Source organism: Streptomyces sp. NPDC049879 (assembly GCF_044461265.1).
Lineage (GTDB): Bacteria > Actinomycetota > Actinomycetes > Streptomycetales > Streptomycetaceae > Streptomyces.
Window position 1 is genome coordinate 1 of sequence record NZ_JBITKT010000010.1, and the last position, 51570, is coordinate 51570.

The window sequence follows — 51570 nt, forward strand, 5'->3', positions numbered from 1 at the left end:
AAATCAGCGACGGACGCCTCAAGCTGCTCCACACACCGCCCACAGGCATACAGCGGCGCCTCACCCGGCGGCGACGCCACCGCAACATCCCCAACGCGGGTGACGAGCGTGACCCGGTGCCCACACCAGAACCAGCAGGCACCCACCAACCACTCCTGCACACTCACCCCTCGTCCTTCCCGGCCCTGGCGAGCACACGCAGCAGGTAGAGGAACGCGACGACCAGCCCGAGCAGCACACCACCACCCACCACAGCCACGACCCCGAGGACACTCCCGACACACCGCAGCGCCGCCATCACGCCACCGCCCCCTCGTCCACCGGGTCGAGGTCGAGGCTGAACCACATGCTCTTGCCGATGACTTCGCGGTCACACCCGAAGCCCTGACACATCATCTGGAGCATCCACAGTCCCCTCCCCGACTCGGCGTCCCACGCAGGCTCACGAACGACGGGCACGCAGGGGGACCGGTCCTCCACGCGGATCGTCACCCGCCCGCCGCTCATGACCACCGAGAGACGGCAGTACGGGTCACCGGCGTGCCGCACGATGTTGGAGAGCAGCTCCGACAGCCCCATCCGGGCCGTCTCGACCGTGGCATCCGACGCACCCCACGCCCGCAGCACCAGCACGAGCGTCCGCCGCCACGTCTCGATTCCCCGGGCCCGAGCCAGTAATTCCCAGGCGAACACCTCTGCGTCGGTCGCCGATCCTGTGATGACGGGCATGAGACACCTCCAGCCGCGAAGCGCGGACATGGGCAGCACGGTTCCGTGCACGCAGCGGGGTCGTCCGACGCCGTTGCGTGCGGAAGCCCAGCATGTCCAACGCGTGACTCGTCGTCAAGCCAGAGTTTGGCTAATAGCCAAGCTTTAGCTCACGTGTTCGTCAAACTTGGGAGCCGACCCGTGAGCCTCCGGAGTAATCTCACCTTCACGGTGAATCAGCGAAGGGGTACGCATGGCTGTCGTCTCCAGCGGTGGACCGCTGGCCGCGCGGCGCAAGCTCGGCAACGCGCTGCGCGTCCTGCGGGATCAGCACGGTTTGACGGCCGAGGAGGTGGGAGGGCACCTCGATTGCCACCTGACCAAGATCAGTCGGCTCGAACTGGGCAAAAGGGCCTGTACTCAGCGGGACTTCGACGCGTTGATGGATCTGTACGACGTGGGCGACGAGCAACGTCGAGAGCTTCAGGCACTCATGATCCGAGGAAGACAGCGTGTCGCACCATGGTGGGATGCCTACAGCGACGTCATCACCGCAAGTTACGCGGAGTTCCTGACGTATGAGGCTGAGGCCGCCGCATGCTTGGAGTACCAGCCGCTCGCCATTCCCGCGCTCTTTCAGACCGAATCGTATGCGCGGGCCATCAGCGGACCGGGATTCACCCCCTTGGGACCGGATCAAGTTGACAGCTTGGTCGAGGTCAAGATGCGCAGGCAGGAGCGGCTCCGCGAAGAGCACCCCCTGGCCATCGAAGCGGTGGTGACTGAAGCGGCGCTTCGCTCACAGGCAGGTAGTGTCGAGGTGATGCGCGAGCAACTGCGTGCGCTCCGCGCTGTCTCGTCCTTGCCTCATGCCTCTCTACGGGTGATCCCGTTCGAAGCGCTGGGGAACGGCGGCGCTACCGGTGCTTTCACCCTGTTCGGAGCAGGGGGTGGCAAGGATGCGGACGTGGCCTTCATGGAGTCCGTGGAGCGCACCACGTTTCGCGATGACCCGACCACCCTCCGCCGCTTGAACCGGCTGCACAAAAACCTTGCCGAGGCAGCCCTTTCGAAGGAAGGTAGCCTCGAACTGGTGGAACGTATCGAGAAAGAGACCAGGTAGATGAACACTCGGGCCGACCTGTACGCGGCCGACCTTTCCAGTGCGGAGTGGCGTAAGAGCTCACGTACGGTGAACAACGGCAACTGCGTCGAGGTGGCCGAACTCTTCGGCATGGCTGGCGTCGCCGTTCGTGACTCCAAGAACCTGGACATCCCCGCCACCCGCGTCTCGCGTGGGGCATGGGACACGTTCTTGGGTGCCGTCGCCACCGACACCTTCGCAGCACGGTGACCGCTCGGGAGGTCGTGGCGGGGCGCGCCTCGCCTGGACTCGCCGCGTGCGAGTGCCCAGCCTGAGTCATGTGACTTCCTGGGCAACCTCCCGTGCCGGCCATGTACTTCGTACGAGTGGCACTGCTGGGAACGGACCCTCGAACGAGCCGGATCGGTACGCTGATTCCCGTCCGTGACCCGCCGTCGGGAGGAAGGCCGTGTCCGTCACCGGCGACACGAATGCGATCTTCGCCATGCGTGAGGTGGGGGAGGAATTGCAGCGTCTGCGCGGTCGTGCCGGGCTGCGGCAGGATGACGCGGCGGCGAAGCTGAAGGTGTCGCGGTTCACCGTCAGCAAGATCGAGCGCGGCCGGGCCTTCCCCACCGACCGGCAACTCAAGGTGCTGCTCGGCCTGTACGGCGCGGACACCGACGAGGCAGCCGCGCTCCAGGCGAAGATCGCGCAGGGCCGGTCGTACGGCCGCGCCTGGTGGGAGGACCAGCGTTACCGCGACCTGTTCCACGGCGACTCGTACCGCTACTTCTACGTCGAGGACGCGGCCGAGCGGCTGTCCACTCACGCGGGCACCTATCTGCCCGGCCTCCTCCAGACACAGCAGTACATCGAAGCCATCGCCGCGTTCGGCCAGAAGCACGAGAGCACCGAACGCCGCCTTGTCTTCACCGAATCGCGCCTCAAGCGGCAGGGCGTCCTCGCGCGGAAGAACCCCGTGGTCCTGGATGCCATCTGCCTGGAGTCGGCCGTCCGCGCCGTCGTGGGCGGCCCGACCGTGATGCGACAGCAGCTCCAGCACGTCGCCGCGATGGCCCGCCGCCCCAACGTCACGCTGCGCGTCATTCCCCACACCGCCGGAGCGCCGAGCATCACCAGCGCCTCGTTCACCATCATCGACTTCCCGGGCAGCGAGAACCGCAGCGTTGTGTCCCAGGAGAGACTTGCTGGAGACGTGCTGCACGACGAACCGGCGGAAGTCCGGCAGGCGCGGCGGCGGTTCAACGACCTCGCGGAGCACGCCTTGAGCCCGGAGGAGACCATCAAGCTCGTGCAAGCCATTGAGAAAGAGATCTGATGATGAGCCCCGAGAAGGAAGAACTTCACGACGCCCCTCTCGGCGGGGAGTGGTTCAAGTCGTCGTTCAGCAACGGGAACATGGACAACTGCGTCGAGCTGATGGCCATCGTCGGCGGTGTGGCCGTACAGGACTCCAAGTCCCCCGGCCTGACACCCCAGCGCTACACCCACGCCGAATTCACCGCCTTCATCACGGCCGTCAAGGCGGGAGCCCTCGACCACCCCGCCACCTGACCCCACCCCACCAGCCCCGCCGCGGCTACGGCTGGCCGGAGCATGATCTACCGGAAGGACGTCCGGCGATGGACGAGCGGCACGCCCGTGGTTCGGTCGGCTATCTCATGGAAATGGGCGCGCTCAAGCGCGGCAAGCGCAGTGGGTGGTGGATCGCGGGGGTGAAGGACCCGGAGACGATCGCCGAACACAGTTTCCGCACGGCGGTCATCGGGTCCATGCTGGCGATGCTCGAAGGGGCCGATCCCGCGAAGGTCGCCCTGCTGTGCACGTTCCACGACACGCAGGAGACCCGGGTCGGTGACATCCCGTGGATCGGACGGCGTTACCTCACCGCTGCCAGGAACGAGGACGTCACGGCGGACCAGGTGGCCGACGCCCACCCGGCCGTCGCCGCCGGAATCCAGGCGATCGTGGACGAGTACGAGAACGGCGACTCCCTCGAAGTCCTCGTCGCCCACGACGCGGACAAGCTGGAGTGCATGATCCAGGGACTCGAATACCTGGAACAGGGCTACAAGAACGCCCAGGAATGGGTCACCAGCACCAGGGCCATGCTCACGACCCCCTCAGCCATCGCCCTGGCCGACGCCGCCCAGGGAATGTCCTCCGCCGAGTGGCAGCGCACCTACCTGCGCTGACCCACCACAATCCGGCGACTCCACCACAAGCGGGTGATCCTCCCGCGTGAGCTGTCGGTTCGTTTCGCCGAAGGAGTGACCGGAGTGCCCGGCAACGTCGCGACCTCCACCAGATCGGTCGGTGCCGCGCCGTGGCCCTCGACATCGACCGCCAGCAACCTCGGTCGGCCACCCGATGTCCGCACGGCTGCGCCGTCTCAGGGGTTTCCTGCCAGCTGGCGGCGGGTGTGGGTCTGCCATGTCTGGACGCGGGGGTCGCGGGACCAGGGGGTGAGGGCCGTGTGGATGTCCTCGATGTATTCGCGGGCTCGTGCGGAGGAGACGCCGGAGAGGATGTCCACCGCGCGGCGTGCGACGGTGAGGCCCTGGTCGAGGTCGCGTGCCTGGAGGTGTGCCGTGGCGGTGACGGACAGGCGCAGGCCGACGGCGCGGGTGTGGCCCGCGGGCATGGCGCACTGGGCGTCCCATCCGGCGGCGACGCGTGGTTTTCCGAGGTCGCGGTAGATCTCCACCGCGTCGCTCGCCATGCGGGCGGGGCCGAAGTAGGCGATATACGTGGGGGATTGCCGTTCGCGTGCGGTGTCGAGGAGGTGTTCGCAGGCGGACAGGGCGCGCGTGGCCGCGCGTTCGTCGCCGGTCCTGGCGTGGGCGCGGGCCTCGATGAGGCGGGCGAACGCGAGCACGCGGGGTGTGGCGTCGCGGCCGGCGCGCTGGACCGCGCCCTGCGCCATGTCGATGGCCTCGTCCGGGTAGCCGCGGCGCATCGTCTGGAGCGCCATGGTCGCCAGGACGTACGCGCCCAGCTCGGCGTTGCCCCCGGCGCGTGCCAGGCTGAGCGCTTGGACGAAGTGCCTCTGTGCGAGGGCGTGTTCCCCGGAGTCGAACGCGGCCCAGCCGACGAGCCGGGAGAGTTCGGCCGTGGCGGAGTACAGGCCGTCGGTGATCTGCTGGGTGGCGCGTCCGGCGAGCAGGGGGGCCGCGCGGGTGGTCAGGCAGTCCACGACCTGGCTCGTGCGCCAGGTGCCGCCGCCGTGGCGGGCGTCCCACTGCCGTGCCTGCTCGGCGTGCTCCCACAACTCGTCCAGGTCGCGCTGCCCGACACGTCGGCCACCGCCCTGGGCGGGGGTGTGGGCGGCGGCGGGCTGGATCAGCCAGCGTGTGACGGGCAGGGTGTAGGCGCTGACGGCGAACGCCCGGCCGAAAGTGCGGCGGTGCATGTCTCTCCAGAATTCCGACGCCCGCTGTGCGGCGTCGGCGGGATCACGGGGTAACTCCAGCCCGCTGTCGCCACCCGGGCCCTGGGCGGCCAGGCCGATCTCGGCGACGTCGACCGCGCGGCCGAGCCGTTCCCCCAGCGCCTGGGCGAGCATGGCGGGGGCGGGCTGCCGCGGGACCATGCCGTCGAGCCAGTTCACCACGCTCGTGTGCGTGTAGGAGGTCGGGCGGCCGGCCGCGGCCGCGAGCTGGTTGACGCGGTGCGCCAGCGCCTTGTGGCTGGCGCCGGAGGCGGTGACGAGGGCGGCGAGTGAGGTGTTGGGTGAACGGGTCACTGCGTCGTCCTCTCGTGATGGAACGTCACCGCTTCCTCGCCGAGCGTAGGACAAGTGCCGGGCTTTTCGGTCCCCTTGTGAGTTTTCGGCCCCTCTTGTGAGCCTCCCCCGGCGCGGGACATCGCGCTTCCCTGGTGTCCGTGCCCCCGGGCGTCATCGCCCGCCGGGGCGGTTCCCGTCCCGCGGGGAACCCGCAGGGAAGGAGTCCCCAGATGGATCAGCAGCCGTCGAACGGCCTGTTCACCGGACGGCCTGCCGAGGAGGTGCCGGCCCATGGCCGCCCGCACGGCGAGGCGGACGGTGAGGTGGACGCGTCGCCGCCGGAGGAGGAGGACGATCGCTGAGATGCCGACGGCGCCGGTGGGCCGTGTCAGAGGCCGTCGGTCCAGGTGGCGATTTCGGTGGGGTGGTCGGTGGCCCAGCGTTCCGCGGCTGCTGTCGGGCTCAGGCCCTCGCCTGCCATCAGGCCCGCCACCTCGTTCTGGTCGGCCTCGCTCCACGTGAACGCGCGCAGGAAGTCGGCGGCCCGGCCGCCGTCCTCGGAGAACTCGGTGTTCAAGTACTTGCGCAGTTCTATGCGCGGGTAGTAGCCGGGGAGCTGGACCTCGGAGAGTTCGACCTCGGAGGCCAGCCAGTGGGGCTGCCACAGGTAGGTGAGGACCGGTTCGCCGGTCTGCTTCGCGGCGGCTATCCGTTCGATCAGGGCGTCCTCGCTGCCCGCCGCGACCGGGGTGATGTCCAGGCCGAGGTCGGCGATGATGTCGTCGTCGCGCGTCGTGAACTGCGGGTCGCCGTGCAGCAGTTCGCCGCCGAGGGCGTCCGCGTACTCGTTGAGGTGCCGCCAGTCGAGCGCGTCCGGGTGGTCGGCGGCGAAGTCCGTGTCGCCCGCCACGTACCAGCCGACGTGCCCCGTGATGCCGAGCGGGCCCGCGTCCACCGCCGTCTCGCGCCGGTCCACGTACATGTCCCGCAGGTCCGGCAGCGCGCCCCAGTCCTCCAGGATCGCGTCCACGTCGCCCGTGCCGAGCCCGTCCCACGCCTGCTCCTGCGGCACGTAGACCCGCTCGACGGGTATCTCCAGCTCGTTCTCCAGCACGTACGCGACCACCGCCGCGTTCGCCTGGCCGCCCGGCCACTCGGGGACGGCGATGCGGACCGGATCGGCCGCCGGTTCGCCGCCGCCCGCGCCAGGGACCCGGTCGGCGAGGCCGCAGGCGCTGGTGGCCAGCAGGCTCAGCGCGCCCACCCCGGCGAACAGCGGATGACGTATGCGGCGCATGGTGTGGGTTCCTTCTGGCGTGACGGCGGACGCGACACCACGCAGTGTGGCCCCGGGAGCGTGTCCGGGGCCACAGGTGTCGGCGGGTTCTGTCAGAGCAGGCCGAGTCCGCGGACGGCCTCGCGCTCGTCGGCCAGCTCCTGGACGGACGCGTCGATCCGGGAGCGCGAGAAGTCGTTGATCTCCAGGCCCTGCACGATGCTGTACGCACCGGCGGACGTGGTCACCGGGAACGACGAGATCAGGCCCTCGGGGACGCCGTACGAACCGTCGGACGGGACGGCCATCGAGGTCCAGTCGCCCTCGGCGGTGCCGTTCACCCACGTGTGGACGTGGTCGATGGCGGCGTTCGCGGCCGACGCGGCGGAGGACGCGCCGCGGGCCTCGATGATCGCCGCGCCGCGCTTGGCGACGGTCGGGATGAAGTCCTCGGCCAGCCACTTCTCGTCGTTCACGGCCTCGGCGGCGTTACGGCCCGCGACCTCGGCGTGGAAGATGTCCGGGTACTGGGTCGCCGAGTGGTTGCCCCAGATGGTCAGGCGGCGGATCTCGTCCACGGCCGTGCCGGTCTTCTTCGCCAGCTGCGTCAGCGCCCGGTTGTGGTCCAGGCGGGTCATCGCGGTGAAGCGCTCCGCCGGGACGTCGGGGGCGGCGGCCTGGGCGATGAGAGCGTTGGTGTTCGCCGGGTTGCCCACGACGAGGACCTTCACGTCGTCGGCCGCGTGGTCGTTGATGGCCCGGCCCTGCGGCTTGAAGATGCCGCCGTTCGCCTCCAGCAGGTCGCCGCGCTCCATGCCCTTGGTACGGGGGCGGGCGCCGACGAGGAGGGCGACGTTCGTGCCGTCGAAGGCGACGTTCGGGTCGTCGCTGATGTCGATGCCGCTCAGCAGCGGGAACGCGCAGTCGTCCAGCTCCATGGCGGTGCCCTCGGCGGCGCCGAGGGCCGGGGTGATCTCCAGCAGCCGCAGGCGCACCGGGGTGTCCGGGCCGAGCAGGTGTCCGGAGGCGATCCGGAAGAGGAGGGCGTAGCCGATCTGGCCGGCGGCGCCGGTGACGGTCACGTTGACGGGGGTGCGGGGCATGATGAGTGGCCTTCCGAGGTCGGAACGGTTCAGGCGGCGAGGGTCCGGGGCCGCCGCCAGGTTAACCGAACGGCTTCCCGCGCCATGCGGCGGGCGGCGCCGTACGGGCGTGCGGGGCCGGGGCCGGTTGTCAGGGGGACCTGAGAGAATGGGCCCATGGCCACTGATCGTCTCCGCGTCTTCTCCGGCATCCAGCCCACGGCCGGGTCCTTCCACCTCGGCAACTACCTCGGCGCCGTGCGCCAGTGGGTCGAGCTGCAGGAGACGTACGACGCGGTCTACTCCGTCGTGGACCTGCACGCCGCCACCATCCCGCAGGACCCGGCGGCGCTGCGCGAGTCCAGCCGGCTGGCCGCCGCGCAGCTGCTCGGCGCCGGGGTGGACCCGGAGCGGTGCACGCTGTTCATCCAGAGCCATGTGCCGGAGCACACGCAGCTGGCGTGGGTGATCAACTGCATCACGGGCTTCGGCGAGGCGTCGCGGATGACGCAGTTCAAGGACAAGTCGGCCAAGCAGGGCTCGGACGCCACGACCGTCGGCCTCTTCACGTACCCCATGCTGATGGCCGCCGACATCCTGCTCTACCACGCCGAGCGCGTGCCGGTGGGCGAGGACCAGCGGCAGCACATCGAGCTGACCCGGGACGTCGCGCAGCGCTTCAACGCGCGCTTCGGCGACACGTTCACACTGCCGGGCGCGTACATCCTGAAGGACACGGCGAAGATCCAGGACCTGCAGGAGCCGTCCGTCAAGATGAGCAAGTCGGCGTCCTCGGCCAAGGGCATCGTCTGGCTGATGGACGAGCCGAAGGCGTCGGCGAAGAAGTTCCGCAGCGCGGTGACGGACACGGGGACCGAGGTCCGCTACGACCGGGTGGCCAAGCCGGGGGTGAGCAACCTGCTGGCGATCTACTCGGCGCTGACCGGGCTGACCGTCCAGGAGCTTGAGCAGAAGTTCGAGGGGCGGCTGTACGGGGCGCTGAAGACCGAGGTGGCCGAGGTGTTCACCGAGTGGGTGGCGCCCTTCCGCGACCGGACCCTCGGGTTCCTCGACGACCCGGCCGAGCTGGACAGGCTGCTCGCGCGCGGCGCCGCCAAGGCCCGGGAGATGGCCGCGCCGACGCTGGACGCGGTGTACGAGCGGGTCGGCTTCCTGCCGCCCGCCCGCTGACGGGCCCGGCCGGGGGGCGCCGGGCCGAACGACCCTGGCCGCCCGTCCCGGCCGGGGCGACACTGGGCGGGGGCGTACGCGGGGCATGCCCGCGAGAAGGGAGTGATCCGCCGGTGACCGTCACGCTCGGCGTCTCGATCGCCGTCCCCGAACCGCACGGCAGCCGCCTCCAGCGCCGCCGCCTCGGCTTCGGTGACGCCGCCGCGGCCGGAATCCCCACCCATGTCACGCTGCTGCCGCCGACCGGCGCCGACGAGGCGGAGCTGCCGCGCATCGAGGAGCACCTGGCGGGCGTCGCCGCGGCGGGGCGGCCGTTCGTCATGCGGCTGTCGGGCACCGGCACGTTCCGCCCGCTGACGCCCGTGGTGTTCGTGCGCGTCGCCGAGGGCGGGACGGCGTGCGCCGGGCTCCAGGCCGCCGTGCGCGAGCGCGGCGGGCCGCTGGCGCGCGAACTGCCGTACCCCTACCACCCGCACGTGACGGTCGCCCACGGCATCGCCGAGGACGCCATGGACCGCGCGCAGGCGGAGCTGGCCGCGTACGAGGCGGCGTGGACGGTCACCGGCTTCTCGCTCTACGAACAGGACGCGTCCGGCGTCTGGCGGCTGTGCCGCGAGTTCCGCTTCACGGCGCCGCGCGCCGCGCCGCCCGTACGGGAGCCGCTCGCCGGCGTGGAGTGACGCGACGCCCGCGCGGCGCGCTCCGGACACGGGGCGTGTCAGAACCGTTTCACGGGGCACACCGTCCTAGCGTGGGCGGCGCAATGGAGACACTGACCCGGCTGCCGTGGATCGGACCACTGGCGGCGTGGTTCTTCCGCACGCGCGTGTGGCACGTGTACGAGCATCTGGACGCGCGGAACTGGAGCCGTCTCGCGGCGGCCATCACGTTCACCAGCTTCGTGACGCTCTTCCCGGTCCTCGGGCTCGTCGGCGCGATCGGCGCCGCGCTGCTGACGGACGGGCAGCTGGACACGATCGAGGACTGGGTGACCGACCAGGTGCCCGGCATCGCCGACCAGCTGCACCTGCGCTCGCTGTTCGACAACGCGGGCACCATCGGCGTCATCTCGCTGGTCCTGGTCCTCCCCACCGGCGCGAGCTGGGTGGACTCGCTGCGCGGCTGCCTGCGCGCGGTGTGGGACCTGCCGGACCCGGAGGACAACCTCTTCCTGCGGCGCGGCAAGGACGTCGGGGTCCTCGCGGGCCTCGGGGCCGTCGTCCTCGTCTCGCTGACCGCCTCGGCGCTCGCGCTGAACATCGTGCGGTCGCTCGCGGAGCACGGTCCCGGCGGCGTCCTGATCCAGATCGCGGCGTACGCGGGCGCGATGGGCGTGACGTTCCTGCTGCTGTCGTACGTGCTGGTGTGGCTGCCGGGCGTCCGGCCGCCGCGCCGGGACGTCGTCGTGGCGTGCGTCATCGGCGCGGTCGGCTTCGAGCTGCTGAAGCTGCTGATCAGCGGCTACCTGACGCAGGTGGCGACGCGGAACGTGTACGGCGCGTTCGGCGTGCCGATCGCCCTGCTGGTGTGGATCAACCTCATGGCGAAGCTGCTGCTGGTGTGCTGCGCGTGGACCGCCACCGGCGTCACTCCGGGGGAGCGTCCTTGCGCCGACGCCCTGGAAGACCCGCCAGAGGATGAGTGCGGTGGAACAGATACGCCGCCCCCGCCAGCACCGCGAGACCGCCCGCCGTCACCCCCAGGACCGTGAGGGCGCCGACGCCGGAGCCGCCCGCCGGGGCGGCGCCGTCGAGCGCGGCGTCGGACCCGCCCGCCTGGCCGGAGCCGGGCGCGCCGTCGCCGCCCGCGCCGTCGGTGGTCGCGGTGCCGGTGCCGCCCGAGCCGTCGGCGTCCTGCGCGGCCTCCTCGCTCAGCGGCGGCACCAGCGTGCCGACCGGCTCGACGGACCCGGCCGCCGCGAAGCCCCAGTCGAGCAGCGACGCGCTCTCCCGGTAGACGGCCAGCGAGTCGCCGTCCTCGGGCTTCATCGCCGTGACGAGGAGGACGCGGCCGTCGCGCTCGGCGACGCCGGTGAAGGTGTGGCCCGCCTCGGAGGTGTAGCCGTTCTTGACGCCCGCCAGGCCCTCGTACGGGGCGAGGCCCGGCGCGCCGACGAGGAGGCGGTTGGTGTTCTGGATCTCGTACGTCTCGCGGTCCGCGCCCTCGCCCGCGCCGGGGAAGTCGGCGGACGGGGTGGAGACGTACTCGCGGAAGTCGGCGTTCTGCATGGCGTCGCGCGCGATGAGGGTGAGGTCGTAGGCGGAGGAGGTCTGCCCGTCGGCGTCGTAGCCGTCGGGGCTGACGACGTGGGTGTCGCCCGCCTGCAGCTCCTCGGCGCGGTCGTTCATCTGGGCGACGGTGGTCTCCAGGCCGCCGTTCATGGCGGTCAGCGCGGCCACCGCGTCGTTGCCCGAGGCGAGGAAGACGCCGTGCCACAGGTCCTCGACGGTGTACGTCTGGCCGTCGGCGATGCCCACGGCGCTGCTGCCCGCGCCCAGGGACGCGAAGTGCTCGGGCTCGGCGCGGTAGATCTCCCCGCGGTCGAACGCCGGCAGCACCGTGTCGGCGAACAGCATCTTGAGCGTGCTGGCCGGGGGCATGGGCCGGTGCGCGTCGTGCGCGGCGAGGACGTCGCCGGTCTCCGCGTCGGCGACTATCCAGGACTCGGAGGTCAGGTCGTCGGGCAGGGCGGGCGCGCCGGGGGCGGGCCGTACCTGGGTGCCCGTGGCGGCGAGCAGTTCGCCGCCGACCGCGGACCGGTCGGACCGGTCGGACCGGTCCGTGTCGTCGGCGGCCGCCGGTCCCGCGGCGGCCAGGACGAGCGCGGGCGTGGCGAGGACCGCCGCGAGCGCGGTGCGAACGGGAGTCCGACAAGAGGACGAGCGATTGAACGGCACACGGTGAACTTACCGGGGTCCCACCGCGTCAGGACCAGTGGAGAGGCCCGAATCGGTGAGCGGGGCCGGTCAACCGGGCGAACCCCGCGCGCCGCATACTGGGCCACAGCCGCCCACCAGGGCTGAAGAGGGGGCACATCCGTTGGTTCTCATGCTCATCCCGATGTCGCTGCTCCTGGCCGCGATCCACTGGTATCTGTGGAAACGCCTGGTCCGGGACGTGTCGGCGCCGGGCGGCGTCTACCGGCGGGCGGCGACGGCGGCGCTGGTCGTGCTCGCCGTGACCGTCCCGTTCGCCTTCGCGGGGCGGCAGCTGGGGCTGCCGTTCGCCGTGCAGCCCTATCTGGCGTGGCCGGGATTTGTCTGGATCGTTGCGGTCCTCTACCTGGTGCTGTCGCTGCTCGTGGGGGAGGCGGTCAGGCCGCTGGTGCTGCGGCTGCTGCGCCGCCGGGACGCGGCGCGCGCGGACGCGCCGGGTGCCGTACGGGCCGGGGACGCGGTGCCCGCCGGGACGGCTCCGGCCGTGGCGGAGGACGCCGCCGAGGAGGGCGCCGCCGATGTCGAGGCGCACGCCGTCCCCGACGCGCCGGGGCGGCGGCTCGTCGTCTCGCGCGGCATCGCGATCGGCGCGGGCCTCGTCGCCGCCGGGACGCTCGGCTACGGCGTCGCCAACGCGCGCAACCTGCGCACCAAGCACGTCAGCGTGACCCTGCCCAAGCTGCCGCGCGCCGCCGACCGCTACCGCATCGCCGTCGTCAGCGACATCCACCTCGGCCCGATACTGGGCGGATCGCACTGCCGCCGCGTCGTGGACGCGGTGAACCGCACGCAGCCGGACCTGATCACGGTCGTCGGCGACCTGGTGGACGCCGAGGTGGACGACCTGCGGTCCGCCGTCGCGCCGATGGCCGACCTGCGCGCCCCGGACGGCACGTACTTCGTCACCGGCAACCACGAGTACTACGTGGAGACCGCCGCCTGGATGGACCACGTGCGGGAGCTGGGCCTGATCCCGCTGGCGAACGAGCGCGCCGGGCTGCCGTACTTCGAGCTGGCCGGGGTGAACGACATCAGCGGCGAGGGCAGCGACTTCGGCGGGCCCGACTACGAGGCGGCGCTCGGCGACCGCGACCGCTCGCGGGCGACCGTCCTGATGGCGCACCAGCCGGTGATGATCCACGACACGGTGGACTGGGGCGTGGACCTCCAGCTCTCCGGGCACACGCACGGTGGCCAGATGTGGCCGCTCACCTACATCGCGGGCGCCGCCAACCCGACGCTGGCGGGCCTGGAGCGGTACGGCGACACGCAGCTGTACGTCAGCAGGGGCGCGGGTGCGTGGGGCCCGCCGGTGCGGGTGGCGGCCGATCCGGACATCACGGTCATCGAGCTGCGGACCCCATGACGTCTATGACTGGCTGCTCATCGGATTGTCCGGTTTACGTCTCGGATCGCCGCACGGGTCAACTATTCGCGCCGAGTTGGTGTCCTTGATAACAAGCTGGGCACAAACTGACAGCGTGATGGAAACGGCTGGCATCGCGGCACAGAGGAGTGAGTGGGGAATGTCGGAGGACGTGGGACTGGACGTGGAAGTGGCGGAGGCGCTCGTCATCCGGGGGCGCGTGCGCGACGCGCTGGGCGTCGCGCTCCCGCGCGCGGTGGTGACGCTGAGTGCGCCGGACGGCGGCCGACATCTCGTGAAGACGCGCAGCGCGGACGACGGCGCGTTCACCGTCACCGCCCCTGAGCACGGCGAATACCTCCTGGCGGCCTTCTCGCCGCAGCTCGGCAGCCAGAGCGTGGCCGTGCGGCTCGAAGGGCGTTCGGTGGAGGTCGAGTTCCGCATGGACGTGCCGGGCGCCGTCCAGGAGTGACCCGCGGCGTCCCGGCCGGGCCCGGCACCCCACGGCCAGGCCCGCCCGCGCCGCGTCCGCCCGGCGCGCCGCCCGGGGCGCACCCGTGGGCGTTCTGTGGCGATCGGACCCCAAACGCGCCCACACCGTGACCTCCCGCCGCTCCAACGCCCCGCGCCCTTGTGGTTGGCTTGCCCCGCACATCCTTACGAGAAAGGGCGCGCCGGGTGCGACGGATGAAGGGTCGAGGGGCGATAGGCATCGTTCTTGCCATGGTGCTGGTGGTCGCGGGGGTGGGCGGCTGGGCCTGGTACCAGACGCGGGACGGCGAGGAGGAGCCCATCGTCGTGGGCACGACGATGGCGCCGACGGTGCTCGACCCGGCGGGCGCGTACGACATCGGTTCGTGGGCGCTGACCAGCAACCTCTTCCAGTCCCTGCTGACGTTCATCCCCGGCAAGGAGCAGCCGGTCCCCGACGCCGCCGAGGAGTGCGAGTTCAGCGACGAGGAGCTGACGGTCTTCCGCTGCACGCTCCGGGACGACCTGACCTTCAGCAACGGCAACGCGATGACGCCCGACGACGTCAAGTTCTCGTACGAGCGCATCATCGGCATGGCGGCCCGCGCGGCGCGCGAGGCGGAGGACGACACCATCCCGGAGGACGAGAAGTTCGCCTTCGCCGGTCCCGCCGCCCTGCTGGGCAGCCTCGACGCCGTCCGCACCGACGGCCAGGACATCATCTTCGAACTGAACCAGCCCGACGCCACGTTCCCCTTCATCGTGGCGGGCGCCGCCGGTGCCATCGTGGACCGGCAGAGCTACCAGGAGCTGGACCTGCACTCGGACGAGTCGGTCGTCGGCTCGGGACCGTTCGTGCTCACCCGCTACGTGGCGGACGAGGTCGCCGAGCTGGCGCCCAACCCCGACTACAGCGGCGCCGCCACCGCCGGCCAGGCCCCCATCACCGTCCGGTACTTCGTGCAGCAGGGCGACGGCCCCACGGCCGACCAGCAGCTCGCCGACGCGTGGGAGAACGAGGAGATCGACGTCAACGGCGGCGTCATGCCCCCGGAGGCCATGGCGGACCTCAACCGCAGCGACCCGGACATCGCCTTCGCCGAGCAGGCGGGCGCCAACACCCGTGTCATGGGCTTCAACACGGACGAGGACCGCACGTTCGGCTCCCGCGCCGCCCGCCGCGCCGTCGCCGCCCTGATCGACCGCGAGGGCATCGCCCGGCGCGTGCAGCACGACACGGTGGAGTCGCTCTACTCGCTGATCCCGGCGGGCTTCACGGGCCACTCGACGCCGTTCTACGACCTGTACTACGACATGGACGTGGACGACGTGCGGCAGGAGATGCTCGACGCGGGCCTCGAACTGCCGGTGCAGTTCGACCTGGCGTACTCCCGCGGCGCGGCGAACACCGCCGAGGCCGAGTTCATCGCGGAGACGCTGAACGAGTCGGGCCTCTTCGAGGTCACCACGACCTACTACGACTGGTCCGAGTTCGTGCCCACCCTCTTCGGCGAACGGGCCTTCGACGCCTACCTGCTGAGCTTCGCGGCCGACTTCCCCGACCCCGCGACGTTCACCGACAACCTCGTCGGCCCGGTGGACGCCCTGACCACCCACTTCAGCAGCGACACCATCAACGCGATGATCGAGGACACCAGGGGCGTCGTGAACCGCGGCCGGGTCGCGGGCGACTTCGAGCGCATCCACGAACTGGCCGCCGCCGAGGCGCCGGTGATCCCGATCTGGCAGGAGACCCGCGTCACCATCAGCACGACCGACATCGCGGGAATCCAGCAGCTCGCCTCCAACAGCGGTGTGTGGCGGCTGTGGGAGCTGCACAGGATCTGATCGTTACGGCAGGATGCGCTCATGGCTCGACTACGGCACACCATCGACCTGGCCCCGGTCGCGCGCGGCCAGGTGGAGGACGCGTTCCGTGTGCTCCACGACGTGATCGAATCCCTGCGCGTCGAGGACGCCAGGCTCGTCACGGAGGACGGCAGGCCCGTCCCCGACGTCGTGCTGCGCTCGGGAGAGCACGCGCGGCCGGGGGCGCAGTACTCCGTCCCCGGGCCCGTGCAGGAGGGGACCGGCCCGCCCGCCGACCGGCTGACGGTGCTGGAGTGGGACCGCTCCACCGCCACCGCCGTGCGGTACGAGGCGGAGCGGCACGAGCCGCCCTCGCGGGGCAGCGCCGAGCTGCGGCTGCGCAGCGCGGAGCGGCCGACGAACGTGCGGTTCGTGCTGCGCGGGGAGCTGACGCGCCCGGACGGCGGGCGGCGGCGGATGCGCTGGTTCGCGCTGCGCGCGGAGCTGGACTTCGACCGGTGGTGGGAAGCGGCCGGGGGGCACCTCGGCTCGGGGGCGGGCGCCGGCGCCCGCAGCCGCCCCGCGCTGACCGTCCTCATGCGGCACCCGCTGCTCCAGGCGACCACCGTCGTCGTGCCCAGGCCGGGCAGGGACGGCGGCTGGCGCCTCGACATCGCCACGACCGTACGGGGCCGGCGGCTCGGGCGGCTGGTCGCGGCCGTGCCGCTGCGGGTCACGCGGCGGCTGATGCACCGCGCGGTCGGCGAGGCGCTCCAGCGGATGGCGGACGACTGGCGGACGCACGCCGTCCCGCGCGTCGAGCGGAGCCCGGACGAGATGCGCCGCGCCCTGCTGGAGGACCTGACCGGTCGCGGCAGCAGGACGCGGGCGCCCGAGGAGTGACCCGCGGGGGGCCGCTCGCGGCGGGGGTCAGTTCTGGTTGGCCTCGACGTCCAGCGTGATCTTGATCTTGTCGCTGACCGCGGCGCCCGCCGCGCCGCCGGTGACGCCGAAGTCGCCCCGGCTGATCTCGGTCGTGGCGGAGAAGCCGACGGCGGGCTTGCCGTCCATGCCGGTGCCGAAGCCGTTCAGCTCCACGGCCAGGGTGACGGGGCGGGTGACGCCGCGCAGGGTCAGCTCGCCGTCGATGAAGCCCTCGCCGTCCTCGACGCGCACGCCGGTCGAGGTGAAGGTCATCGCCGGGTGGGCGGCGACGTGCAGGAAGTCCTCGCCGCGCACGTGCTCGTCGCGCTGGGCGTTGCCCGTGGAGACGGACGAGGTGTCGATCGTCGCCGTCACGGAGGACGCCTCGGGGGCCTCGGTGGTGGTGAGGGTGCCCTCGAAGGTGTCGAAGCGGCCGCGCACCTTGGCGATGCCCAGGTGGCGGACGGTGAAGGAGACCTCCGAGTGCACGGGGTCGATGGTCCAGGTGCCCGTGGTGTAGCCGGGCAGGAGGGCGCTGAGGTCGGCGGACGCGGTCATGGATGACTCCTCGGGTGCGGTGTTCGGGGGTGTCGCGCTCGGTGGCGGAGGCCGTGCCGTTCGGTGAGCGCTCCGCCAACCTAGCGCGTTCTTGTTGAATCCTCAACCACAGGTACTCTCGGCTTATGCCCGAGCATCAGCCGACCCCCTGGCTCACCGAGGGTGAGCAGCACGTGTGGCGCACGTACCTCGCCGCGACCGCCGACCTCCAGGCCCACCTCGACCGGCGCCTGCGCGCGGAGGCGGGCGTCCCCGTCGCGTACTACGAGATCCTCGTCGCCCTGTCCGAGAGCCCCGGCGGGTCCCTGCGCATGGGGCGCCTGGCCGACGTGTGCCGCGCGTCGCGCAGCCGCCTGTCGCACGCCGTCGCCATGCTGGAGAGCTACGGCTGGGTGAGCCGCTGCGCCACCGAGGACGACGGGCGCGGCTCGGTCGCCCGGCTGACGGACGCGGGGCTCGCGGCGCTGCGGGAGGCCGCGCCGGGGCACGTCGGGGAGGTGCGCGCCTGCCTGTTCGACGCGCTGAGCGCCGAGCAGATCGCCGCGCTGCACGGGATCGCGCACACGCTGCGGGACGCGGTGGCGGCACGCTCCGGCGGGACGTCCCCTGACCTGGCTGCACGGCCCTGCTGAACGGCCTTGCAAAGCGGTCGAGTCGGTCGCGGGCGGGCCGTACCCTGGCCGGCATGGCCCACGCCAAGACCTCCTACGTCTGCCTGCCCTGCCGGGCCTCCTACAAGCAGCCCCACCCCGACGGCCGCGACCGGCTCTGCCCGCGCTGCGCCGGGCCGTTGATCCACGTGGGCTCCGCCTTCGCGCCGCCGCGGCGGCGCGACACCGCCGCCTGGCGGACTCTGTCGGTGCTCCTGCACGCCGGTGTCCGCTTTCCCATGGGCTGCTGCTGCGGCCCCGGCTACCGTCCGCGCACGCTCGGCGAGGTGCGCGAACGGATGGCGTACGCGCGGCGGACCGGCGAACCGTTCGCGCGTGCGCTGGTGCGCCCGGAAGTGCCGTAGCGCCTCACGGGGCGGGGAGGACGCGGGCGGCCAGGCCGGGGGTCCACTCGACGTACTCGATCTCCGCGCCGTCCGCGTGGCGTGCGTAGAGGAAGCGTCCCGTCGGCCCGGCGGTGACGGGGGTGGTGACGGTGGCGCCCGCCCCCGCCAGCCGCGACTGGAGGGCATCCAGGTCGTCCACGACGACGGTCGCGGAGGCGTGGGCGTACTTCGCGCGTTCGGCGGGCGGGCCCGCGATGACGAGGAAGTCGCCGACGGCGGCGAGGGCGACGGCGTGGAAGGCGAGGCGCAGGTGCGGTTCCTCGCCGGTCAGCTCCTCCAGCAGGGGGAGGGCGCGGTCGAGGTCGTCGGTCCACAGGCGGGCGTAGGTCTTGAGGACGGTCATCGCGGTTCCTTCCGGTTACCGGGGAACCGTAGGTGACTATGCTCCGGCCTGGAAGAACGCACTTTCCGGTGAGAGAGGCACCTCATGGAAACCGAGCAGGACAGCGGGGACGTGACGCGCGCCCACTCGCTCGCGCGCGAGATCTTCGCGGGCGTGGCCAACAAGTGGGCGCTGCTGATCATCAACGTGCTCGGCGCGCGGACCCTGCGCTTCACCGAGCTGCGCGACGAGATCGAGGGCATCAGCCACAAGATGCTCACCCAGACCCTCCGCGGCCTGGAGCGCGACGGCGTCGTCCACCGGACCGTGCACGCGACGGTGCCGCCGCGCGTCGAGTACCGGCTGACCGGCGCGGGCGCCGAGCTGCTCGCCACCGTCAACGGCATGTGCGCCTGGACCCGCCGCCACCTCGACGGGATCGAGGCCGCGCGCCGCCGTTTCGACGCGCGGGACGGCTGACGGGCTGGGCGCTCGGTAGAATCACGGTGTTCTTCAAGCCTCTCCGGCTCTGCCGGGGAGGCTTCTCGCGTTTCCGGAGGAGTGCCGTGCCCGACCGTGTCCTGCGTCCCGCCACCGCCGCCGACCTGCCCGCAGCCGAGCGGCTGTGGCTGATGTTCCACCACGACATGTCCGCGTTCTCGCGCGAACTGCCGGGCCCCGACGGGGCGTTCCGCCGTGACCGGCTCGACGCCGCGTTCACCGAGGCCGACCGCGCCCCGTACCTCCTGCTGAGCGGCGACCGCCCGGCGGGCCTCGCGTTCGTCCGGGGCCTGACGGGGCCGGCGCGCGTGCTGAACAGCTTCTTCGTCGTGCACGGCGCCCGGCGCTCCGGGCTCGGGCTGTGGGCGGCGCGTGAGGTCGTCGCCCGGCATCCCGGGCCGTGGGAGATCCCGTTCCAGGACGCGAACGCGGGCGCCGTCGCGTTCTGGCGCCGCGTCGCCGCCGACATCGCCGGTGACGCGTGGACCGAGGAGCGGCGGCCCGTCCCCGGGCGTCCCGGGGTGCCGCCCGACGTGTGGATCTCTTTCGGCGAGCCCGCCTTCAACAGCGCCGTTTAAAGGACCTTGCCCGGGTTGAGGATGCCCAGCGGGTCGAAGACCTGGCGGATCGACCGCTGCAACTCCAGGCCGACGGGGCCGAGTTCGCGGGCCAGCCAGTCGCGTTTCAGCAGGCCGACGCCGTGTTCGCCGGTGATCGTGCCGCCCAGGGCGAGGCCCAGCTCCATGATCGCGTCGAACGAGGCGCGGGCGCGGTCCCGTTCGTCCGGGTCGGAGGCGTCGAAGCAGACGACCGGGTGCGTGTTCCCGTCCCCGGCGTGGGCGCACACGCCGATGGTCAGCCGGTACTCGTCCGCGATGGCCGCGACGCCGTCCAGCATCTCGGCCAGCCGCGCGCGCGGCACGCACACGTCGTCGATCATCGTGGTGCCCGCGACCGCCTCCAGCGCGGGCAGCGCCGCGCGCCGGGCGGCGAGCAGCAGCTCCGACTCGGCGGCGTCGTCGGCGGGCACGACCTCGGTGGCCCCGGCCGCGCGGCACAGCGCGCCGACCGCCGCCAGGTCGGCCGCCGGGTCCGGGGTGTCGAAGGCGCAGATCAGCAGCGCGCGGGTGCTCTCCGGCAGGTCCATGCGCGTCAGCCTGTTGACGGCGCGCACGGTCGTCGCGTCCATCAGTTCGAGCAGCGACGGGGTGTGGCCCGCCGCCATGATGGTGGCGACCGCCTCGCCCGCCGCCGCCGTGCCGGGGAACTCGGCGGCCAGCGCCAGCCGTGGCGGCGGCGCCGGCTTCAGCGCGAGCACCGCCCCGACGACCACGCCCAGCGTCCCCTCGGCGCCGACGAACAGGCGCGTCAGGTCGTACCCCGCCACGCCCTTGGCCGTCCGCCGCCCGGTGCGCAGCAGCCGCCCGTCCGCCAGCACGACGTCGAGCCCGAGGACGTACTCGGCCGTCACGCCGTACTTGACGCAGCACAGGCCGCCGGAGCCGGTGCCGATGTTGCCGCCGATGGTGCACTGCTCCCAGCTCGACGGGTCGGGCGGGTACGCGAGGCCGTGCGCGGCGACGGCCTTCGACAGGTCCGCGTTGACGACGCCCGGCTCGACCACGGCGTAGCGGTTCACCGCGTCGATCTCCAGCACGCGGTCCATGCGGAGCAGGGAGAGCACCACGCAGCCGTCCACCGCGTTCGCCGCGCCGGACAGGCCCGTACGGGCGCCCTGCGGGACGACGGGGACGCGCAGCGCGTACGCCGTCCGCAGCACGTGCCGCACCTCCTCGACGGTGCGCGGCAGCACGACGGCCGCCGGTTCGCCCGCCGGGCAGAAGCTCGCCATGTCGTGCGCGTAGGAGGCCATGACGTCGGGATCGGTGAGGACGGCGCCGTCCGGCAGGCCCTCGCGCAGCGCCGCGACAAGAGTGCTCATACCGCCCACCATGACACCGCCGCCACCGTCCGTCACCCCCCTCCGGCGCACCGGCCCCGGGTTGCGCCCCTGTTCACCCCGGGCACGCTCCCGGTTCACACGGCGGGTCCCGGCGTCCGCGACGATCCGCCCCATGAAGCACCGAAGACTCGCCGTCCTGGGCACCGTCGCCGTGCTCGGGGCCACCGCCGTCACCCCGGCCGCCGCCCACCCGCACCACCGCGACCACCACGGGGGCGGCCTCGACCTGACCCTGATCGGCCGCTACGAGACGGGCGCGTTCGACGAGGGCGCGGCCGAGATCACCGCCTACGACCCGCGCAGCGAACGGGTGTTCACCGTCAACGCGGAGCGCGGCACCGTCGACGTCCTCGACCTGTCCGACCCGCGCCGCCCCCGCAAGGTCGCCGAGCTGGCCACGCCGGGCGCCAACAGCGTCTCCGTCAGCGGCGGCCTGGTCGCCGTCGCGCAGGAGGCCGCCGACAAGACGGACCCGGGCACCGTGTCCGTCTTCCGGGCGCGCGACGGGCGCCGCGTGGACGCCGTAGAGGTCGGGGCGCTGCCGGACATGGTGACGTTCACGCCGGACGGCCGCCGCCTCGTCGTCGTCAACGAGGGCGAGCCCGACTCGTACTGCGCCGACGGCACCGACCCCGAGGGCTCCGTCTCGGTCGTCTCGCTCGACCGCTCGGGCCGCGTCACCGGTACCCGCACCGCCGACTTCCGCGCCTGGAACGGGCGCGAGGACCGGCTGCGCGCCGAGGGCGTGCGGATCTACGGGCCCGGCGCGTCCGCCGCGCAGGACTTCGAGCCGGAGTACGCCGCCGTGTCGCCGGACGGCCGGACGGCGTACGTCACGCTCCAGGAGAACAACGCGCTGGCCACCGTGGACCTGCTGCGCGGCCGGGTCACGCGCGTCGAGGCGCTGGGCACCAAGGACCACAGCCGCCCCGGCCAGGGCCTCGACCCGTCCGACGAGGACGGCGGCGCGCGGATCGGGCGGTGGCCGGTGGAGGGGCTGTACGAGCCGGACGCCCTCGCGTCGTTCGGCGGCGGGCGGTACCTCGTGACGGCGAACGAGGGCGACGCGCGGGACTGGGACTGCTACGGCGAGGAGGTCCGCGTGGGCGACCTCGCACTCTCCCCGCGTGCCTTCCCCGACGCGGCGCGCCTCCAGCAGGACGACGCGCTGGGCCGCCTGACCGTCACCGGCACGTCGCCGCGCGACGCCCAGGGACGCGTCACCGAGCTGCACGCGATGGGCGGGCGCTCCCTGTCCGTCCGCGACACGTCGGGGCGGCTGCTGTGGGACTCGGGGGACGACCTGGAGCGGCTGATCGCCGAGCGGTACCCGGACGACTTCAACACCGACAACACCGAGAACGACCCCGACTCGCGCAGCGACGCCAAGGGGCCGGAGCCGGAGGGGGTGACGGTCGGGACGGTGCGTGGCACGACGTACGCCTTCGCCGGTCTCGAACGGGTCGGCGGCGTCGTGGCCTACGACCTGTCGGACCCGCGCGACCCGGAGCTGGCCGGCTATGTGAACTCCCGCGATTTCAGCGGCGATCCTGAAGCGGGCACGGCGGGCGACCTCGGCCCCGAGGGGCTGACGTTCGTCCCCGCGCACGACAGCCCCAACGGCCGTGCCCTGCTGATCGTCGGCCACGAGACGAGCGGCACGACCGCGATCTACCAGATCGGCTGACCCCCCGCGCCCCTGCCGTTCCCGCGCGTCAGGCCGGGGACGGCAGGGGGTAGTGGACGCCGGTCAGTTCCTCGGAGAGCGTCCAGAGGCGGCGGGCGGTCGCCTGATCGGCGGCCCTGGGGGCGAGTGGGACGCGCGTCGGCGCGCCGCGCAGTTCGGCCGGGCCGCTCGGGCCGATGAACTCGCCGCCCTGGACGCCCGGTTCGGTCGCGGCAAAGAGCTGGGGCAGCGCGCCGCGTCCGGGGCGCTGGGCGAGCAGCGGATTGCCGACCCGCCCGAGGAGGAACCGCCACAGCCCGACCGGCGTGCCCGACTGGAGGCCCGTGGCGGTGTAGCCGGGGTGCGCGAGGACGCTGCGCACGGGGCTCCCGGCCGCCGTCAGGCGCCGGTGCAGCTCGATGCCGAAGACGGCGTTGGCCAGCTTGGACTGGTTGTAGAAGCCCATGGGGGAGTAGCGGCGTTCGCCCGTGAGGTCGTCGAAGTGGAGTGACGCCTTGCGGTGGTTGACCGAGCTGACCGTCACCACGCGCGGGTCGCGGCCCTCGGCGAGGAGGCCGAGGAGCAGCCCGGTGAGGGCGAAGTGGCCGAGGTGGTTGGTCGCGAACTGCGCCTCGTGACCGCGTTCGGTGAGGGTGCGGGGCGGCGCCATGATCCCGGCGTTGTTGACGAGGACGTCGAGCCGTCCGTGGTCGGCGCGCAGCCGGGCGGCGAAGGCCGCGACCGAGCCGGGTTCCGCCAGGTCGAGCGGGCGCACGTCGAGCCGCGCGTCCGGCCGCGCGGCGGTGATCTCCCCGGCCGCGCGCCGCCCCTTCGCCTCGTCGCGCACGGCGAGGACCACGTGCGCGCCCCGTCCGGCGAGCGCCCGCGCCGTCGCCAGGCCGAGGCCGCTGCTCGCGCCCGTGACGACGGCGATCCGCCCGTTCTGATCCGGTATGCGCCCGGCGTCCCATCGCTGCTGCTTCTCCTGTGCCATGCGACGCATGGTGTCGTTCATGGCATTCAGTGTCAAGCTGGCACTGTGTGCCGCTCACGGCATGGCGTGTACGCTGGGCCGGTGACGTCCACCCCGCAGCCGACCCTCGCCGAGCGCAAGCGCCTGCTCGTGACCGGGGAACTGACCGAGGCGGCGCTCCAACTCCTCGCCCGCCGGGGCTTCGACGCGGTCACCATCGACGAGATCGCGGCCGCCGCCGGGGTGTCCCGGCGCACGTTCTTCCGGCACTTCGCGTCGAAGGAGGACGTCGTCGTCCAGTTCCTCGCCGGGATGGGCGACGCCATCCGCGCCGAGCTGGCCGCGCGCCCCGCCGGGGAGCCGCCGTCCGCCGCGCTGCTGCACGCCGTGCGCGTCGCCGTCGAGACATGCTCGGGCAAGGCCGAACGCGCCCTGCCCGTCGTCCGGTTGATCCTGGAGACGCCCGCCCTGCTCGCGCGCTTCCTCGAACGGCAGGCGCAGTGGCGCGACGACCTGGCGGCCGGGCTCGCCGACCGCCTCGGCCGCGACCCGGGCACCGACCTCTACCCGCAGCTGGCCGCCGGGATGGCGCTCACCGCGTTCCACACCGTGCTCGCGCGGTGGAGCCGCAGCGACGGCGCCGAGGACCCGGCCGCGCTGCTCGACCGGGCCTTCGCCGTCCTGGCCCCGGCGCTCGACGCGCCGCCGGGCGCCGGGTGAGCCGTGCCGCCCCCGCCCCCGCCGGGGGCGGCACGGCGGGTCACGGCGGGGTCAGCACTCGCCGCCCCAGACGGCCGAGTTCATCGTGATCGTCCCGCCGCCGGTGAACCGGTGCGCGTTGGAGTCCGGCGGGAAGTGCAGGCAGCCGGTGGACCACTGGCCGCCGGACCAGGTCACGCGCCAGTAGATGTGGTCCGCGCCAGGGTCGGACGTGCCGTTGTTGACGATCGACATGCCGGTGGTGGACCGCAGGTTGGACAGGTTGCCCTGCGACTTCCAGCGCGGCTCGCCGCTGAAGTTCGAGTTGTCCCACACGCACACGTAGCTGCGCGGACAGTCGCTCTGCGCCGCCGACGCGGACGGCGCCAGCGCCGCCCCCGTGGCCGTCATGACGAGCGCCGCCCCCGCCACGCCGACGCTTCTGCGTATTCCCATCGGTGACTCCCCCTCGAAACGCGGTGGTTGATGCCTCCACCCTGCCGCGCGGCGGGCGCGCACCGGCGATGCTTCAACCCTGTATGAAACGTGCCGGCTCTGCTTCACTGAGTGCTAACGGGCAGGGGGACGCACGGGGGGTCGTGCTGTGTTGCGGGTGCACTTTTCGGGGGAGGACCTGGGGCGTACGCGGCTCGCGCCGGGGCCGGTGCCGATGTGGGAGACCATCCTCAGCCTGCACCGATTCCAGCGCCGCGACGGCGGGTTGCTCGTGCGGCAGTGGCGCGCCCACGCCGCCGGGGCCCTGCCGCCCGACTGGCCGCTGCTCGCCACGCTCGTCCCGCCCGCCGGGTACTTCCCCGACTTCCTCACGCCGCCCCAGCCGTTCGCGGACCTCGGCGAGGCCGTCGCGCACGTCGCGGCCACGGCGCGCGCCACCGTGCGCCGCGACCTCGTGCACCTCGAACGGCGGCGCCTGGCCGCCCCGTTCGCCGACGGGCTGTGGCGCGGCGCGCCCCGCGCGTACGAGCGGCTCGGCGACGTCCTGACCGCCTGGCACGGCGCGGCGCTCGCCCCGTACTGGAGCCGCGTCGAGGAACAGGTGCTCGCCGACCGCGCCCGGCGCGCGGCGCGCATGCTCGACCAGGGCACCGAGGGGCTGCTCGCGGCGCTGCCGCCCGCGCTGCGGTGGCGCGCGCCCGTCCTGGAGGTGGACTACCCGGTCGAGCAGGACCTCGTGCTCGGCGGGCGGGGACTGCTGCTCGTGCCGTCGTTCTTCTGCCTCGCCACCGGCGTGACGCTGCTGCACGACGACCACACGCCCGTGCTCGTCTACCCCGTGGAGCACCTGCCGGCCGCCGAGCCGGTGGGCGCCGAGGAGCACCGCGTCTCGCTCGCCGCGCTCCTCGGCCACACGCGGGCGGCGATCCTCGAAGCGCTCGAACAGAGCTGCACCACGGGCGGGTTGGCGCGCCGGGCCGGGGTGCTGCCGTCGTCGGCGAGCCAGCACCTCGGCGTGCTGCGGGACGCGGGGCTCGTCCGCACGGCGCGTTCGGGGCGTACGGCGTGGCACTCGCTCACCGCGATGGGCGCGGCGCTCGCGCGGCGGGGGTGGGTCAACCCGGCGGCGTTCGGTCCTGGGCGGGACCCGGCGGACCGACCCGCGCCGGCCAGGGGCGCCAGCCGCCGGGCGGGAGCGGGGGGCGTGCGCCGAGGCGGGTGACGCGGTACTCGGAGCTGCTCCCGTCGCCGTCGGGGGAGGAGACGGCGCAGGTGACGCGGCCCCGGCGCAGGGTCTCGCGCAGCCGCCCGGCGGCGACGGCGAGGGTCTGCCACTCCAGCTCGCCGGCCAGCGCCTCGACCGAGTCGTCGCACGCGTCGCAGCCGCAGTCGGGGAAGGCGGCGGCGAAGTACCGGCCGGCGTGCAGGGTCACGCTGGGGAAGCCGGTGAACGTGAAGGTGAGCGGCGCCGCGTCGGGCGCGGCCGGGGTGAGCGTCACCGTACGCACGCGTTCGCCGTCCCGCCGCTCCTCGCTCTCGCGGGCCGTCGCGTCGTACTCCGCCGTGAGGTGGGCGGCCAGCGCCTCGGCGACGGTGAGCAGGGGCGCGAAGCGCTCGGGGTGCTCGGTGACGCTGTAGTACCGCTCGGGCGGGCCCTCGTCCCAGTCCCAGCGGTCGCCGTAGGGGATGACGGCTCCGGCGGCGTCGCGGAGGACGGGGAGCGCGAGGGCGGGGCGTGCGTACGCGGCCATGCGCCGACCGTACGCGCGCCCCGCCCGTCGCCGCGCCCGTTTATCGCGGGGAGGCGGGGCCGTCAGGCGCGCCAGCGGGCGCGGTCCTCGTACCGGAAGATCTCGTGGTTCTTGTGCAGGCCGAGGGAGAAGGGGTAGACGGCCCCCTCCGTGAGGTTGTGGCCGTTGGAGGCGCGGTGGGTCACGCAGTTGCCGTTGCCGCCGACCGAGATGCTGTCGATGATCCGCATGCCGCTGGGGTCCCAGACGTCCACGTACACGGCCCAGCCGTCGGCCTCGATGTCGCAGACCTCCACGATGTCGCCGTACGCCTCGAAGCGCAGGCGGCCGCCGGGGTCGCCGTCGTTGGTGTGGAGCTGGTGGTCCCAGTCGATGGCCTGGGCGGCGGTGGCGTTGAGCGCCGGGAACGCGAGGGCGGCGGCGAGCACGGCCGCGCCGCGCAGGGCGGTCTTCCTACTGGGCTTCCACATGGGAACGCCTTCTTCCGGTGTGCGGGTTCGGTTCGTGAGGGGGTGCGTCCTTCAGATGCCGCGAGGACCGGTCAGGCCCGCCACTGGGCGAAGTCCTCGTACCGGCCCGATGGGAGCGAGTCCTTCGTCAGGTCCAGCGTGAAGGAGTACAGCGCGCCCTCCTGGAGGTCGTGGCCGTTGGAGGCGCGGTGGGTCACGCACTTGCCGTTGCCGCCCACCCTGATCACGTCGTAGACGGCGGGGCCGCTGACCTCCACCTCCACCGCCCAGCCGTCGGCTTCGATGTCGCAGACCTCGACGATGTCGCCGTACGCCTCGAAGCGCAGGCGGCCGCCGGGGTCGCCGTCGTCGGTGTGGAGCTGGTGGTCCCAGTCGATGGCCTGGGCGGCGGTGGCGTTGAGCGCGGGGAGCGCGAGGGCGGCGGCGAGTACGGCCGCGCCGCGCAGGGTGGTCTTCTTGCTGGGCTTGCGCATGGGGCGATTCGCTTTCGATGGACGACGGACGAGTATGAGAACGGGGCGGGTGGTCACGCCTTCCACTCGGCGTAGTCCCAGTACTGGCGCAGGCCGTTGGAGTGCTCCAGGGAGAGCGAGAACTCGTAGTAGCGGCCCTCCACCAGGTCGTGGCCGTTGGAGGCGCGGTGGGTCGCGCAGTTGCCGTTGCCGCCGACCCTGAAGTTGTCCACGTTGTAGCGGCCCACGGTGTCGTAGACATCGACCTCCACGGCCCAGCCGTCGGCTTCGATGTCGCAGATCTCGACGATGTCGCCGTAGGCCTCGAAGCGGAGGCGGCCGCCGGGGTCGCCGTCGTCGGTGTGGAGCTGGTGGTCCCAGTCGATGGCCTGGGCGGCGGTGGCGTTGAGGGCGGGGAGCGCGAGGGCGGCGGCGAGTACGGCCGCGCCGCGCAGAGTGGTCTTCTTGCTGGGCTTGCGCATAGGTGTGTCTTCCTCCGTTGGGGCCCGTCACGGCTCGCCATGACGTAGGGCATGGACGGGACTTGCGCGGAGATTAGCCTCCTGGTTCCCGAACGGGAACACTGCCACGCGCGTAGCTGAGGAAGACTTGATCTTTCCATGACACCGTGAAGTGCCTCTGGAAACGGGGCCTTTCACCGGCTCGTCCGGGCGCGTGCCCGGTGCCGGAGGGGGAGCAACAGGCAGGTCGGCGGGGTGCGTACGCCCGGTGTGCCGCACGCCCGGGCCGCGAGCGCGGCGTCGCGGCAGTCGACCGCCGTGCCGGACCTCCCGGCGCGACACCTTCACGCCCGCGTACGGGGAAAGCGACGGGGGCGGGCACATACGCCCGCCCCCGCTTGTGCCCGGCTCGCTGAGGCCCTCCACGGCGCGCAGTCCTGGTACGTGAGGGACGAGCACCCGTCCTTCACCAGGTCCCGCGTGAAGGCGTAGGCCTGGCGCCCGTCCTGTCCCCGCCGGACAGACCCTGGGCGGCGGCGGCGTTCAGGGCGGGAAGGCGAGTGCGGTGGCGAGTACGGCCGCGCCGCGCAGGGCGGTCTTCCGGTGGGGGGGAACGGATGAGCGGGCAGGAGCGCGTTGTGCGGCTTGCTCAGGCCAGCCAGATGTCGGTGTCGGTGTAGACGAAGTATTTGTACCCGCCCGAAGTCTTGCTCAGGCCAACCGTGAAGTAGTAGGCCTCGCCTTCCTTGAGGTCGTGGCCGTTGGAGGCGCGGTGGGTCTTGCAGTTGCCGTTGCCGCCCACGGTGAAGTTGTCCCAGTAGTCGTCGCCATTCTCGACAATCACTTCCACGGCCCAGCCGTCGGCCTCGATGTCGCAGATCTCGACGATGTCGCCGTATGCCTTGAAGCGGACGCGGCCGCCGGGGTCGCCGTCGTCGGTGTGCATCGTGTGGTTCCAGTCGATGGCCTGGGCGGCGGTGGCGTTGAGGGCGGGGAGCGCGAGGGCGGCGGCGAGTATGGCCGCGCCGCGCAGGGTGGTCTTCTTGCTGGGCTTGCGCATGATCAAGGTGTCTCCGGTGCGTGGGCGCGCGATGCGCCGACGGATCTCAGCGGGGGATGGGTGCGCCCGCGGGCACGGTCTGCTCAGGCCGTCCAGAAGGCGTAGTCCTCGTAGTGGGACGAAGTCGAGCTCTTGTACAGGCTGACGGAGAACCTGTACTCCTTGCCTTCGGTCAGGTTGTGGCCGTTGGAGGCGCGGTGGGTCTTGCAGTTGCCTTCGCCGCCGATGGTGAAACGGTCGAAGTAGTTGCCCGCCTCGACCGTCACCTCCACGGCCCAGCCGTCCGGTTCGATGTCGCAGACCTCGACGATGTCGCCGTACGCCTCGAAGCGGACGCGTCCGCCCGGGGCCTGGTCGTCGGTGAGCATCGAGTGGTCCCAGTCGATGGCCTGGGCGGCGGTGGCGTTGAGGACGGGGAACGCGAGGGCGGCGGCGACGACGGCCGCGCCGCGCAGGGTGGTCTTCTTAGTGGGCTTCCACATCAGCGGGGTGACTCCTGTGCTCTCGTCGGCGAAGGGGGTGATCCGGGTGTGTCACACGTCGTGCGGCCTGGTCAGGCCGTCCACTGCGCCTGGTCGTAGTAGTTGCCGTACGGGTAGGAGTCCTTGTAGAGGCTGATCGTGAAGTAGTAGGCCTGGCCTTCCTTGAGGTCGTGGCCGTTGGAGGCGCGGTGCGTCTTGCAGCTGCCGTTGCCGCCGATGGTGAACTCGTCCGAGTAGCCCGGGGCGTAGACCTCGACGCGCACGGCCCAGCCGTCGGCTTCGATGTCGCACAGTTCGACGATGTCGCCGTAGGCCTCGAAGCGGACGCGGCCGCCGGGGTCGCCGTCGTTGGTGTGGAGCTGGTGGTCCCAGTCGATGGCCTGGGCGGCGGTGGCGTTGAGCGCGGGGAAGGCGAGTGCGGCGGCGAGTATGGCCGCGCCGCGCAGGGCGGTCTTCTTACGGGGCTTCCACATGGGTGATGCAACTCCGCTGGTCTGGTGGGTGATGAGGGGGAGGCGCGTCGCGAGCCGTGCTGCCTGCTCAGGCTCGCCGTCGCGGCTTCGTCCGTGAAGTCGCTGCCGGAGTCCGGGTCGCGTTCCGCGAGGTCGTGGCCCGTCGGAGGCGCGAAGGGCGCGCGTGCGCGGTGATCTGCGGGACGCGGAGGGCGGGCGCTCACGCGCCCCGCCGTGTGGCCTGCTCAGGCCTTCCAGCTCGCCACGTCGCGGTAGGCGTTCGCGATCTCGCCGCTGTAGAGGTACACCTCGAAGGTGTAGTACTCGCCTTCCCTGAGGTTGTGGCCGTTGGAGGCGCGGTGCGTCTTGCAGTCGCCGTTGCCGCCGATGGTGAAGCTGTCGCTGTAACCGCCGGGCCCCTTGACCTTCACGCCCACGGCCCAGCCGTCGGCCTCGATGTCGCAGATCTCGACGATGTCGCCGTAGGCCTCGAAGCGGAGGCGGCCGCCGGGGTCCGTGTCATCGGTGTGGAGCTGGTTGTCCCACTGGATGGCCTGGGCGGAGGTGGCGTTGAGCGCGGGAAGGGCGAGTGCGGCGGCGAGGACGGCCGCGCCGCGCAGGGTGGTCTTCTTGCTGGGCTTGCGCATGATCAGTGTGTCTCCGGTGCGTGGGCGCGCGATGCGCCGGCGGATTTCAGAAGCGGACGCGGCCGCCGGGGTCCCGGTCCCGGCCGACGGCCTGGGCGGCGGGGGCGGTGAGGGCGGCGGCGCGGACGACCGCGCCGCGCGGGGTCGTCTTCTCGCCGGGCTTCCACATGAGGGCGTCCTCTTCCGTCGCGGCCCGCCGTGTCTCGGCAACAGCACGATTGTGTGCGGGACTTGCGCGGAGACTAGTCCTCCGATTTTCATTCGAAAACGTTGCGACGCGCGTAGTTGACGAAGACTTGATGCTTCCCGAACTGCACCGAAGTGACCCGGTAGGCACGGGCGTCCACCGGTATGGGCGGGGCCCATTCAGGGCCGGACGGGTACGGACCGGTCAGGCCGCCGGTGCCGCGTACCGCCCTGCGGGCACCGCGCCCCGGCCGTGGTGCGCGGCGCGGCGGCGGCCGGGGTGGCACGCTCGATTCCCGGCATAACGTATTCGCGAACGCGTATCCCCAGGCGTGACGTTCACGAGCGGTCGATGAGCGCCTGCACCCCGTCGAGCACGCACGCGAGGGCGAACTCCAGCGGATCGGCCGGATCGGGCGCGTAGGCCCCGTCCGCGACGGCACGGGCGACGGCGGGGAACCGGTCGGCGTGCCGGACGAGCAGCTCGCCCGTGAGGCGGTCCCACTCCTGGTCGGCCTCCTCGTCGAAGTCGTGCTGCTGCTGGACGACGGTGCGCACCAGGCCGGACACGAGCACGAACACGTGGTGCCGCTGCGCGGCGGTCAGACCGGTCGGCTCCAGCGCCGCGAGCGCCGCGTCGAGCCAGCCGATCTGGTGCGGGCCCATCAGCTGGCGGCGCATCGCGGTCGCGGTCAGCAGCCACGGGTGCGCCCGGTGGACCGCCGCCGACCGGCGTGCCCACTCGGCGATCCGCTCCCGCCAGCCGCCGCCGGCCGCCGTCAGGTCGGGGACGTCGGCGAGCACGGACTCGACCATCAGCTCGACCAGTTCGGCCTTGCCGTGGACGTAGCGGTACAGCGCCATCGCCGAGACGCCGAAGCCCGCGCCGACCCTGCCCATGGACGCGGCGTCGAGCCCCTCCGCGTCGGCGATCCCCACGGCGGCCTCGGCGATACGGCGCGGGCTGAGGCTCGGTTTGGGGCCGCGGGTCGGCCGGTCCTGCTCGTCCCACAGCAGCGCGATGCCCGCGCGCAGGTCACGGGCCTTCTCCCTGGCCATCCGGTCCTCCGTCGTCCGTCTCGTCCGGCACCGCCGCTTGACGGCGCCCACAACTGTATATACCTTAAACGCAACTGCTTACGGACTAAACAGTTTAGGGGTTACGCTCATGCTCGGCATCATCGCCACCGCCTCCGCCGCCGTCCTCGCCGCACCCGTCGCCGGCCTCCTCGGCCACCGCGAGCTGCGGCACGCCGCGAACACCAGGAGGCTGCGCGTCACCGCACCCGGGGGCATCGACGAATCCGGTTTCGTCCGCGTCGGCGGCATCGACCAGTGGATCTCGATACGCGGCGAGGACCTCCGCAACCCTGTGATCCTGGAGATCCTCGGCGGCCCCGGCGCCTCCAACCTGGTCTTCCTCCCGCGCACCCACATCTGGGAGCGCCACTTCACCGTCGTCCGCTGGGACATGCGCGGCGCCGGGCGCACGTTCGCCGCGGGCGGCCCCGAGGGGCAGGGCGAGATGTCCCTCGACCAGCTGTACCGCGACGCCCTGGAGGTCACCGAACACGTCCGCGCGCGGCTCGGCGCCGCGAAACTCCTGCTGGTCGCCAACTCTTTCGGCACCGTCCTCGGCCTGCGCCTGGCCCGCAGCCACCCGGAGCTGTACTCGGCCTACGTCGGCACCGATCAGAACGTCATCGCGGGCGGACGCGAACGCGGCGCGTACGACGCCCTGGCGGCCCGGCTCGGCGCGGCGGGCAAGACGAAGGAGCTGGCCGCCGTCACCGCCATGGGCGCCGACCGGACCCGCTGGACCACCGAGCAGCTCGCGGAGTACAACAAGCTCGTCCTCACCACCGATCCGCTGTCCTACGACACGATGAAGACCGTGGTGATCCGCTCCCTGTGGTTCTCGCCGCTGCACACGCTGCGCGGGCTGCGCGCGTACCTGAAGGCCATGTCCTTCTCCGAGCCGCTCGCGCTGGAGGCCGCCGCCATCGACGAGTGGGCGGAGGGCACGGACTTCCGGCTCCCCTTCTTCGTCTTCCAGGGCGACAGCGACGTCCTCACCCCGCCGGACGCGGCCAGGCGCCTCTTCGACGACGTGACGGCACCGGTCAAGGACTTCGCCCTCATCCGGGACGCCAGCCACTTCGCGTCGTTCCGCCACCCCGACCGGTTCCTCGACCTGATGCTCACCCGCGTCCGCCCGGCCGTCACCGCCGAACCCGCCAACGGCTGACGGCTGACGGCGGGGCGCCGAAAGGCAGTCGCGGCGGCACCGGGGGGCCCGTTACTGTCCACGGGACCTCCGGGTGTGCGCCCGGTGACGAGGGGGGACGGCATGAGACCAGCGGATCTGCGCCGCGCGGTGGAGGCGGCGCGGGCGGTCGTCTCGGGACTGGGCCTGCCGGTCGAGGATGTGGCCGTCATCCACGACTCGGACCGCGTCGCGCTGCGCCTGGTCCCGTGCGACGTGCTGGCCCGCGTCGCGCCGCTGCGGGATCTGGCGGAAACGCGGTTCGAGGCGGACGTCGCCCGCCGCCTCGCCGACACCGACGCCCCGGTGGCCGGGCTCGACCCCCGGGCGGGTTCACGAGTCCACGTACGGGACGCGTTCGCCGTCTCGCTGTGGACGTACTACGAGCCGGTGGCGTCGGCCGTCGCACCGGCCGACTACGCGGACGCGCTCCGGCGGCACCACGCCGCCCTGCGCCGCGTCGAACTGGACGACGCACCGCACTTCACCGATCGGGTCGCCAGGGCGCTCGAAGAGGTCGACGACCCGGCGCACTCCCCGGAACTACCCGACGCCGACCGGCAGTTCCTCAGCGACACCCTCACCCGCCTGCGCGCCGAGATCACCGACGGGAAGGCGAGCGACCAACTGCTGCACGGCGAACCGCATCCGGGCAACCTCCTCGCCACACGGCACGGGCCGCTCTTCATCGACCTCGCCACGTGCTGCCGCGGACCGGTCGAGTTCGACCTCGCCCACGCGCCCGAGGAGGTGGACGCGCACTACGCGGGCGCCGACCACGCTCTGGTCCGGCGGTGCCGCGCGCTCAACTGGGCCCTCTTCTCCACCTGGCGCTGGCGCCAGGACGACCAGATGCCCGACCGGGACCACTGGCGCACGGAAGGCCTCGCGCGCGTACGCGCCGCACTGGAGCGCTGCTGACCAGACAGACCCCAGGGCGACCGAGTGGCACAGGGCGCCCCTGAGGCAGTGGCCGAGTGATACGTCGCCGCCCCACGCCAGTTGGCCGACGGCGGCACGCCGGAGGCGGGGAAGCTGACGGTCCTGGTCACCGGCTCCCCCGGCGCAGCCAGGAAGGCAGCCCACCCGTCTTCGGCCGCGAGACCTGCGAACAGCGCAGCACCGTGGAGCGCCGCATCAACCGGCTCAAGCGGTGCCAGCGGCCCGGCCACCCGTGATGACAAGACCGCGACCGGTCCGCCCGACGGTCGGACAGACCCTAGGCGGCTGACTGCCCGGCCCTGGGCCTGCTGAGCGCGAACGCCGCCAGCAGCAGGACGGTCAGGCCGCCGTCCCAGGTGATGATCGCGTCGGTGTCCGCGATCCCGCCATGGGCCTGGTAGGCGAGGCCGGTCACGGTCAGCGCCAGTTTGTTCGTGATCACCAGCAGCCACACCGTGAGGTTGCCCCGGGGTCTGACGGCCAGGAGCGCGAACAGGCCGGCGAAGACCACGAACCCGTACAGCCGCCAGGTCTCCACCACCTTGGTCGCACCGCCCGCGTCGAACACGACCTGGATCTGCCCCACCGCGGCGCCGACCGCACCGACCGCGGCGATGATCAGCAGGACGCGGGCAACGCGCAGCCGCGCGGGCGGTGTCGGGGAGTGGACGGCGGACTGCTGTACGGCGGCGACGGACGGGGACACGGTTGCCTCCAGATGGGACTCGGGCCGGGTGGGCGTGGGACGGTCGGCGACCTCGTCGGCGACTTGGGGGACGGCCCCGGGGGCCGGGTTCAGGCATGGTCACCGCCTTTCCGATACTGGCGTAGCGGAAATGAGGCTAGGCGGGAGCGGCCAATTACGCAACCCGAGTAGCGATATTGCCCACGCCGGTCGGCCGGCGGGCGGAAAGGGTGTTGGCGGGGGCCGCGCCGGGTCGGAGATCCGAAGGGATGCCGCTTCCGACCCCGGCGCCGGGACCGGCCCGGAGCGGTCGCGACCGTCGATCGACCGGGGTGGGAGGACCGCCGAATTACGTCAGGATCGAGTCGCCGGCGCCCGTACGGCCGCACCGTGGGCCGTCTGTACAGAAAGTAACCTTCCGGCAATTGACAGTACTCGATCGCCGTCTAGGCTCGTGGCTGCCCTCTGCGGTGAACGTGATATCCGTGCAACTCGCCTACTGAGAACGGACGTTACTCATGCGTGCTCTGGTCCTCGACCGTCCTGGCAGTCCTGACACCCTGCGACTGGCCGACCTTCCCGTGCCGGAGGCAGGTCCGGGACAGGTCCGGGTCCGGGTGGAGGCATGCGGGCTGAATCCGGTCGACTACCAGATCGCAGGCGGTGGCCATCCCCAGTGGGAGTGGCCGCATGTGCTCGGACTGGATGTGGCGGGCACCGTCGACGCGGTCGGCGAGGGCGTCACCCAGGTCCGCGTGGGGCAGCGGGTCGCGTTCCACGGTGACCTGCGCCGCCCTGGCGGGTTCGCCGAGTTCGCCGTGGCCGACGCGGACGTGCTCGCCCCGCTGCCCGACGATCTGGACGCGGTGACGGCCGCCGCGTTGCCGTGCGCGGGGATGGCCGCCTACCAGGCGGTGTTCCGCCGGCTCCACGTCACCGCGGGGCGCACGGTCCTGGTGACCGGCGGCGCGGGCGGGGTGGGGGGCTTCGCCGTGCAGCTCGCGGCCGGTGTCGGCGCCCGGGTGATCGCTACGTCGTCCGCCGGTAACGCGGCCTACGTGCGGGAGTTAGGGGCGCACGACGTCGTCGATTACCAGCAGCAGGACGTGGCTGCCCGGGTGCGCGAACTCACCGGCGGGCGGGGGGTGGACGCGGTGGTCGACACGGTCGGTCCCGACTCGGCCGCCGCGCACTTGGGGCTGCTGGTCCACGGCGGCGGGCTGGTCGCCGTGTCCGGGCGCCCCGAACGGAACACGGTCGCGCCGTTCACCACCGCTCCCTCGCTGCACGAGATCGCCCTCGGTTCCGCCTACAGCCACGGCGACGAGCAGGCCAGGGCGGACCTGGCGGCGATGCTCGGCGCGTTGTTCACGATGGTCACGGAGAAGCGCCTGGCCCCCATGACGTCCCGGACCGTCGCCCTGGAGGAAGTCCCTTCATCACTCGCCGAGTTGGCCACCCGCCACGCCCGGGGCAAGACGGTCTACGCGGCCGGCTGACGCCGCGGCCCGTCGGCCGGTGGACGCGGGCGGCTGCGGAATGTGCGGCGGTAGGTGTCCGGTGGGACGCCGACCGTTCGGTGGAAGTGGCGGCGGAGTGTGGTGGCCGTGCCCATGCCGGTCGCCGTGGCGATGCTGTCCACGCTGCGGTCCGTGCGTTCCAGCAACTCCTGGGCGTGGCGGATGCGTTGGGTCAGCAGCCATTGCAACGGCGTTGTGCCGGTCGCCGCGTGGAAGTGGCGGGTCAGGTGGCGTGCGCTCATGCCCGCCTGCCGTGCCAGGTCGTCCACCGTCAGGGGCTCGCCGAGCCGTTCGACGGCCCATGCCAGCAGCGCGGCGAGCGGCCGGTCGTCCCCGGCGGCGGGCACCGGCGCGGTGACGAACTGCGCCTGCCCGCCCGCCCGGTGGGGCGGTACGACGAGGCGGCGGGCGACCGCGTTCGCGACCGCCGAGCCGTGGTCCAGGCGGACGAGGTGCAGGCACAGGTCGAGCGCGGCGGCCTTGCCCGCCGAGGTGAGCACGCTGCCGTTGTCCACGTAGAGGACGTCCGGGTCCACCGCGACGCGGGGGTGGCGGGCGGCGAGTTCGCCGGTGTGCGCCCAGTGGGTCGTGGCGCGCCCGCCGTCGAGCAGACCGGCCGCCGCGAGGACGAACGCGCCGGTGCACAGGGAGGCCACGCGCGCGCCCGCGTCGTGCGCCGCGCGCACGGCGTCCACCAGGCCGGGCGGCGGGGCGTCGTCGATGTCGGCCCAGCCGGGGACGATCACGGTGTCCGCGTCCCGCAGCCGCTCGAAGCCGTGGTCCGGCTCCAGCAGGAACCGCCCGAGCCGCACCGCCTCCGTGCCGCAGACCGCCACGTCGTACCAGGGCACCGTCACCGCGTCCGGGGCGGAGGCGAAGACCTCGTACGCCAGGGACAGTTCGAAGGGCAGCATGCCCGGGGTGACGGCGATCGCGACGGACCTCATGTCCGGAAGTGTACGGGTCATGTCGTTCCGGACACTCACGGTCGGCCGCGCGCCCTCGCCAGGATGGCTCCCAGGAGAACGGCCGAGCGTGGGAGAGCGTCATGGGATCGGGTCAGGCAGTCGCGGTGTTCGGGGCGTACGGGCACACCGGGCGGTTCGTGGTGGCGGAGCTGGCGGAACGCGGCTTCGTGCCCGTGCTGTCGGGCCGCGACGCGGGCAGGCTGGACGCGCTGGCGTCCGCGACCGGCCACGAGGCGCGGCCCGCGTCGGTGGACGACCCGGCCTCGCTCGACCGGGCGCTCGCCGGGACGGCGGCCGTCGTCAACTGCGCCGGCCCGTTCGCGGCGACCACCGCCCCCGTCGCCGGGGCGGCGCTGCGGGCGGGCGTCCCGTACGTGGACGTCGCGGCGGAGATCGAGGCGAACGCCGACACGTTCGCCCACTTCGCGGACCGCGCCCGCGCCGCCGGGACCGTGGTCCTCCCCGCGATGGCCTTCTTCGGCGGCCTCGGCGACCTGCTGGCCACCGCCGCCATGGGCGACTGGACGAAGGCCGACGAGGCGCACATCGCGTACGGGCTGAGCAGCTGGCACCCCACCGGCGGGACCCGTCTGTCGGGCACGGTCTCCGGGGAACGGCGCGACGGGCGGCGCGTCCGCTTCACGGGCGGGCGTCTCGAGTACCACACCGACGCCCCGACCACCCTGGAGTGGACCTTCCCTGAGCCGCTCGGCACGCGGACGCTCGTCGGGGAGTTCACCATGGCCGACGTCGTCACGCTGCCGAGCCACCTGGAGATCCCCGAGGTGCGCACCTCCATGGCGGCCGGGGCGGCGCGCGACCTGGCCGACGCCCGTACCCCGGCGCCCGAGGCGGTGGACGAACGGGGGCGGTCGGCGCAGACGTTCGTCGTGGACGTGGTCGTACGCTCCGGCGGCGAGGAGCGGCGCGCGCTGGCGAGCGGCCAGGACATCTACGCCGTCACGGCCCCGCTCGTCGGGGAGGCGGTGGACCGCGTCCTCACCGGGCGGACGAGGACCGTGGGCGTCGCCTCGGCGGGGGCGCTCTTCGACGCGCCCGGCTTCCTGCGCGCGCTGGCGCCGCACCTCACCGTGGACCTGCGGCGCTGAGCGGGCCGGACGGAGCGACCGCGCGGACGATCAGCGTGCCGATGTGCCCCGGCTCCGGAGCGTCCAGCACGTGCGCCTCCGCCGCCGTGAAACCGGCCCGCGCCAGGAGGCTCTTCCACCTCCTGGGGGTGTAGCTGTAGCGGTACGTGAACTGCGCCCGGCCCGCGAATCCGCCCTTGTACATGCCCTGGGGGCCGTAGGCGCCGGGGATGGCGGGCGGGTGCGAGAAGACCAGGACGCCGCCCGGCCGGAGCGCTTCCGCCACGAGCGGCAGGAGCTTGGCCGGGTCGGTGAACCAGACCGCGCCGAAGACCGAGTACACCGCGTCGTACCGCTCGCCGTGGCCGCCCAGGAAGCCGAGCACCTCCGCGCAGTGGAAGGCGACCAGGTCGCCCCACCGCTCCCGGGCGGCCTCCACCATGACGGGCGACATGTCCACCCCCGTCGCCTTCACGCCCCGCTCCGCGAGACAGGCGAGGGCCCGGCCGGTGCCGCAGCCGATCTCCAGCACGCTGCTCGGGCTCCCGAGCAGCTCGACGCCGGGCCCGTGCCCCGCGTACTGCGTCCAGTTGAGGACCGGGGGACCGATCTCCCGGGCGACGCTGGAGGCGTACGCGTCCCAGAGATCACGTTCGTCCGCGTGGTGGTGGCGTGCCGGCACAGTGGCTCTTCTCGTTCGGTCGGAGAACGCACCCCGCCCCGGCTCGCGGAGAACCGCGTACCGGGGCGGGGCGTGAGGCTGAGGGAACGGAGCGATTCTCCCCCGCGCGTGCGCAGACCATGGCCCGCGCACGCGGCTGTCACCAGGCGAAGGACTCCGGGGAGGGGCCGGGGCCGGGGAAGATCTTGTCGAGTTCGGACAGCAGTTCGTCGTCCAGTTCCAGGTCCACCGCGCGGATCGCCGAGTCCAGTTGTTCCTGGACGCGCGGGCCGACGATCGGGCCGGTGACGGCCGGGCGGGTCAGCAGCCAGGCGAGGCCCACCTCGCCCGGGTCGAGGCCGCGGCCGGCGAGCAGGTCCTCGTACGCCTCGATCTGCCCGCGCGCGCCGCTGCGGGCCAGCGCCTCCGCCGACCGGTTGCCGGAGTCGCCGCCCTCGCGCTCCCTGCGGACCGCGCCGCCCAGCAGGCCGCTCGCCAGCGGCGACCACGGGATGACGCCGAGGCCGTAGTCCTCGGCGGCCGGGAGGACGTCCGTCTCGGCGCGGCGCTCGACCAGGTTGTAGAGGCACTGCTCGCTGACGAGGCCGAGCGAGTGGCGGCGGGCGGCCGCCTCGTTGGCCTTGGCGATGTGCCAGCCCGCGAAGTTGGACGAGCCCGCGTACAGGATCTTGCCCTGCTGCACGAGGACGTCGATCGCCTGCCAGATCTCCTCCCACGGCGTGGCGCGGTCCACGTGGTGGAACTGGTAGAGGTCGATGTGGTCGGTGCCGAGCCGCTTGAGGCTGGCGTCCACGGCGCGGCGGATGTTGACGGCCGAGAGGCGGTTGGTGTTCGGCCAGGGCTCCTCGGAGTTCTGGGACATCGCCCCGTACACCTTGGTGGCGAGGACGACCTTCTCGCGCCGTCCGCCGCCCCGCGCGAACCAGGAGCCGAGGATCTCCTCGGTCCGCCCCTTGTGCTCCGGGCCGCCGTACACGTTGGCGGTGTCGAAGAAGTTGACGCCCGCCTCCAGCGCGGCGTCCATGATCGCGTGGCTGTCGGCCTCGGTCGTCCGCGGGCCGAAGTTCATCGTGCCGAGAACGAGCCTGCTGACCTGGAGACCTGTGCGTCCGAGCTGTGTGTACCTCATGGTCCGCAAGCCAACGCCCTGGAGCGCACTCCACGCAAGTGACGGCGGTGGGCGGGTCGTGTGAGGAGGGGACGCGCACGAGGCCGACCGGACGATCACTTCGCGGGAGCGTGATCATCCGTTCCCGGTGCGGGAACGACGACGGCCGCCGTCCGGGAGGGACGGCGGCCGTGTCGGTATCCGGCGGGCAGCTTCAGGAACGCGCCTTGACCCCCGCGTAGGCGGCGGCGCCGACGGCGGCCAGCGAGCCGACCAGGGCGATCCACACACCGACGCCCACCGACACGTCCACCAGCTCGAAGAACATGTCGAGGTCCTCGGACGAGAGGTCCTCGCCGCTGAGGTCGGCCCGCGCGGTGCGCTCGGCGTCGAAGATGTTGAGCACGACCACCACGAGGGCGATCAGCGAGGGCACGACCGACGCCAGCGCGAGCGTGGCGTTCTTGCGGACCAGCGCGGCGACCAGCAGGGCGCCGATGACCAGGGCGGCGATCAGCGTCCACAGACCGTCGCCGTTCGTGCCGCCGCTGCTCTCCGACGAGCCGTCCACGCCCTCGGGCGCCGAGACGGTGCTCCAGGCGAGGAGCGAGCCGATGAGGATCAGGGCGGCACCCGCGAGACCCGCGAACAGCAGGTTGCGGTCCGGACCCGGCGCGGCGCCCCCCGTGGGCGCCGCGCCGGGAGCGGCGGGGTATTGACCGTAGGAACTCATGGCGAGGAACCTAGGAAGCGGCGCCCGGCCACCGCAACGCGGCTGCCCGTTATGCGGCTGATCGCACTTATCTTTTCGCCAGTTCCCCGTCGCGGTGACCCATCTCCTCCGCAACGGGAATCAGCTGCCCCGCTTGCACCACCGTCCACACCGCCGCCGTGACGCTCAGTACGGACGTCGCGAGCACCAGCCAGACACCGGGCGCCGAGCCGTAGTCGAGCAGCAGCGCGAAGATCTCGTCCTCGTCCTCACCGCTCCGCCCCAGCACGTCGCGCACGTAGATGTGCGCCGAACGGTCGGGGCCGAAGGCGTTCAGTCCGCTCAGCGCCACCCCGCCGACCGACAGCAGTCCGGCGACGGCGGCCAGCAGCGGCAGCCGCACCAGCGGCGTCGCCAGGAAGAGCACCAGCGCGCCCACCGCGAGCCACAGCGTCCACATGCCGTCCCCGTCGAGACCGGCGATCTCCTGGTCCCCCCACGCCGGATGGGTGACCTCGCCCCAGGTGAGCAGGGAACCGACGACGGCCAGCGCCGCCCCCGTCGCGCCCGCCGCCGGGGCCACCCAGGGCGCCGGGCCGCCGTCGCGCCGCTCTCGTTCTCGACCGTGTCCGCTCATGGTGGGGACAGTAGGGAGTGCGGGGGGTGGCCGCAATGTCGCTGTCTGCGATGTCCCCATGATCCCCAACATCCCCACGCCGCCCGTGCTTTGCGGCCGCTCCACGGGGCGCGGCGTTCACTCCCGTGTCCGCCGCCCCCGCGCGTCCCGTGTCCGGGGGGAACGGCCCGGCGCGGCGCGCGTGCTGGCAGGCTTGGCCCCATGCCCCCGACGACGCGCCCCGCCGCCGCCCTCGCCGCCACCGCCGTGCTCGCGCCCCTGCTGCTGCCGTTCCTGGCCGCCGGGACCGCCGCGGCCGACGACGCGGAGCCCGGGGCGTTCACGATCACCGACCCGCGGATCGTGGAGTCGAGCGGCCTCCAGGCCAGCCACGCGCACCCCGGGATCTACTGGACGCACAACGACAGCGAGGACGCCGCGAACGTCTACGCCGTGGACAGCGCCACCGGCGAGACCGTCGCGACCGTCGCCCTCGCCGGTGTGGAGGCCCGCGACGTGGAGGCCATCTCGCTCGGCCCGGACGGCGACCTGTGGGCGGCGGACATCGGGGACAACTTCGACGGCGGCTGGAGCGAGGTGTGGCTCTACCGCTTCCCCGAGCCCGCCGAACTCGCCGACACCACCGTCACCCCGACCGTCTACACCCTCACCTACGCCGACGGGCCGCGCGACGCCGAGGCGCTGATGGTCCACCCCGTCACCGGGCGGGTGTACATCGCCAGCAAGAAGCAGGACGGCGGCGCCGCGCTGTACGCCGGGCCCGCCGAGCTGGCGACGAGCGGCGTCAACACGTTCGAGCCCGTCGCGGACCTCGACCTGTGGGTGACGGACGGCGCGTTCTCGCCGGACGGGACGCGGCTGCTGCTGCGCGGCTACTTCGGCGCGGTCATGTACCGCTGGCCGGAGACGGGCGTGCCGGAGGCGATCGACCAGCGTGTCGTGCCGCCGCTCCAGCCGCAGGGCGAGTCGGTGACGTTCACGCCGGACGGGCGGACGCTGATGTTCGGCAGCGAGGGGGAGGCGAGCGCCGTGGAGCCGGTCGGGCTCAGCGGCGACCTGCTGCCGGAGACCGTGCGGGAGGAGGCGGCCGACGGCGGGGACGGCGGTACGGGCGCGCGCGAGGACGGCGGGGGCGGCGGGAACGGTGACGGTGACGGCGGGGAGCTGTCGCTGTCCACGCGGGCCGTCGTCGTCGCGGGCGCCGCGGTGCTCGCCGTCGTCGTGCTGCGGCGGCTCGTCACCCGGCGGCGCTGAGCCACGGGGCCAGCAGCGCCACGATCCCGTCGAGCGGCGGCGTCAGGCTGGCGTCGTCCGCCATGACGTAGCGCTCGCCGTGGACGACGGTGTAGCGGAACGCGTCGGGCGCGGGCGCGTCGTACGTCTGCGGCGGCAGGGCGGCGAACGCGTCGCTCTCCACGAGGTCCGTCAGCTCCGCGAGCTGGGCGTCGGTCAGTTCGCCGTTCTCCACCTCGGCGCCGGTGCCGGCCACCGACGTCAGCGAGCCGTCCGCCGCGACCGCCACGAACACGCCGGGGCCGCCCGCCAGGCCGCCGGAGACGCTGACGGTCACCAGCTCGGCGGGGGCGGTCGGCCCGGGGGGCGCGCCGTCGCCGCCGCCGTCGGTGCCCCCGGCGCAGCCGCCGTTCAGCGCCACGGTCAGCAGCGCGCCGGCCAGCAGTGCACCGCGTCGTGACCCCACTGTCATCCGCCCCCCTGCGGGCGCCGTCGCCCTGCCCGGAACGTAACACCGGCCCGCCGCGCGGCGGAACACGTACGGCTCACCCGTCCGCCGGCGTACGGCGCGCCCGCCCGCCGATCAGGGCCGCGCAGCCGTCCAGCACCCGGTCGAGGCCGAAGCGCATCGACTCCTCCGCGCCCATGGCGAACGAGTCCTCGGCCAGCCCGAACACCTCCGTGTAGCGGCCGGTGTTGTAGGCGGTCACCATCAGCGGGCCCTGCTGTGCCCAGAACTCCTCGTCGCTCACGCCCGAGTCGCGGCTCGCCTGCTCGCGCAGCACGTGGTAGCGGGCGATGCCGGTGACGTAGGAGTCGACGGTCATGATGACCTGCACCTTCTCCTGGCCGGTGAGCCCGAGGTTCGCGAGGCCGCGCAGCGCGAACTCGAAGCCGAGCAGCGCGTTCGGCCCGAGCAGCGGGCGGGACTGGTTGACCTGGAGCAGCCACGGGTGGTCGAGGTAGAGGCGGTACGTGCCCTCGGCGACGAGCGTGAGGATCGCGCGCCAGTCCTTGTCCCGGTGCTCGTCGGGGTCGCCGTCCGGGGCGTTGACGTGGTCGAGCATCAGGTCGAGCAGCTCGGCCTTGCCGGGGACGTAGCGGTAGAGCGACATCGTGCCGACGCCCAGCTCGGCCGCGACGTTGCGCATGGACAGGGCGCCGATGCCCTCGCGGTCGGCCAGCGCGACGGCGGCGGTGACGATGCGGTCGAGGGTCAGGGCCGGCCGGGGGCCGCGCGCGGCGGTCTCGCGGCCGTGCCACATCAGTTCGAGGCTGCGGCTGATGTCGCCGCGGCCGCTGTGTACCGGCTCCATGGTGGGCGCAGTCTAACGAACCCCCTCGCTACTGGGTACGCCGTACGCTACAGTGGCCGCCCACTGGGTACGCCGTACTCGGATCAGCGGAGGGAGACCGCGTGGGCGCGGAGGAAGGCGACTGGTCCGTCGTCGCCGAGGGACTGACCAAGCGGTACGGCGACCACCTCGCCGTCGACCACCTCGACCTGGCGGTGCGGCGCGGCACCGTCCTCGGCCTGCTCGGGCCGAACGGCGCGGGCAAGACCACGACCGTCCGCATGCTGGCGACCCTGACCCGCCCCGACGGCGGGCGGGCGTCGGTCGGCGGGCACGACATACGGCGCGAGCCGGAGCGCGTACGCCGGCGCATCGGGCTGGCCGGGCAGCACCCGGCGGTGGACGAGATCCTGACCGCGCGGCAGAACCTGCGGATGTTCGGCCGCCTCTTCCACCTCGGCCGGGCGGCGGCGCACACGCGGGCCGAGGAGCTGCTCGCCGCGTTCTCCCTCGCCGAGGCCGCCGACCGGCAGGTGAAAGGCTTCAGCGGCGGGATGCGGCGGCGCCTCGACCTGGCGTGCAGCATGATCCTGGCGCCGGGCGTCCTCTTCCTGGACGAGCCGACGACCGGGCTCGACCCGCGCGGGCGCGGCGAGGTGTGGGAGGCCGTGCGCGGGCTGGCGGCGACCGGCACGACCGTCATCCTCACCACGCACTACCTGGATGAGGCCGACCGCCTGGCCGACCGTATCGCCGTGATCGACCACGGCAGGAAGATCACCGAGGACACCCCGGCCGGACTGAAGCGCGCGGTGGGCGGCGCGCGGGTCGAGGTCGTCGTCGCCGACCCGGCCGGGCTCCCGGCGGCGCGGCGCGCCGTGGCGCGGGTCGCGGGGGCGGCCGGGCCCGCCATGGACGAGGAAGCGCTCCGCGTGCACGCCGGGGTGGACGACGGCGTGGGAGCGCTCACCGAAGTCGCGCGCGCCCTCCAGGCGGAGGGGACGGCCGTCGCCGACATCGGGCTGCGGCGGCCCACGCTGGACGAGGCGTTCCTGCGGCTGACGGCGGGGGGTGCCGCGTGAACGCGTTCACCTGGGCCGTCGCCGACTGCCTGACCCTCGTCCGCCGCTCGCTCGTCCACACGGTCAGGCAGCCGGCCGCCATCGCCTGGGGACTCGGCTTCCCGATCGTCTCCGTGCTGCTGTTCGTCTACGTCTTCGGCAGCGCCATGGACGTGGGCGGCGGCGCGGACTACGTGGCGTACGCGATGCCCGGCATGTACGCCATGACGATGGCCTTCGGCTTCATGGGCACCGCGATGGCCCTGGCGGTCGAGCGGGACAAGGGGGTGCTGGACCGTTTCCGCTCGATGCCGATGGCGTCGTCGGCCGTCGTCACCGGGCGCGGCGTCGCCGACATGCTGCAGGCGGCGCTCGACCTGGCCGTGATGGCGGGGATCGCGCTGGTCATCGGCTGGCGTCCCGAGGGCGGGGCGGTGGCGGCGGCGCACGCGTTCGCGCTGCTCCTGCTGCTGCGGTTCGCGCTGACGTGGCTGGGGGTGTGGCTGGGGCTCGCGGTGCCGAGCGTGGAGGCGGCGGGGAACCTCTTCGCCGCCGCCTTCCCGCTCGGCATGGTGTCGTCCGTCTTCACGCCCCCGCACCTGATGCCGGACTGGCTGGGGGCCGTCGCGATGTGGAACCCGGTGTCGTCCACGGCGAACGCGATCCGCGACCTGTTCGGCAACCCCGTTCCGCTCGGCGGCAGTTGGGTCGAGCAGCACGCGCTGCTGATGGCGTACGCGGGCCCGCTCGCCGTCACGGCGGTGTTCCTGCCGCTGGCCGTGCGCCGCTACCGCGCCCTGGGGAGGTGAACGGCGGTCAGCCCGCCGCGTACTGCGCCGCGAAGTCGGCGGACGGCTCGATCGGGGTGATGACGTCGATCAGCACCCCGTTCGGGTCGGGGACGATGAAGTGCCGCTGCCCGAAGTCCTCGTCGCGCAGCGGCAGTACGGGGGTCAGGCCCGCGCCGGTGACGAGCCGCTCCCACTCGGCGTCCACGTCCGCCACCTCGAAGTTGAGCAGCAGGCCGCGCGCCGGGACGCGGTAGCCCTCGGGGACGGTCGGGTGGGCGTGGTCGAGCAGGGCCAGTTCGCGGGCCGGGTCGGCGGTGTGCCGGAGGCTGACGTACCAGTCGGCCTCGAAGGTCACCTCGAAGCCGAACAGGCGGGTGTAGAAGTCCCGTGACTCGCCCACCCGTTCGGTGCCGATCACAGGGTAGAAGCCGGTCAGTCGCATGGTCGTCGCGCCTTTCGCATACCATCGGTACGCGAGTGACGGTATTCGCATACCGCTGGTATGTCAAAGCGGTGTGCCGAGAGGGTGTGGGGACGATGCGGACCGACGGCATCCGGGCGCGGCAGCGCGAGCGGACGCGGCGCGTCCTGCTGCGGGAGGGCAGGCGGCTGTTCGCCGACCACGGCTACGCCGCCGTGAGCCTGGCGCAGATCACGGAGGCCGCCGGGGTCACCAAGGGCGCGCTCTACCACCACTTCGCGGGCAAGGCCGAGCTGTTCCACGCCGTGCTGACCGCCGTGCAGGACGAGGTGGGCCGCCGGGTCGCGGCCGTCGCCGACCAGCACGCCGACCCGTGGGACCGGCTGGTCGCCGGGAGCGAGGAGTTCCTGGCCGCGACGACCGACCCCGACACGCAGCGGATCATGCTCGTCGACGGCCCGGCCGTCCTCGGCTGGAACGAGTGGCGCGCCATGGACCAGGCGGCCTCCGCCCGCCACCTGCACGACGCGCTCGCCGCCCTGATGGACGGCGGCGCGATCCCCCGGCAGCCCGTCGCGCCCCTGGTGCACCTGCTGTCGGGCGCGATGAACGAGGCCGCGCTGTGGCTGGCGGCCTCCGCCGGGCCCGACGACCTCGCCGACACCACGGCCGCCCTGCGCCGCCTGCTCGGCGCGCTGCGCGCGGAGTGACGAGGGGGCGCGGGAAGGGGCGCGAAAAACGGGTGACGCGCGCCCGGCGCTCGCCGAGACTCCCCGTGTGGCCACCATGAACGCGCGGGCCGGGCGCACCCTCGACGCCGTCCCGCCCCCCGTCCTCGTCCTGCTCGGCATCGTCAGCGTCCAACTGGGCGCGGCGGTGGCCAAGAACCTGTTCGGCGCCGTCGGCAGCTTCGGCACGGTCACGCTGCGGCTGTTCTTCGCCGCCGCGGTGCTGATGCTGCTGTGGCGCCCCTCCCCGCGCCTCGACCGCCGCGCCTGGACGGTCGTCCTCGGCTACGGCGTCACCCTCGGCGCGATGAACCTCTGCTTCTACCTGGCGCTCGACCGCGTCCCGCTGGGCATCGCCGTGACCGTCGAGTTCCTCGGCCCGCTCGCGGTGGCCCTCGGCGGATCGCGGCGCTGGCCCGACGCGTTCTGGGCGCTCCTCGCGGCATGCGGCGTCGTCCTGCTGGCGGACGGCGGCGGCGACGTGGACACCGCCGGTCTGCTGTTCGCCCTCGCGGCGGGCGCGTGCTGGGGCATGTACATCCTCGTCGGCGCCGCGCTGGGCCGGCACACCGCCGAGGGCAACGGCCTGGCGCTCGGCATGGCCGTGGCCGCGGTCGTCGCCGCGCCCTTCGGCGTCGCCGACAGCGGAACGGCGCTGCTCCAGCCGTGGGTGCTCGTGGCGGGGCTCGGCGTGGCACTGCTGTCGTCCGTCGTCCCGTACTCGCTCGACCTGGAGGCGCTGCGCAGGATCCCGCCCCGGGTCTTCGGCATCCTGATGAGCCTCGAACCGGCCGTGGCAGCCCTGATCGGCCTCGCCGTCCTGGGGGAGGCGCTGCACTGGAACCAGTGGATAGCGGTCCTGTGCGTGGTCGCGGCGTCGGCGGGCGCGGCGCGCGGGGCGGGGAGGTCCGGGCGGGCGACACGGCGTGCGCGCGGCAGGACCGGGCAGCGGGCAGATGCGGAACAATGCGCCCTGCCGGGAGATCCGGCGGGGTCGGAGATCCGGCAGGCCAAGTGAGGGGTGTGAGGCAGTGATGGACGCGACGAGGGACGCTTTCCCGGCGGACGGGGCCGCGGGCACGGAGACCGGCGGCGCGCAGGTGCCGCAGGGGCGTACGGAGAGCCCGGGCCCCGCCGTACCGCCGGGCACCGAGGGCGCGACCACCGTCACGGACGGCGGCAGCGGGCCCGAGGAACCGGCCGCCACGCGCGGGCAGACGTCCATCGCGGACGGCGTGGTCGAGAAGATCGCCGGTATGGCGGCGGCCGAGGTCACGGGCGTCTACGCGCTCGGCGGCAGCGGCCTGGCCCGCGCGCTCGGCGCCGCCCGCGACCGCGTCCCCGGCGGCCGGTCGAACGTCGCGCGCGGCGTCCACGCGGAGGTCGGCCAGCGGCAGACAGCCATCGACCTGGACGTGGTGGTGGAGTACGGCGTGCCGATCCCCGAGGTGGCCGCCGAGATCCGGGAGAACGTCATCACGGCGCTGGAGCGCATGACGGGGCTGGAAGTGGTGGAGGTCAACGTGGCGGTCGGCGACGTCCACCTCCCGGAGGAGAATCCGGCCGACACCCGCATCGTCTGACACACCGGCCGCGGACGGCCCTCCCCGCGGGCCCACCCGTCCGGCACGACGGCGGTGTCCTCGCCGGAGGCCCTGGCCGGGCGGGTGTGCCGCGGCCAGGTGCGGTGGTGACGTGCGGGGACCGCAGGCGTGCGCGTACACCGCGCGGCGCGCAGTCCGCGCGGTGCAGTGGCGGGCGGTGGGTCAGACCAGGCGGCGGGCGGTGGCCCAGCGGGTCAGTTCATGCCGGTTCGACAACTGGAGCTTGCGCAGCACCGCCGAGACGTGGCTCTCCACCGTCTTCACCGAGATGAACAGCTCCTTGCCGACCTCCTTGTACGCGTACCCCCGCGCGATCAGCCGCAGCACCTCGCGCTCCCGCTGCGTCAGCCGGTCCAGGTCCTCGTCCACCGGCGTCGCGTCCGACGAGGCGAACGCGTCCAGCACGAAGCCCGCCAGCCGCGGCGAGAACACCGCGTCCCCGTCCGCCACGCGGAAGATCGCCCCCACCAGGTCGGGCCCGGTGATCGTCTTCGTCACATAGCCGCGCGCCCCGCCCCTGATGACGCCTATGACGTCCTCCGCCGCGTCCGACACCGACAGGGCCAGGAACCGCACCGGCCGCTGCGGCGCCGAGATCAGCTCCGCGCTGCGCCGCAGCACCTCCACCCCGCCGCCGCCCGGCAGGTGCACGTCCAGCAGCACGACGTCGGGACGCGCCGCCTTGATCGCCGCGACCGCCTGGTCCACGTCGCCCGCCTCGCCGACCACCTCGACGCCCGTCTCCTCGGTGCGGCCGATCTCCGCCTGCACCCCGGCCCGGAACATCCGGTGGTCGTCCACCAGGACCACGCGGGCCCTGCGCGCGCTGCCCGTCACGCCGTCCGTCACGCCGTCGGTCATGCCGTCCGCTCCATCGCCCGCTCCATCGTCAGTTCCACCTCGGTCCCCTCGCCCGGCGCCGAACGCACCCGCGCCGCCCCGCCGTTGCGCTGCATCCGTCCGATGACGGACTCGCGCACGCCCATCCGGTCCGCCGGTACCGCGTCCTGGTCGAAACCGGGACCGCGGTCGCGCACCGACAGGAAGACCGTACGCCCCTCCACCTCGGCGAAGACCTGCACGGGTCCGCCGTCGCCACCGTACTTGGCCGCGTTCACCATCGCCTCGCGCCCGGCCTGCAGCTGCGCCGCCAGGCCCTCGTCCACCGGGCAGTCGCCGACGCACACGACCTCGATCGGCACACCGTGCAGGTCCTCGACCTCCGCGACGGTCGCGCGCACCGCCTCGGCGAACGTGCGGACCGTCTCCTCCTCCGGCTCCGGCGCGCGGCCGGACCGTTCCGCCGACTTGTACAGCCACGCCCGCAGGTCGCGCTCCTGCGCGCGGGCGAGGCGGGCGACCTCGCGGGGCTTCTCCGCGTTGCGCTGGATCAGCGTGAGGGTGTGCAGCACGGAGTCGTGGATGTGGGCGGCCACCTCGGCGCGCTCCTGGGCCCGGATGCGCAGCGTCCGCTCGGCGGACAGGTCCTGCACCATGCGCACCACGTACGGGCCGACCAGCAGCGCGATGCCCACCAGCACGGCGACCGACGCCTGGAGGACGACGCTCAGCGCCTCCGCCGACACCCCCTGGCCCAGGACGAACGCGGTGATGCCCAGGCACATCAGCACGGCGCCCGCAGCGCTGCGGGCCAGCGGCAGCCAGCGGCTGTCCCGGGTCGCGGCGGCCCACTGGGAGCGCCGGGAGTTGTCCGCCTGCCGCCACACGACGGCCGCACCGGCGCCGACGACCAGCAGCGGCCACAGATAGCGGGCCTGGAGGGGGAGGTGCAGGTTGAAGCCCATCGCGGCCAGCGCGGCGACGGCCACCACGATCGCCAGCAGCTGCCGCTTGTCGCGCGGGTGGTGCAGCAGGTGGAAACGGGACCGGCCGGCCGGCGGGGCGACGGGCCGCACCGGCGTCCCGAGGGGGACGACGAACCAGAAGATGCCGTACAGCGGGACGCCGAGACCGTTCGCCGTCACGAGCACGAAGAACGTCAGCCGCACCCACGACACCGGGACCCCGAGGTGCCCGGCGAGTCCCTGGGCGACGCCGCCCAGCCAGCGTCCCTCCACGACGCGGTAGAGCTTGCGCACGCCCGCGTCGTCGGGGGAGGCGTCGGCGGCGGCGCCCGGCGCTGCGGTGGGGGTCGTCATACCCCGATCGTCACACGAACGGGCCACCGGGGGCATCAGGGGAGTCCCGGGCAGGGGACTCAGGGGCGGGTCCGGGACGCCCCGGATTCCGGCCGCGGCTGCGCCCGGCCACCATGGAGGAATGAGCGACGCTCCCACCGGCGGCATGGCCGGGGAATCGACGACCGCACGCGTACGGCGCGAGTGGACGCAACTGACGCGCAGCAGGCGGCACAAGGTCGTCGGCGGCGTCTGCGGCGGCCTGGCCCGGCATTACCGGCTCGACCCGGTGATCCTGCGCGTGCCCCTCGTGGTGCTCTCGGTCGTCGGCGGGCTCGGGCTGATCGCGTACGGGCTGGCGTGGCTCCTCATACCGTTCGAGCGCGAGGAGGAGAACGAGGGGAGGAGGCTGCTGTCCGGCCGCGTCGAGGGTCCGGGGCTGACGGCGCTGCTGCTGATCGTCGCCGGGTGCGGCCTGCTGCTGGCGTCGCTGGCGGACACCGGCGGCATCGTGTGGTTCTCCCTCCTCGTCTTCGCGTCGATGGCGGGCGCGGCCCACTGGGCGCGGCGGGGCGAGCAGCGCGGCGCCGGGCAGGCGGCCGACCCGGTGGCCGCCCAGGCCGCCGCCGAGGCGCCACCCGAGGCCGCCGCGCCGCCCACCGCCGGGCCGTCCTGGTGGCGGGGCACCACGGACCCGCAGCGGCCCGGCTACCTGTGGGGCCCGGCCGAGGCGGCGGACGCGCGGCCGGGCGCGGCGGCGGGCGTCTGGGCGCCGCGCGAGAACACCGCGCCGCCCGCCGCCGAACCCGCCGCCGAGCCCGCCGGGGCCCGCGAGTTCCGCTTCGGCGGGCTCGTCGCCCTGCTCGCCTCCCTCGCCTTCCTGACCGGCACGGCGCTCGCCTGGGAGGGCGAACCGCTCGGCACGGCGCTGGTCGTC

General features: G+C 73.1%; 61 protein-coding genes and 1 pseudogene (1 of these 62 only partly in view). 31 read left to right on the forward strand and 31 right to left on the reverse strand.

Annotated features, from left to right (window positions below; genetic code table 11):
* Positions 1-297: 297 nt before the first annotated feature.
* Positions 298-729 (reverse strand): ATP-binding protein, encoded by a 432-nt coding sequence (locus ACIBPC_RS27830; protein ID WP_362964367.1) that lies wholly within the window; start codon positions 727-729, stop codon positions 298-300.
* A gap of 232 nt (positions 730-961) precedes the next feature.
* Between ACIBPC_RS27830 and ACIBPC_RS27835 the strand changes: the two genes are divergently transcribed.
* The 5 genes from ACIBPC_RS27835 (at position 962) to ACIBPC_RS27855 (ending at position 4011) form a co-directional block, all read left to right on the forward strand.
* On the forward strand, positions 962-1831 hold the full coding sequence (locus ACIBPC_RS27835; protein ID WP_362964365.1) for a helix-turn-helix transcriptional regulator: 870 nt from the start codon (positions 962-964) through the stop codon (positions 1829-1831).
* A complete protein-coding gene (locus tag ACIBPC_RS27840; RefSeq protein WP_398848422.1) occupies positions 1832-2062 on the forward strand; it encodes a DUF397 domain-containing protein in 231 nt (76 codons plus the stop codon).
* A gap of 199 nt (positions 2063-2261) precedes the next feature.
* Positions 2262-3134, forward strand: coding sequence for a helix-turn-helix domain-containing protein (locus ACIBPC_RS27845; RefSeq protein ID WP_398848424.1), 873 nt, complete (start codon positions 2262-2264; stop codon positions 3132-3134).
* Positions 3134-3370 (forward strand): DUF397 domain-containing protein, encoded by a 237-nt coding sequence (locus tag ACIBPC_RS27850; protein ID WP_398848426.1) that lies wholly within the window; start codon positions 3134-3136, stop codon positions 3368-3370. Before ACIBPC_RS27845 ends, ACIBPC_RS27850 begins: the two co-directional genes overlap by 1 nt.
* A 68-nt stretch (positions 3371-3438) precedes the next feature.
* Complete coding sequence (locus ACIBPC_RS27855) at positions 3439-4011, forward strand: HD family hydrolase (protein ID WP_398848427.1); 573 nt, start codon at positions 3439-3441, stop codon at positions 4009-4011.
* A 197-nt stretch (positions 4012-4208) separates the two neighbouring features.
* On the opposite strand, the gene ACIBPC_RS27860 is transcribed toward ACIBPC_RS27855, so the two are convergent.
* The gene (locus ACIBPC_RS27860; RefSeq protein ID WP_398848429.1) at positions 4209-5561 is read right to left on the reverse strand and encodes a sporulation protein; all 1353 of its coding nucleotides are present in this window, start codon (positions 5559-5561) and stop codon (positions 4209-4211) included.
* A gap of 212 nt (positions 5562-5773) precedes the next feature.
* Here ACIBPC_RS27860 and ACIBPC_RS27865 point away from each other — a divergent pair, with 212 nt between their 5' ends.
* On the forward strand, positions 5774-5905 hold the full coding sequence (locus tag ACIBPC_RS27865) for a hypothetical protein (RefSeq protein ID WP_398848431.1): 132 nt from the start codon (positions 5774-5776) through the stop codon (positions 5903-5905).
* A 26-nt stretch (positions 5906-5931) separates the two neighbouring features.
* Here ACIBPC_RS27865 and ACIBPC_RS27870 read toward each other — a convergent pair whose 3' ends face one another.
* Together ACIBPC_RS27870 and ACIBPC_RS27875 are read right to left on the reverse strand one after the other, a co-directional pair.
* Positions 5932-6840 (reverse strand): glycine betaine ABC transporter substrate-binding protein, encoded by a 909-nt coding sequence (locus tag ACIBPC_RS27870; RefSeq protein WP_398848433.1) that lies wholly within the window; start codon positions 6838-6840, stop codon positions 5932-5934.
* 92 nt (positions 6841-6932) lie between these two features.
* Entirely contained in the window at positions 6933-7922 is a 990-nt protein-coding gene (locus ACIBPC_RS27875; RefSeq protein WP_362964347.1) for a malate dehydrogenase, read from the reverse strand.
* Positions 7923-8078: 156 nt separating this feature from the next.
* On the opposite strand from ACIBPC_RS27875, the gene trpS reads away from it, so the two are divergent.
* The 3 genes from trpS to ACIBPC_RS27890 all read left to right on the forward strand — a co-directional run bounded on the left by trpS (position 8079) and on the right by ACIBPC_RS27890 (position 10803).
* Entirely contained in the window at positions 8079-9092 is a 1014-nt protein-coding gene (gene trpS / locus ACIBPC_RS27880; protein WP_362964345.1) for a tryptophan--tRNA ligase, read from the forward strand.
* Positions 9093-9205: 113 nt separating this feature from the next.
* A complete protein-coding gene (locus ACIBPC_RS27885) occupies positions 9206-9772 on the forward strand; it encodes a 2'-5' RNA ligase family protein (RefSeq protein WP_398848435.1) in 567 nt (188 codons plus the stop codon).
* Positions 9773-9855: 83 nt separating this feature from the next.
* A complete protein-coding gene (locus ACIBPC_RS27890; protein WP_398848437.1) occupies positions 9856-10803 on the forward strand; it encodes a YihY/virulence factor BrkB family protein in 948 nt (315 codons plus the stop codon).
* Positions 10804-11146: 343 nt separating this feature from the next.
* Here ACIBPC_RS27890 and ACIBPC_RS27895 read toward each other — a convergent pair.
* Positions 11147-11989, reverse strand: a pseudogene (locus ACIBPC_RS27895) (D-alanyl-D-alanine carboxypeptidase family protein); the annotation flags it as partial.
* A 151-nt stretch (positions 11990-12140) separates the two neighbouring features.
* Here ACIBPC_RS27895 and ACIBPC_RS27900 point away from each other — a divergent pair.
* The 4 genes from ACIBPC_RS27900 (at position 12141) to ACIBPC_RS27915 (ending at position 16577) form a co-directional block, all read left to right on the forward strand.
* Positions 12141-13394, forward strand: coding sequence for a metallophosphoesterase (locus ACIBPC_RS27900; RefSeq protein ID WP_398848439.1), 1254 nt, complete (start codon positions 12141-12143; stop codon positions 13392-13394).
* Between the two features lie 160 nt (positions 13395-13554).
* Entirely contained in the window at positions 13555-13866 is a 312-nt protein-coding gene (locus tag ACIBPC_RS27905) for a carboxypeptidase-like regulatory domain-containing protein (RefSeq protein WP_362964337.1), read from the forward strand.
* 251 nt (positions 13867-14117) lie between these two features.
* The gene (locus ACIBPC_RS27910; RefSeq protein ID WP_398848440.1) at positions 14118-15713 is read left to right on the forward strand and encodes an ABC transporter substrate-binding protein; all 1596 of its coding nucleotides are present in this window, start codon (positions 14118-14120) and stop codon (positions 15711-15713) included.
* Between the two features lie 21 nt (positions 15714-15734).
* Positions 15735-16577, forward strand: coding sequence for a hypothetical protein (locus ACIBPC_RS27915; protein WP_398848442.1), 843 nt, complete (start codon positions 15735-15737; stop codon positions 16575-16577).
* Between the two features lie 27 nt (positions 16578-16604).
* Here the strand turns inward: ACIBPC_RS27915 and ACIBPC_RS27920 are convergent, their stop codons facing one another.
* Positions 16605-17156, reverse strand: coding sequence for a YceI family protein (locus ACIBPC_RS27920; protein WP_398848443.1), 552 nt, complete (start codon positions 17154-17156; stop codon positions 16605-16607).
* Between the two features lie 125 nt (positions 17157-17281).
* Between ACIBPC_RS27920 and ACIBPC_RS27925 the strand changes: the two genes are divergently transcribed.
* Both ACIBPC_RS27925 and ACIBPC_RS27930 read left to right on the forward strand, forming a co-directional pair.
* A complete protein-coding gene (locus ACIBPC_RS27925) occupies positions 17282-17788 on the forward strand; it encodes a MarR family winged helix-turn-helix transcriptional regulator (RefSeq protein WP_398848445.1) in 507 nt (168 codons plus the stop codon).
* A 53-nt stretch (positions 17789-17841) separates the two neighbouring features.
* Positions 17842-18171: a deoxyxylulose-5-phosphate synthase gene (locus ACIBPC_RS27930; protein WP_398848447.1), complete on the forward strand. Its 330-nt coding sequence runs from the start codon at positions 17842-17844 to the stop codon at positions 18169-18171.
* A 4-nt stretch (positions 18172-18175) separates the two neighbouring features.
* On the opposite strand, the gene ACIBPC_RS27935 is transcribed toward ACIBPC_RS27930, so the two are convergent.
* A complete protein-coding gene (locus ACIBPC_RS27935) occupies positions 18176-18556 on the reverse strand; it encodes a VOC family protein (protein ID WP_398848448.1) in 381 nt (126 codons plus the stop codon).
* A gap of 84 nt (positions 18557-18640) precedes the next feature.
* Here ACIBPC_RS27935 and ACIBPC_RS27940 point away from each other — a divergent pair, with 84 nt between their 5' ends.
* Positions 18641-19015 (forward strand): winged helix-turn-helix transcriptional regulator, encoded by a 375-nt coding sequence (locus tag ACIBPC_RS27940; RefSeq protein ID WP_398848450.1) that lies wholly within the window; start codon positions 18641-18643, stop codon positions 19013-19015.
* Positions 19016-19101: 86 nt separating this feature from the next.
* Complete coding sequence (locus ACIBPC_RS27945) at positions 19102-19614, forward strand: GNAT family N-acetyltransferase (protein ID WP_398848452.1); 513 nt, start codon at positions 19102-19104, stop codon at positions 19612-19614.
* Here the strand turns inward: ACIBPC_RS27945 and ACIBPC_RS27950 are convergent.
* Entirely contained in the window at positions 19611-20978 is a 1368-nt protein-coding gene (locus ACIBPC_RS27950) for an FAD-binding oxidoreductase (protein WP_398848454.1), read from the reverse strand. The genes ACIBPC_RS27945 and ACIBPC_RS27950 overlap by 4 nt on opposite strands.
* Before the next feature lie 133 nt (positions 20979-21111).
* Here ACIBPC_RS27950 and ACIBPC_RS27955 point away from each other — a divergent pair, with 133 nt between their 5' ends.
* Positions 21112-22686 (forward strand): choice-of-anchor I family protein, encoded by a 1575-nt coding sequence (locus tag ACIBPC_RS27955; RefSeq protein WP_398848455.1) that lies wholly within the window; start codon positions 21112-21114, stop codon positions 22684-22686.
* Between the two features lie 28 nt (positions 22687-22714).
* Here ACIBPC_RS27955 and ACIBPC_RS27960 read toward each other — a convergent pair whose 3' ends face one another.
* Complete coding sequence (locus tag ACIBPC_RS27960) at positions 22715-23680, reverse strand: oxidoreductase (protein WP_398848457.1); 966 nt, start codon at positions 23678-23680, stop codon at positions 22715-22717.
* A 60-nt stretch (positions 23681-23740) separates the two neighbouring features.
* Between ACIBPC_RS27960 and ACIBPC_RS27965 the strand changes: the two genes are divergently transcribed.
* A complete protein-coding gene (locus ACIBPC_RS27965; protein ID WP_362964317.1) occupies positions 23741-24358 on the forward strand; it encodes a TetR family transcriptional regulator in 618 nt (205 codons plus the stop codon).
* 51 nt (positions 24359-24409) lie between these two features.
* Here ACIBPC_RS27965 and ACIBPC_RS27970 read toward each other — a convergent pair whose 3' ends face one another.
* Positions 24410-24793 carry a peptidase inhibitor family I36 protein gene (locus tag ACIBPC_RS27970; RefSeq protein ID WP_398848459.1) on the reverse strand — a complete coding sequence of 128 codons (384 nt, stop codon included), beginning with the start codon at positions 24791-24793 and terminating at the stop codon, positions 24410-24412.
* A 157-nt stretch (positions 24794-24950) separates the two neighbouring features.
* Here ACIBPC_RS27970 and ACIBPC_RS27975 point away from each other — a divergent pair, with 157 nt between their 5' ends.
* The gene (locus ACIBPC_RS27975) at positions 24951-26015 is read left to right on the forward strand and encodes an ArsR/SmtB family transcription factor (protein WP_398848461.1); all 1065 of its coding nucleotides are present in this window, start codon (positions 24951-24953) and stop codon (positions 26013-26015) included.
* Here the strand turns inward: ACIBPC_RS27975 and ACIBPC_RS27980 are convergent.
* From ACIBPC_RS27980 to ACIBPC_RS28025, 10 genes are all read right to left on the reverse strand, one after another.
* Positions 25909-26544, reverse strand: a complete 636-nt coding sequence (locus ACIBPC_RS27980; RefSeq protein WP_398848463.1) for a DUF6226 family protein — start codon at positions 26542-26544, stop codon at positions 25909-25911. The genes ACIBPC_RS27975 and ACIBPC_RS27980 overlap by 107 nt on opposite strands.
* Before the next feature lie 62 nt (positions 26545-26606).
* A complete protein-coding gene (locus ACIBPC_RS27985) occupies positions 26607-27014 on the reverse strand; it encodes a hypothetical protein (protein WP_362964308.1) in 408 nt (135 codons plus the stop codon).
* 71 nt (positions 27015-27085) lie between these two features.
* Complete coding sequence (locus ACIBPC_RS27990; RefSeq protein WP_362964306.1) at positions 27086-27487, reverse strand: hypothetical protein; 402 nt, start codon at positions 27485-27487, stop codon at positions 27086-27088.
* A gap of 53 nt (positions 27488-27540) precedes the next feature.
* Entirely contained in the window at positions 27541-27948 is a 408-nt protein-coding gene (locus tag ACIBPC_RS27995) for a hypothetical protein (RefSeq protein ID WP_398848465.1), read from the reverse strand.
* 628 nt (positions 27949-28576) lie between these two features.
* Positions 28577-28987: a hypothetical protein gene (locus ACIBPC_RS28000; RefSeq protein WP_398848467.1), complete on the reverse strand. Its 411-nt coding sequence runs from the start codon at positions 28985-28987 to the stop codon at positions 28577-28579.
* An 83-nt stretch (positions 28988-29070) separates the two neighbouring features.
* Positions 29071-29469, reverse strand: a complete 399-nt coding sequence (locus ACIBPC_RS28005; protein ID WP_362964298.1) for a hypothetical protein — start codon at positions 29467-29469, stop codon at positions 29071-29073.
* 71 nt (positions 29470-29540) lie between these two features.
* Positions 29541-29942 carry a hypothetical protein gene (locus ACIBPC_RS28010; protein WP_398848469.1) on the reverse strand — a complete coding sequence of 134 codons (402 nt, stop codon included), beginning with the start codon at positions 29940-29942 and terminating at the stop codon, positions 29541-29543.
* Positions 29943-30166: 224 nt separating this feature from the next.
* On the reverse strand, positions 30167-30568 hold the full coding sequence (locus ACIBPC_RS28015; RefSeq protein WP_398848471.1) for a hypothetical protein: 402 nt from the start codon (positions 30566-30568) through the stop codon (positions 30167-30169).
* A gap of 46 nt (positions 30569-30614) precedes the next feature.
* Positions 30615-30737 carry a hypothetical protein gene (locus ACIBPC_RS28020; RefSeq protein WP_362964292.1) on the reverse strand — a complete coding sequence of 41 codons (123 nt, stop codon included), beginning with the start codon at positions 30735-30737 and terminating at the stop codon, positions 30615-30617.
* Between the two features lie 356 nt (positions 30738-31093).
* Positions 31094-31813 (reverse strand): TetR/AcrR family transcriptional regulator C-terminal domain-containing protein, encoded by a 720-nt coding sequence (locus tag ACIBPC_RS28025; RefSeq protein ID WP_362964290.1) that lies wholly within the window; start codon positions 31811-31813, stop codon positions 31094-31096.
* A 109-nt stretch (positions 31814-31922) separates the two neighbouring features.
* Here ACIBPC_RS28025 and ACIBPC_RS28030 point away from each other — a divergent pair, with 109 nt between their 5' ends.
* Positions 31923-33002, forward strand: a complete 1080-nt coding sequence (locus ACIBPC_RS28030) for an alpha/beta fold hydrolase (protein WP_398848473.1) — start codon at positions 31923-31925, stop codon at positions 33000-33002.
* A gap of 102 nt (positions 33003-33104) precedes the next feature.
* Positions 33105-33941, forward strand: coding sequence for a phosphotransferase (locus ACIBPC_RS28035; RefSeq protein ID WP_398848474.1), 837 nt, complete (start codon positions 33105-33107; stop codon positions 33939-33941).
* A gap of 298 nt (positions 33942-34239) precedes the next feature.
* On the opposite strand, the gene ACIBPC_RS28040 is transcribed toward ACIBPC_RS28035, so the two are convergent.
* Positions 34240-34668 carry a hypothetical protein gene (locus tag ACIBPC_RS28040; RefSeq protein WP_398848476.1) on the reverse strand — a complete coding sequence of 143 codons (429 nt, stop codon included), beginning with the start codon at positions 34666-34668 and terminating at the stop codon, positions 34240-34242.
* A gap of 497 nt (positions 34669-35165) precedes the next feature.
* On the opposite strand from ACIBPC_RS28040, the gene ACIBPC_RS28045 reads away from it, so the two are divergent.
* The gene (locus tag ACIBPC_RS28045; protein ID WP_398848477.1) at positions 35166-36146 is read left to right on the forward strand and encodes a zinc-binding dehydrogenase; all 981 of its coding nucleotides are present in this window, start codon (positions 35166-35168) and stop codon (positions 36144-36146) included.
* Here the strand turns inward: ACIBPC_RS28045 and ACIBPC_RS28050 are convergent.
* A complete protein-coding gene (locus ACIBPC_RS28050) occupies positions 36131-37114 on the reverse strand; it encodes a helix-turn-helix domain-containing protein (protein WP_398848479.1) in 984 nt (327 codons plus the stop codon). The two genes, ACIBPC_RS28045 and ACIBPC_RS28050, sit on opposite strands and share 16 nt — an antisense overlap.
* Before the next feature lie 101 nt (positions 37115-37215).
* Between ACIBPC_RS28050 and ACIBPC_RS28055 the strand changes: the two genes are divergently transcribed.
* Positions 37216-38244, forward strand: a complete 1029-nt coding sequence (locus tag ACIBPC_RS28055) for a saccharopine dehydrogenase family protein (RefSeq protein WP_398848481.1) — start codon at positions 37216-37218, stop codon at positions 38242-38244.
* On the opposite strand, the gene ACIBPC_RS28060 is transcribed toward ACIBPC_RS28055, so the two are convergent.
* The 4 genes from ACIBPC_RS28060 to ACIBPC_RS28075 all read right to left on the reverse strand — a co-directional run bounded on the left by ACIBPC_RS28060 (position 38222) and on the right by ACIBPC_RS28075 (position 41362).
* Entirely contained in the window at positions 38222-38905 is a 684-nt protein-coding gene (locus tag ACIBPC_RS28060; RefSeq protein ID WP_398848483.1) for a class I SAM-dependent DNA methyltransferase, read from the reverse strand. The genes ACIBPC_RS28055 and ACIBPC_RS28060 overlap by 23 nt on opposite strands.
* Positions 38906-39044: 139 nt before the next feature.
* Complete coding sequence (locus ACIBPC_RS28065) at positions 39045-40034, reverse strand: aldo/keto reductase (RefSeq protein WP_398848485.1); 990 nt, start codon at positions 40032-40034, stop codon at positions 39045-39047.
* 193 nt (positions 40035-40227) lie between these two features.
* Positions 40228-40746, reverse strand: coding sequence for a hypothetical protein (locus tag ACIBPC_RS28070; protein WP_398848487.1), 519 nt, complete (start codon positions 40744-40746; stop codon positions 40228-40230).
* A gap of 67 nt (positions 40747-40813) precedes the next feature.
* Positions 40814-41362 (reverse strand): hypothetical protein, encoded by a 549-nt coding sequence (locus ACIBPC_RS28075; RefSeq protein WP_398848489.1) that lies wholly within the window; start codon positions 41360-41362, stop codon positions 40814-40816.
* 201 nt (positions 41363-41563) lie between these two features.
* Here ACIBPC_RS28075 and ACIBPC_RS28080 point away from each other — a divergent pair, with 201 nt between their 5' ends.
* Entirely contained in the window at positions 41564-42616 is a 1053-nt protein-coding gene (locus ACIBPC_RS28080; protein ID WP_398848491.1) for a hypothetical protein, read from the forward strand.
* On the opposite strand, the gene ACIBPC_RS28085 is transcribed toward ACIBPC_RS28080, so the two are convergent.
* A complete protein-coding gene (locus ACIBPC_RS28085; protein WP_398848493.1) occupies positions 42600-43067 on the reverse strand; it encodes a hypothetical protein in 468 nt (155 codons plus the stop codon). The two genes, ACIBPC_RS28080 and ACIBPC_RS28085, sit on opposite strands and share 17 nt — an antisense overlap.
* A 73-nt stretch (positions 43068-43140) precedes the next feature.
* Entirely contained in the window at positions 43141-43911 is a 771-nt protein-coding gene (locus tag ACIBPC_RS28090) for a TetR/AcrR family transcriptional regulator (RefSeq protein WP_398848495.1), read from the reverse strand.
* 101 nt (positions 43912-44012) lie between these two features.
* Between ACIBPC_RS28090 and ACIBPC_RS28095 the strand changes: the two genes are divergently transcribed.
* Both ACIBPC_RS28095 and ACIBPC_RS28100 read left to right on the forward strand, forming a co-directional pair.
* Positions 44013-44972 (forward strand): ATP-binding cassette domain-containing protein, encoded by a 960-nt coding sequence (locus tag ACIBPC_RS28095; protein WP_398848497.1) that lies wholly within the window; start codon positions 44013-44015, stop codon positions 44970-44972.
* The gene (locus ACIBPC_RS28100; protein ID WP_398848498.1) at positions 44969-45760 is read left to right on the forward strand and encodes an ABC transporter permease; all 792 of its coding nucleotides are present in this window, start codon (positions 44969-44971) and stop codon (positions 45758-45760) included. Before ACIBPC_RS28095 ends, ACIBPC_RS28100 begins: the two co-directional genes overlap by 4 nt.
* A gap of 7 nt (positions 45761-45767) precedes the next feature.
* On the opposite strand, the gene ACIBPC_RS28105 is transcribed toward ACIBPC_RS28100, so the two are convergent.
* Positions 45768-46184 carry a VOC family protein gene (locus tag ACIBPC_RS28105; protein ID WP_362964256.1) on the reverse strand — a complete coding sequence of 139 codons (417 nt, stop codon included), beginning with the start codon at positions 46182-46184 and terminating at the stop codon, positions 45768-45770.
* A 95-nt stretch (positions 46185-46279) separates the two neighbouring features.
* Between ACIBPC_RS28105 and ACIBPC_RS28110 the strand changes: the two genes are divergently transcribed.
* The 3 genes from ACIBPC_RS28110 (at position 46280) to ACIBPC_RS28120 (ending at position 48474) form a co-directional block, all read left to right on the forward strand.
* On the forward strand, positions 46280-46873 hold the full coding sequence (locus ACIBPC_RS28110; RefSeq protein ID WP_398848501.1) for a TetR/AcrR family transcriptional regulator: 594 nt from the start codon (positions 46280-46282) through the stop codon (positions 46871-46873).
* 76 nt (positions 46874-46949) lie between these two features.
* Positions 46950-47909, forward strand: a complete 960-nt coding sequence (locus ACIBPC_RS28115; RefSeq protein ID WP_398848726.1) for an EamA family transporter — start codon at positions 46950-46952, stop codon at positions 47907-47909.
* Positions 47910-47925: 16 nt separating this feature from the next.
* A complete protein-coding gene (locus tag ACIBPC_RS28120; RefSeq protein WP_362964252.1) occupies positions 47926-48474 on the forward strand; it encodes an Asp23/Gls24 family envelope stress response protein in 549 nt (182 codons plus the stop codon).
* Positions 48475-48657: 183 nt separating this feature from the next.
* Here ACIBPC_RS28120 and ACIBPC_RS28125 read toward each other — a convergent pair whose 3' ends face one another.
* Together ACIBPC_RS28125 and ACIBPC_RS28130 are read right to left on the reverse strand one after the other, a co-directional pair.
* Entirely contained in the window at positions 48658-49356 is a 699-nt protein-coding gene (locus ACIBPC_RS28125) for a LuxR C-terminal-related transcriptional regulator (RefSeq protein ID WP_398848503.1), read from the reverse strand.
* Positions 49353-50654 (reverse strand): PspC domain-containing protein, encoded by a 1302-nt coding sequence (locus tag ACIBPC_RS28130; RefSeq protein ID WP_398848505.1) that lies wholly within the window; start codon positions 50652-50654, stop codon positions 49353-49355. Before ACIBPC_RS28130 ends, ACIBPC_RS28125 begins: the two co-directional genes overlap by 4 nt.
* A 121-nt stretch (positions 50655-50775) precedes the next feature.
* Here ACIBPC_RS28130 and ACIBPC_RS28135 point away from each other — a divergent pair, with 121 nt between their 5' ends.
* A protein-coding gene (locus ACIBPC_RS28135) for a PspC domain-containing protein (RefSeq protein WP_398848507.1) crosses the window boundary here: on the forward strand, positions 50776-51570 show its 5' portion. 552 nt of this gene lie beyond the right edge of the window; 795 of the gene's 1347 nt are visible here — the first part of the coding sequence; its start codon is at positions 50776-50778; its stop codon lies beyond the right edge, outside the window.

What these genes read in the sequence shown, in the direction of transcription:
- ACIBPC_RS28120 (WP_362964252.1), top strand. Translation starts at nt 47,926, where the DNA reads ATGGACGCGACGAGGGACGCTTTCCCGGCGGACGGGGCCGCGGGCACG.
- ACIBPC_RS28020 (WP_362964292.1), bottom strand. Translation starts at nt 30,737, where the DNA reads ATGTGGAAGCCCGGCGAGAAGACGACCCCGCGCGGCGCGGTCGTCCGC.
- ACIBPC_RS27875 (WP_362964347.1), bottom strand. Translation starts at nt 7,922, where the DNA reads ATGCCCCGCACCCCCGTCAACGTGACCGTCACCGGCGCCGCCGGCCAG.
- ACIBPC_RS27955 (WP_398848455.1), top strand. Translation starts at nt 21,112, where the DNA reads ATGAAGCACCGAAGACTCGCCGTCCTGGGCACCGTCGCCGTGCTCGGG.
- ACIBPC_RS27900 (WP_398848439.1), top strand. Translation starts at nt 12,141, where the DNA reads ATGCTCATCCCGATGTCGCTGCTCCTGGCCGCGATCCACTGGTATCTG.
- trpS (WP_362964345.1), top strand. Translation starts at nt 8,079, where the DNA reads ATGGCCACTGATCGTCTCCGCGTCTTCTCCGGCATCCAGCCCACGGCC.
- ACIBPC_RS28125 (WP_398848503.1), bottom strand. Translation starts at nt 49,356, where the DNA reads ATGACCGACGGCGTGACGGACGGCGTGACGGGCAGCGCGCGCAGGGCC.
- ACIBPC_RS28055 (WP_398848481.1), top strand. Translation starts at nt 37,216, where the DNA reads ATGGGATCGGGTCAGGCAGTCGCGGTGTTCGGGGCGTACGGGCACACC.
- ACIBPC_RS27970 (WP_398848459.1), bottom strand. Translation starts at nt 24,793, where the DNA reads ATGGGAATACGCAGAAGCGTCGGCGTGGCGGGGGCGGCGCTCGTCATG.
- ACIBPC_RS28115 (WP_398848726.1), top strand. Translation starts at nt 46,950, where the DNA reads ATGAACGCGCGGGCCGGGCGCACCCTCGACGCCGTCCCGCCCCCCGTC.
- ACIBPC_RS27865 (WP_398848431.1), top strand. Translation starts at nt 5,774, where the DNA reads ATGGATCAGCAGCCGTCGAACGGCCTGTTCACCGGACGGCCTGCCGAG.
- ACIBPC_RS27835 (WP_362964365.1), top strand. Translation starts at nt 962, where the DNA reads ATGGCTGTCGTCTCCAGCGGTGGACCGCTGGCCGCGCGGCGCAAGCTC.
- ACIBPC_RS28045 (WP_398848477.1), top strand. Translation starts at nt 35,166, where the DNA reads ATGCGTGCTCTGGTCCTCGACCGTCCTGGCAGTCCTGACACCCTGCGA.
- ACIBPC_RS28075 (WP_398848489.1), bottom strand. Translation starts at nt 41,362, where the DNA reads ATGAGCGGACACGGTCGAGAACGAGAGCGGCGCGACGGCGGCCCGGCG.
- ACIBPC_RS27850 (WP_398848426.1), top strand. Translation starts at nt 3,134, where the DNA reads ATGATGAGCCCCGAGAAGGAAGAACTTCACGACGCCCCTCTCGGCGGG.
- ACIBPC_RS27930 (WP_398848447.1), top strand. Translation starts at nt 17,842, where the DNA reads ATGGCCCACGCCAAGACCTCCTACGTCTGCCTGCCCTGCCGGGCCTCC.
- ACIBPC_RS27920 (WP_398848443.1), bottom strand. Translation starts at nt 17,156, where the DNA reads ATGACCGCGTCCGCCGACCTCAGCGCCCTCCTGCCCGGCTACACCACG.
- ACIBPC_RS28050 (WP_398848479.1), bottom strand. Translation starts at nt 37,114, where the DNA reads ATGAGGTCCGTCGCGATCGCCGTCACCCCGGGCATGCTGCCCTTCGAA.
- ACIBPC_RS27910 (WP_398848440.1), top strand. Translation starts at nt 14,118, where the DNA reads ATGGTGCTGGTGGTCGCGGGGGTGGGCGGCTGGGCCTGGTACCAGACG.
- ACIBPC_RS27985 (WP_362964308.1), bottom strand. Translation starts at nt 27,014, where the DNA reads ATGTGGAAGCCCAGTAGGAAGACCGCCCTGCGCGGCGCGGCCGTGCTC.
- ACIBPC_RS28110 (WP_398848501.1), top strand. Translation starts at nt 46,280, where the DNA reads ATGCGGACCGACGGCATCCGGGCGCGGCAGCGCGAGCGGACGCGGCGC.
- ACIBPC_RS28090 (WP_398848495.1), bottom strand. Translation starts at nt 43,911, where the DNA reads ATGGAGCCGGTACACAGCGGCCGCGGCGACATCAGCCGCAGCCTCGAA.
- ACIBPC_RS27980 (WP_398848463.1), bottom strand. Translation starts at nt 26,544, where the DNA reads ATGGCCGCGTACGCACGCCCCGCCCTCGCGCTCCCCGTCCTCCGCGAC.
- ACIBPC_RS27935 (WP_398848448.1), bottom strand. Translation starts at nt 18,556, where the DNA reads ATGACCGTCCTCAAGACCTACGCCCGCCTGTGGACCGACGACCTCGAC.
- ACIBPC_RS27915 (WP_398848442.1), top strand. Translation starts at nt 15,735, where the DNA reads ATGGCTCGACTACGGCACACCATCGACCTGGCCCCGGTCGCGCGCGGC.
- ACIBPC_RS28010 (WP_398848469.1), bottom strand. Translation starts at nt 29,942, where the DNA reads ATGTGGAAGCCCCGTAAGAAGACCGCCCTGCGCGGCGCGGCCATACTC.
- ACIBPC_RS27830 (WP_362964367.1), bottom strand. Translation starts at nt 729, where the DNA reads ATGCCCGTCATCACAGGATCGGCGACCGACGCAGAGGTGTTCGCCTGG.
- ACIBPC_RS28015 (WP_398848471.1), bottom strand. Translation starts at nt 30,568, where the DNA reads ATGCGCAAGCCCAGCAAGAAGACCACCCTGCGCGGCGCGGCCGTCCTC.
- ACIBPC_RS28070 (WP_398848487.1), bottom strand. Translation starts at nt 40,746, where the DNA reads ATGAGTTCCTACGGTCAATACCCCGCCGCTCCCGGCGCGGCGCCCACG.
- ACIBPC_RS27940 (WP_398848450.1), top strand. Translation starts at nt 18,641, where the DNA reads ATGGAAACCGAGCAGGACAGCGGGGACGTGACGCGCGCCCACTCGCTC.
- ACIBPC_RS28130 (WP_398848505.1), bottom strand. Translation starts at nt 50,654, where the DNA reads ATGACGACCCCCACCGCAGCGCCGGGCGCCGCCGCCGACGCCTCCCCC.
- ACIBPC_RS27855 (WP_398848427.1), top strand. Translation starts at nt 3,439, where the DNA reads ATGGACGAGCGGCACGCCCGTGGTTCGGTCGGCTATCTCATGGAAATG.
- ACIBPC_RS28000 (WP_398848467.1), bottom strand. Translation starts at nt 28,987, where the DNA reads ATGCGCAAGCCCAGCAAGAAGACCACCCTGCGCGGCGCGGCCATACTC.
- ACIBPC_RS27925 (WP_398848445.1), top strand. Translation starts at nt 17,282, where the DNA reads ATGCCCGAGCATCAGCCGACCCCCTGGCTCACCGAGGGTGAGCAGCAC.
- ACIBPC_RS27960 (WP_398848457.1), bottom strand. Translation starts at nt 23,680, where the DNA reads ATGAACGACACCATGCGTCGCATGGCACAGGAGAAGCAGCAGCGATGG.
- ACIBPC_RS28085 (WP_398848493.1), bottom strand. Translation starts at nt 43,067, where the DNA reads ATGACAGTGGGGTCACGACGCGGTGCACTGCTGGCCGGCGCGCTGCTG.
- ACIBPC_RS28080 (WP_398848491.1), top strand. Translation starts at nt 41,564, where the DNA reads ATGCCCCCGACGACGCGCCCCGCCGCCGCCCTCGCCGCCACCGCCGTG.
- ACIBPC_RS27905 (WP_362964337.1), top strand. Translation starts at nt 13,555, where the DNA reads ATGTCGGAGGACGTGGGACTGGACGTGGAAGTGGCGGAGGCGCTCGTC.
- ACIBPC_RS28035 (WP_398848474.1), top strand. Translation starts at nt 33,105, where the DNA reads ATGAGACCAGCGGATCTGCGCCGCGCGGTGGAGGCGGCGCGGGCGGTC.
- ACIBPC_RS27995 (WP_398848465.1), bottom strand. Translation starts at nt 27,948, where the DNA reads ATGCGCAAGCCCAGCAAGAAGACCACTCTGCGCGGCGCGGCCGTACTC.
- ACIBPC_RS28025 (WP_362964290.1), bottom strand. Translation starts at nt 31,813, where the DNA reads ATGGCCAGGGAGAAGGCCCGTGACCTGCGCGCGGGCATCGCGCTGCTG.
- ACIBPC_RS27890 (WP_398848437.1), top strand. Translation starts at nt 9,856, where the DNA reads ATGGAGACACTGACCCGGCTGCCGTGGATCGGACCACTGGCGGCGTGG.
- ACIBPC_RS28005 (WP_362964298.1), bottom strand. Translation starts at nt 29,469, where the DNA reads ATGTGGAAGCCCACTAAGAAGACCACCCTGCGCGGCGCGGCCGTCGTC.
- ACIBPC_RS27990 (WP_362964306.1), bottom strand. Translation starts at nt 27,487, where the DNA reads ATGCGCAAGCCCAGCAAGAAGACCACCCTGCGCGGCGCGGCCGTACTC.
- ACIBPC_RS28065 (WP_398848485.1), bottom strand. Translation starts at nt 40,034, where the DNA reads ATGAGGTACACACAGCTCGGACGCACAGGTCTCCAGGTCAGCAGGCTC.
- ACIBPC_RS27870 (WP_398848433.1), bottom strand. Translation starts at nt 6,840, where the DNA reads ATGCGCCGCATACGTCATCCGCTGTTCGCCGGGGTGGGCGCGCTGAGC.
- ACIBPC_RS27840 (WP_398848422.1), top strand. Translation starts at nt 1,832, where the DNA reads ATGAACACTCGGGCCGACCTGTACGCGGCCGACCTTTCCAGTGCGGAG.
- ACIBPC_RS28030 (WP_398848473.1), top strand. Translation starts at nt 31,923, where the DNA reads ATGCTCGGCATCATCGCCACCGCCTCCGCCGCCGTCCTCGCCGCACCC.
- ACIBPC_RS28105 (WP_362964256.1), bottom strand. Translation starts at nt 46,184, where the DNA reads ATGCGACTGACCGGCTTCTACCCTGTGATCGGCACCGAACGGGTGGGC.
- ACIBPC_RS27950 (WP_398848454.1), bottom strand. Translation starts at nt 20,978, where the DNA reads ATGAGCACTCTTGTCGCGGCGCTGCGCGAGGGCCTGCCGGACGGCGCC.